This is a genomic window from Neobacillus muris, assembly GCF_943193175.1.
Taxonomy (GTDB): Bacteria; Bacillota; Bacilli; order Bacillales; family Cytobacillaceae; genus Neobacillus; species Neobacillus muris.
This window is the reverse complement of sequence record NZ_CALPDF010000039.1, coordinates 1-40,498: the sequence shown is the minus strand read 5'-3', so window position 1 is coordinate 40,498 and position 40,498 is coordinate 1. Positions and strand designations below refer to the sequence as shown.

General features: G+C 41.8%; 32 protein-coding genes and 1 other annotated feature. Of the genes, 8 read left to right on the top strand and 24 right to left on the bottom strand.

Annotated features, from left to right (window positions below; genetic code table 11):
* Positions 1 to 246 precede the first annotated feature (246 nt).
* The gene (locus tag NFS43_RS19565; RefSeq protein ID WP_251554473.1) at positions 247 to 828 is read left to right on the top strand and encodes a YdcF family protein; all 582 of its coding nucleotides are present in this window, start codon (positions 247 to 249) and stop codon (positions 826 to 828) included.
* A gap of 112 nt (positions 829 to 940) precedes the next feature.
* On the opposite strand, the gene NFS43_RS19560 is transcribed toward NFS43_RS19565, so the two are convergent.
* Together NFS43_RS19560 and proS are read right to left on the bottom strand one after the other, a co-directional pair.
* Positions 941 to 1,498 carry a GNAT family N-acetyltransferase gene (locus NFS43_RS19560; RefSeq protein WP_251554475.1) on the bottom strand — a complete coding sequence of 186 codons (558 nt, stop codon included), beginning with the start codon at positions 1,496 to 1,498 and terminating at the stop codon, positions 941 to 943.
* Positions 1,499 to 1,721: 223 nt separating this feature from the next.
* Positions 1,722 to 3,152, bottom strand: a complete 1,431-nt coding sequence (gene proS, locus NFS43_RS19555) for a proline--tRNA ligase (RefSeq protein WP_251554472.1) — start codon at positions 3,150 to 3,152, stop codon at positions 1,722 to 1,724.
* Between the two features lie 47 nt (positions 3,153 to 3,199).
* Positions 3,200 to 3,415, bottom strand: a binding site (T-box leader).
* 201 nt (positions 3,416 to 3,616) lie between these two features.
* Here proS and NFS43_RS19550 point away from each other — a divergent pair.
* On the top strand, positions 3,617 to 4,507 hold the full coding sequence (locus NFS43_RS19550; protein WP_251554471.1) for a cupredoxin domain-containing protein: 891 nt from the start codon (positions 3,617 to 3,619) through the stop codon (positions 4,505 to 4,507).
* A 124-nt stretch (positions 4,508 to 4,631) separates the two neighbouring features.
* Here the strand turns inward: NFS43_RS19550 and NFS43_RS19545 are convergent, their stop codons facing one another.
* Positions 4,632 to 5,894: a sensor histidine kinase gene (locus tag NFS43_RS19545; protein ID WP_251554470.1), complete on the bottom strand. Its 1,263-nt coding sequence runs from the start codon at positions 5,892 to 5,894 to the stop codon at positions 4,632 to 4,634.
* Between the two features lie 9 nt (positions 5,895 to 5,903).
* A complete protein-coding gene (locus tag NFS43_RS19540) occupies positions 5,904 to 6,575 on the bottom strand; it encodes a response regulator transcription factor (RefSeq protein ID WP_251554469.1) in 672 nt (223 codons plus the stop codon).
* Positions 6,576 to 6,797: 222 nt separating this feature from the next.
* Here NFS43_RS19540 and NFS43_RS19535 point away from each other — a divergent pair, with 222 nt between their 5' ends.
* From NFS43_RS19535 to NFS43_RS19525, 3 genes are all read left to right on the top strand, one after another.
* On the top strand, positions 6,798 to 7,259 hold the full coding sequence (locus NFS43_RS19535) for a MarR family winged helix-turn-helix transcriptional regulator (protein ID WP_251554468.1): 462 nt from the start codon (positions 6,798 to 6,800) through the stop codon (positions 7,257 to 7,259).
* Between the two features lie 4 nt (positions 7,260 to 7,263).
* A complete protein-coding gene (locus NFS43_RS19530) occupies positions 7,264 to 10,410 on the top strand; it encodes an MMPL family transporter (protein ID WP_251554467.1) in 3,147 nt (1,048 codons plus the stop codon).
* 165 nt (positions 10,411 to 10,575) lie between these two features.
* The gene (locus tag NFS43_RS19525; protein ID WP_251554466.1) at positions 10,576 to 12,033 is read left to right on the top strand and encodes an alanine/glycine:cation symporter family protein; all 1,458 of its coding nucleotides are present in this window, start codon (positions 10,576 to 10,578) and stop codon (positions 12,031 to 12,033) included.
* Positions 12,034 to 12,080: 47 nt separating this feature from the next.
* Here the strand turns inward: NFS43_RS19525 and NFS43_RS19520 are convergent, their stop codons facing one another.
* The 9 genes from NFS43_RS19520 to NFS43_RS19480 all read right to left on the bottom strand — a co-directional run bounded on the left by NFS43_RS19520 (position 12,081) and on the right by NFS43_RS19480 (position 21,421).
* Entirely contained in the window at positions 12,081 to 12,860 is a 780-nt protein-coding gene (locus NFS43_RS19520; protein ID WP_251554465.1) for a serine hydrolase, read from the bottom strand.
* Between the two features lie 2 nt (positions 12,861 to 12,862).
* Positions 12,863 to 13,873 (bottom strand): ABC transporter ATP-binding protein, encoded by a 1,011-nt coding sequence (locus NFS43_RS19515; protein ID WP_251554474.1) that lies wholly within the window; start codon positions 13,871 to 13,873, stop codon positions 12,863 to 12,865.
* Position 13,874: 1 nt separating this feature from the next.
* Positions 13,875 to 14,789: a C40 family peptidase gene (locus NFS43_RS19510; protein ID WP_251554464.1), complete on the bottom strand. Its 915-nt coding sequence runs from the start codon at positions 14,787 to 14,789 to the stop codon at positions 13,875 to 13,877.
* Positions 14,790 to 14,791: 2 nt separating this feature from the next.
* The gene (locus tag NFS43_RS19505; RefSeq protein WP_251554463.1) at positions 14,792 to 15,883 is read right to left on the bottom strand and encodes a mandelate racemase/muconate lactonizing enzyme family protein; all 1,092 of its coding nucleotides are present in this window, start codon (positions 15,881 to 15,883) and stop codon (positions 14,792 to 14,794) included.
* A gap of 13 nt (positions 15,884 to 15,896) precedes the next feature.
* A complete protein-coding gene (locus NFS43_RS19500) occupies positions 15,897 to 16,820 on the bottom strand; it encodes a S66 peptidase family protein (RefSeq protein ID WP_251554462.1) in 924 nt (307 codons plus the stop codon).
* 77 nt (positions 16,821 to 16,897) lie between these two features.
* Positions 16,898 to 18,526 (bottom strand): peptide ABC transporter substrate-binding protein, encoded by a 1,629-nt coding sequence (locus NFS43_RS19495; protein WP_251554461.1) that lies wholly within the window; start codon positions 18,524 to 18,526, stop codon positions 16,898 to 16,900.
* Positions 18,527 to 18,550: 24 nt separating this feature from the next.
* Positions 18,551 to 19,546 carry an ABC transporter ATP-binding protein gene (locus tag NFS43_RS19490; protein ID WP_251554459.1) on the bottom strand — a complete coding sequence of 332 codons (996 nt, stop codon included), beginning with the start codon at positions 19,544 to 19,546 and terminating at the stop codon, positions 18,551 to 18,553.
* Positions 19,547 to 19,550: 4 nt separating this feature from the next.
* Complete coding sequence (locus NFS43_RS19485; protein WP_251554457.1) at positions 19,551 to 20,504, bottom strand: ABC transporter permease; 954 nt, start codon at positions 20,502 to 20,504, stop codon at positions 19,551 to 19,553.
* Positions 20,504 to 21,421, bottom strand: a complete 918-nt coding sequence (locus tag NFS43_RS19480; protein ID WP_420910347.1) for an ABC transporter permease — start codon at positions 21,419 to 21,421, stop codon at positions 20,504 to 20,506. Before NFS43_RS19480 ends, NFS43_RS19485 begins: the two co-directional genes overlap by 1 nt.
* 478 nt (positions 21,422 to 21,899) lie before the next feature.
* Between NFS43_RS19480 and NFS43_RS19475 the strand changes: the two genes are divergently transcribed.
* Positions 21,900 to 23,324 carry a TerD family protein gene (locus NFS43_RS19475; protein WP_251554454.1) on the top strand — a complete coding sequence of 475 codons (1,425 nt, stop codon included), beginning with the start codon at positions 21,900 to 21,902 and terminating at the stop codon, positions 23,322 to 23,324.
* 34 nt (positions 23,325 to 23,358) lie between these two features.
* Here the strand turns inward: NFS43_RS19475 and selB are convergent, their stop codons facing one another.
* From selB to NFS43_RS19450, 5 genes are all read right to left on the bottom strand, one after another.
* Complete coding sequence (gene selB, locus NFS43_RS19470) at positions 23,359 to 25,245, bottom strand: selenocysteine-specific translation elongation factor (RefSeq protein ID WP_251554453.1); 1,887 nt, start codon at positions 25,243 to 25,245, stop codon at positions 23,359 to 23,361.
* Positions 25,246 to 25,316: 71 nt separating this feature from the next.
* A complete protein-coding gene (locus NFS43_RS19465) occupies positions 25,317 to 25,637 on the bottom strand; it encodes an acetate and sugar kinases/Hsc70/actin family protein (RefSeq protein ID WP_251554452.1) in 321 nt (106 codons plus the stop codon).
* 88 nt (positions 25,638 to 25,725) lie between these two features.
* Positions 25,726 to 26,220, bottom strand: a complete 495-nt coding sequence (locus NFS43_RS19460; protein ID WP_251554451.1) for a GNAT family N-acetyltransferase — start codon at positions 26,218 to 26,220, stop codon at positions 25,726 to 25,728.
* A 20-nt stretch (positions 26,221 to 26,240) separates the two neighbouring features.
* Complete coding sequence (locus NFS43_RS19455; protein WP_251554450.1) at positions 26,241 to 26,585, bottom strand: YkgJ family cysteine cluster protein; 345 nt, start codon at positions 26,583 to 26,585, stop codon at positions 26,241 to 26,243.
* 55 nt (positions 26,586 to 26,640) lie between these two features.
* Positions 26,641 to 27,879: an MFS transporter gene (locus tag NFS43_RS19450; protein ID WP_251554449.1), complete on the bottom strand. Its 1,239-nt coding sequence runs from the start codon at positions 27,877 to 27,879 to the stop codon at positions 26,641 to 26,643.
* Between the two features lie 223 nt (positions 27,880 to 28,102).
* Between NFS43_RS19450 and NFS43_RS19445 the strand changes: the two genes are divergently transcribed.
* Complete coding sequence (locus NFS43_RS19445; protein WP_251554448.1) at positions 28,103 to 29,758, top strand: FAD-binding dehydrogenase; 1,656 nt, start codon at positions 28,103 to 28,105, stop codon at positions 29,756 to 29,758.
* Positions 29,759 to 29,957: 199 nt separating this feature from the next.
* On the opposite strand, the gene NFS43_RS19440 is transcribed toward NFS43_RS19445, so the two are convergent.
* The 6 genes from NFS43_RS19440 to NFS43_RS19415 form a co-directional block, all read right to left on the bottom strand.
* Complete coding sequence (locus NFS43_RS19440) at positions 29,958 to 33,092, bottom strand: SbcC/MukB-like Walker B domain-containing protein (protein ID WP_251554447.1); 3,135 nt, start codon at positions 33,090 to 33,092, stop codon at positions 29,958 to 29,960.
* Entirely contained in the window at positions 33,089 to 34,234 is a 1,146-nt protein-coding gene (locus NFS43_RS19435) for an exonuclease SbcCD subunit D (protein ID WP_251554445.1), read from the bottom strand. The genes NFS43_RS19440 and NFS43_RS19435 overlap by 4 nt, the downstream gene beginning before the upstream one ends.
* A gap of 414 nt (positions 34,235 to 34,648) precedes the next feature.
* A complete protein-coding gene (locus tag NFS43_RS19430; protein WP_202654074.1) occupies positions 34,649 to 34,849 on the bottom strand; it encodes a cold-shock protein in 201 nt (66 codons plus the stop codon).
* A 339-nt stretch (positions 34,850 to 35,188) separates the two neighbouring features.
* Entirely contained in the window at positions 35,189 to 36,988 is a 1,800-nt protein-coding gene (locus NFS43_RS19425) for a TIGR04190 family B12-binding domain/radical SAM domain protein (protein WP_251554444.1), read from the bottom strand.
* Between the two features lie 145 nt (positions 36,989 to 37,133).
* Complete coding sequence (locus NFS43_RS19420) at positions 37,134 to 37,490, bottom strand: ArsR/SmtB family transcription factor (RefSeq protein WP_251554442.1); 357 nt, start codon at positions 37,488 to 37,490, stop codon at positions 37,134 to 37,136.
* Between the two features lie 23 nt (positions 37,491 to 37,513).
* Positions 37,514 to 39,271: a SulP family inorganic anion transporter gene (locus tag NFS43_RS19415; RefSeq protein ID WP_251554440.1), complete on the bottom strand. Its 1,758-nt coding sequence runs from the start codon at positions 39,269 to 39,271 to the stop codon at positions 37,514 to 37,516.
* A 326-nt stretch (positions 39,272 to 39,597) separates the two neighbouring features.
* Here NFS43_RS19415 and NFS43_RS19410 point away from each other — a divergent pair, with 326 nt between their 5' ends.
* Positions 39,598 to 40,389: a TIGR00266 family protein gene (locus NFS43_RS19410; RefSeq protein ID WP_251554438.1), complete on the top strand. Its 792-nt coding sequence runs from the start codon at positions 39,598 to 39,600 to the stop codon at positions 40,387 to 40,389.
* Positions 40,390 to 40,498 lie beyond the last annotated feature (109 nt).

The following is a 40,498-nucleotide window of genomic DNA, read 5'->3' as shown; positions in this document are numbered from 1 at the left end:
CCCGCGGAAAGCGAGTGCCCGGAACGGAAATCAACAGGCCCATTTGCATGGACAATCAATAAATTTGGTATTTAGATACTGTGATAATAAAAAATTGCCGAGAAAAATACCCTTTCTCGACAATCTGAGGACTGCTAAAGTCCTTTTTATTTTTTACGCATGCTGATTTTTCAAAGGCAATTTCTGCTATAATACGATAAACACTGTTTTTTCATTTTAAACTAAATTTACTGAGAAGGAAGAAAAATGCTACACAATAAGAGAGTAAGGAATACGATTGGAATATTGATCGTTGTTGGCTTATTTTATACAGGATTTTTACAATTTAAAATTAGTCAATATAGTGATTTGGAGCCGCCTAAAAACGCAGATTATTTGATTATTCTGGGCGCAAGGGTGAAAGGCACCACTCCCACTTCAGTGTTTGCCACCCGAATACAAGCTGCTGCTAACTATCTGAAGGAAAATCAAAAAACGATCGCAATAGCCTCCGGAGGGAAAGGTCAAGGTGAAGCTATTTCTGAAGCGGAAGCCATTAAGCGGGAGCTGGTAAAACAAGGAATTGATGAATCAAGGATTCTTCTGGAGGATCGTTCTACTAGTACATATGAAAATATTCTTTTTTCAAGGAAACTTCTCCCTAAAGAGAACGGCAAAGGAGTAGTAGTAACGAATGCCTTCCATATGTACAGGGCCCTGGCGATTGCCCGCCAACAGGACCTGGAACTGTCAGGCCTGCCTTCTAAAACACCAATCATTTCTGTTCCTAAAAACTACCTTCGTGAATATATGGCGATTACCAAATACCTTTTGGATGGAAAAATATAAGAAAAGCGCCAGCGCCGTATAGCCTAGAGCTAGACAATTCTCAAAGTCTAAACTTTTTTGCTTTCTAAAAATTAAGAGTGCCGATTTTGGCACTCTTTGATTTAGGAACCTACTACGTTTTGGCATAAACGCAAGTATCCCTAAGTTCTGCTCCATCTGCGGATCGGCTATCGTTTTTTAATATGCCTTCCAATGTAAATCCCAGCCGCTCTGGAATGGCCCGTGATTTGATATTATTGGGGTCACAGCGGATTTCTATCCGTCTAGCTTTTAGTTCTTGAAAGGCAAAATGATGGATTGCTTCAACTGCCTCTGTGATATACCCCTTTCCGCTATGCCTAGTATCAATCCAATAACCGATCTCAAACTTCGGCACATCCCAATTAATTCGATGCAGGCCGGAGGCACCAATAAACTCTCCTGTCACTTTATCGAACAGATGCAGCCGTAAGTCTTCCCTGGATAAAAACTTAATATACGCCTCCCGCATATTTGCTTCCACCTCTGCTTCTGTCTGGTTCCTGTGTGCCCACGGCATCCATGGTTTTAATTCCTTCATTGAGGCCTGCATGGCTGGATACACAGCTTTTCCATCGCCAGGCAAGGGCTTACGGATTAATAACCTTTTTGAATGTATTTCTTCTGAAAAATCGATTAGAATTGGTTTCATCATGTCCTCCCCCCTAGATTCAGTTTATAATTCGATAAAAATGGAGAAAATCCTCTTTTGACAAGGACTCATTAGGGATTCATCGGTAAAAAGGGGCTGCCCAAAAGGAAAAGAGGCCAGACACCACACCACAACATATAGATGATATTTTAAAAACCGTTCTATATATTGTTCTAAGCGCGGAGTCAGACCCCTTAATGGACAGCCCTTTTTACGAAAATATTTAGTAAGCTTTTGCCCAATAAACCATATGCTTGGCATCCTTGCCGCAGCATACACATTTATCTGCTACTTGCTCTTGCTCAAATGGAATACATCTGGAAGTGGCACCAGTGTCTTCTTTAATTTTTTCTTCACAGGCTAAATCACCGCACCACATTGCTTTAATAAAGCCAGGTTTAGCATCTAGCGTTTCCTTTAATTCATCAAGGGTTGCTGCAACTGAAGTTCGCTCTTCACGATGCTTCAACGCTTTATTATAAAGATTGGTTTGAATATCATCTAATAACTCAACAAGCTTAGTCTCTAGTTCATCCATAGAAACCACTACTTTTTCCAAAGTATCCCGTCTCACTAAAACAACCTGCTTGTTTTCAATATCTTTTGGACCAACCTCTAAGCGGACTGGAATCCCCTTCATTTCATATTCATTAAACTTCCAGCCTGGCTTTTTATCGCTGGCATCGATATCAACACGAGCAGCTTTAGAAAGCGAATTTTTCAAATCATAGGCAAAATCAAGTACGCCTTCTTTATGCTGGGCAATTGGCACAATCATGACTTGGGTTGGAGCTGCCTTTGGCGGAATGACCAACCCGCGGTCATCGCCATGAACCATGATCAGGGCACCGATAATTCGTGTGGTAAAGCCCCAAGATGTTTGATGTACATACTGCAGTTTGCCATCTTTATCCGTATATTGAATATTGAACGCTTCGGCAAAGCCTGTACCAAAGTGGTGAGATGTGCCGGATTGTAATGCCTTGCCATCATGCATTAAGCTCTCAATCGTAAAAGTGGCCTTTGCGCCGGCAAATTTTTCTTTTTCCGTCTTCTGCCCTTTGACAACCGGAATCGCCAATATTTCCTCGCAGATAGCGGCATAAACATTCAGCATTTTGATGGTTTCTTCCATTGCCTCTTCGTCAGTGGCATGGGCAGTATGGCCTTCCTGCCATAAAAACTCCAAGGTTCTTAAGAATGGACGGGTTGTCTTTTCCCAGCGGACTACATTGGCCCATTGATTATATAGCTTTGGCAGGTCGCGATAGGAATGGATAATGTTGCTGTAATGCTCACAGAATAACACTTCAGATGTTGGACGGACCACCAGTCTTTCGGCCAGCTCCTCTGAACCGCCATGAGTTACCCAGGCCACTTCTGGTGCGAAGCCTTCTACATGATCCTTCTCCTTTTGCAGGAGACTTTCAGGGATAAATAATGGCATATAGACATTCTCATGTCCTGTTTCTTTAATGCGTCGGTCGAGTTCATTTTTAATATTGTCCCACAATGCATAACCATATGGGCGAATAATCATCGAACCACGAACACTTGAATAATCGATTAAGTCCGCTTTGGTGACGACATCTGTATACCATTGAGCGAAATCATCATCCATTGCTGTAATATCTTTTACAAATTCCTTTGCCATGTTTGACACCTCATTAATTATATAAATATAAAAAGACCCTGATCCTAACAAGGGACCAAGGCCTGGCGGTACCACCCTAAATTCATAAAGCAAATACTTTATACTCTCTCCATGATAACGGATTTTATCCGCATGTATCTTCAAAATATCCGATACAGAACTCGTGAGGCAGGTTCAAATGACTGTCTTAAGATACCTCCCACCAATAGCATCCTCTCTTGGTAAGACTGATTCATTTTACTAGTCCCCGTCATTGTTTCAATCTTATTTGGTTGAAAAAATTATATATTTCCCAAACCCAAAAGTCAATTCTTTATCAAAAGAATATTTTTATTGGATCATTCAGATGCCAAAAAAGGTGAAAGAAAGAGTCATAGAACGTTCAAATGCTGCCGCTTATATGCCCATTTCTTGCCTTTATAATTTATGTATATTGTAAATTTTATCGCCCGAGAGGTATTCACATGAATATATTTTACATTGCTTCATCAATAATTGTTGCTGCCATATCCACTTTTTCAATCTATCTTTTATATCATCATAAAACCAAGCTTGCCAAACAACATGGACTTATAGCTGCAATTGGCGTATCAGCAGCAACCGGGCTTTTGTCTGGCTGCATCATTGGTTTAGTTTCTGGAGAAATCTTTCTTGTCACTGGGACTAGCATGATTATAGGATTTATGATTGGATTTTTAGCAGGACATTCTTCAGGTTTGCCCGCTATTGTCTTAAGCTCCCTGTCAGGCCTAATGGGAGGAATCATCGGTGCCATTCTTGGTGCATTGCTCCAGTTTATAAATCCGGCTGTTTTACTCGGAATCCTATTAGGCTTCTATATCGTCATAATGGGAATGGTTGTTTTGTTTTTACTAGCAGAAACTAATGACAAAATTTTGGTACAAACAGATGAGTTATCACCCTTTGCCATAATCGCTGCCGGTATCTTACTAATCAGCCTGTTTCTTTTTCTATATAGCAGCGACATTGTGGAAATCCCTTCAGCATCAGGTACAGCGCAGGCCCAAGCGCAGCAAGAACTTGCTATTCAGCCAGAGGAAAATTCAGAAATTGACGCTTCGGATGAAACCGAGCCAAAAATAAACATCCTGGTTACCGAGAAAGGTTACACCCCAAATATCATCCGTGTTAAAAAAGGCAGTCTGGTAGAACTCCAAATTGAAACCCAATTGGAAGATAGCTGTTATACAACCTTTAACCTTCCTGATTTCAATATCCAAAATACGAATTTAAAGGCTGGCACAACAAATATTAGCTTTATAGCTGATAAATCTGGAGAATTTACGTACAGCTGCGGTATGAATATGCTAAAAGGAACCATCATCGTGGAATGATGGTTCCTTTCAAAAGCGCCCTGGCCGGCACCGTATGGCGTGGAGCTAGACAGTTCTCAAAGGCTAAAACTTTTATACTCCCTCATAAAAATAATGCTGTTGGGAGTCCAACAGCTTTTTACACTCAACTCTTCTGGGCTTTAGGAAATGTAATTTCAATTGCAGTACCTTTACCGATCGTGCTTTGCACCTTCGTTTTCCCTTGGTGCTTTTCAACAATCCATTTGGCAATCGAAAGCCCAAGACCCGTCCCCTCAGCTGCGGACCTTGCTTGGTCACTTTGATAAAACCGGTCGAAAATTTTAGGAATGTCTTCCTCTGGTATGCCAATACCGGTATCCTTCACCTGAAGAATGATGGAAGAATGAGTCTGCCTGCATGAAAGCAGGATTTCTCCTCCTTCATTGGTGTATTTCATCGCATTGTCGAGCAAAATGACAATCAGCTGATGAATCCTTTCTTTATCCGCATAAAAAGTAATGGCTTCACTCACATCTAATTGAAGAGACTTTTCTTGGTACAAGGCAATATCTTCAAATTGCTGAATAATATTCTTCAATAGTTCATCAACCTGAAAGGGCTGCTTATTCATTTCAATTTGATTCGAATCAGACCTGGCAAGAGTCAGCAAATTGGTGACCAGTTTCGATAGCCGCCTCGATTCAGCCGATATCGTGGAAATATCAAGGATTTTATCCTGCACCGTTGCGGAAGGTGAACGAAATAATATTTCAGTTTTAGCTTGGATCACCGCTAGGGGTGTTCTCAATTCATGAGATGCATCAGATACGAATTGCTGCTGCTTATCCCAGGCATTTTTGATGGGAACAAGTGCCCTGCCAGCTAAAAAATACCCTATGCCAATGGCACAAAGGACACCGGCGCCACAGCCAATGAGAATAATCAGCAAAAGGCGGTTCAGCAATTCTTTTTCAGAATCCACATTACGGATAAATTGTACCGTCAACTTCCCTAATTGCGGGTATTGCACCGCAACTGCAGCATACCGAAATGAATAATTCTCAATATCGATATCTACAAGCGTTTCTAATTTTTTCGGTTGAATCACAGCCTCCCTATTTTCAAAAATAAGGGCAGTCCGATCTTGGTCTGATAATAGATTCCCATTTTCATCCCAAATCAACGTCATGATTCGGGGGTCCCGGCGCATAAAACCAGGCACTTGCTCAACATTATTCTCCCTATATTCTCCTTTTGCACCTCTGGGATTTGTAAGCTGGTCTATGGACTCCATCAAAGATTGATTTACATCCTTATATAGCTGATGCTCCGTGTAAAGATAAACAGCACTGCCTAACAGGCCAATTAAAATGATAAAAACCAATGAATTTAAAAGTGTCAGTTTAATATGTGTCTGTCGGAACATTCGCAACTCCTACTCTTCTTGGAGCATATAGCCTACACCGCGAATCGTTTTAATATCCGCTTGATAGCCAAATGGTTCCAGTTTTTTTCGCAAATGGTGCATAAATACCTCGACAATGGCGATCGTGGTATCGGAATCAAAGCCCCAAACCCTGTCATAAATCTGTTCTTTAGTTAAAATGGCGCCTTTGTTTTGGATTAAATATTCCAGCAGCTCGTACTGCTTGGTGGTCAGTTTAACAGGTTCGCCATCCACATGAATATCCCTTTCTTTTCCAAACAATTCAATCCCCCGATATTGGATCGTTTGGTTTGTTGTTAAACTGCCGCTTCTTCTTAACAATGCGCGGATTCTTGCTTTTAATTCAGCTGCCTGAAACGGCTTGACCAAATAATCATCACCGCCGAAATCCAGCCCCTTGACACGGTCCTCCAAAGAATCCCTTGCCGTTAAAAAAAGCACAGGTATCTTTAATCCTTCCTTTCGGATTGTCTTTAACACTTCAAATCCATCTATTTCTGGAATCATCACATCCAAGACAATAGCATCATGAATATTTTGCATCGCTAAAAACATCGCATCTTCCCCATTCGATGCTTGATCGACTTCAAATTCATCTGATAATAACTGAACAATTGACTCTAATAATGGAAGGTTATCCTCAACGACTAATAAACGCATCTTTTTCCTCTCCTTACAAAGGCAAAAATCATTAATAATATTATATCTGAAAAATATAATGTCTCAAAGAAATTTCCTTTTATTTATTTTATTATTACTAGTGATGCTTAACTTTTTCTTAACCGTGTTTTTTCATATTGACTCAAGGATTTATTCGGCATATAGTTAAATATGTGAATAGTTAAACTATTTAACTATCTAGTAATCTGGGGGTGAATAGGATTGAATCATCAAACGATTCAACAACTAATTGATCGATATATATCGGTCTCATTCTCCGTAAACAAAAAAGCGGAGACCTTAATTAAAGGTGAAATCGGCAGCGAATTAACGAATGACCAGCACTACATATTAAGATACATTCGCAATCATGTAAGGTGCACCTCTTCTGAATTGGCGGATGCCTTTGATGTTAATAAGAGCGCGATCACGGCGATCATTAATAGAATGGCCGAACGAGGACTAATTGATCGAACAAGAGACCCCAATGACCGAAGAGTGGTTTACCTAACCTTAACTGAGGAAGGCAGCATTCTATATGAAACCTGCCAAGAAAAAATCGAGTTATTAGTCGAATCGATTATTACCCGATTTGACCAGGAAGAAATAACTAATTTTATCACCACTTATGAAAAATTGGCGCAAATATTAATCAAAAAGCAAAAGGAAGAACTGGGGGAATAAACGGATGAGGACGATCATCAAAGCAAAATGGCTGATTATTGCCGCTTGGATTGGGGTCATTGCCGGATTGTATTTTGCCGCTCCAAATATGGGCGAACTTGTCCGGGAAAAAGGGCAAATAACGGTTCCAGATGGCTATTCATCCACACTAGCCAATAAAATCCTTGCAGATGTGAAATCCGCGGAGAACAAAGGGAACGACCTGCAGACAGCATTAGTATTCCACAGCGAAAAAAAGTTAACGCAGGATGATTTGGACCGTGCAGAAGCCGCCATCGATAAAATTGAAAAAAACAAGGAAAAGCTGGGAATTACCGAAATCCTTACTCATTTCAATCAGGAGGAATTAGAAGACCAGCTAGTTTCTAGAGACGGAAAAACAATTCTAGTTTCGCTTAAAGTCACTGCAAATGGCCGAGAAGGAAAAGAAATTACTGAAGACCTTAATAAGGCCATTGATGATGTCAAACTAGAACATTACTATACTGGCAGTTGGATGATCAATGAAGACCTTATCACAAACTCACAAGAAGGCTTAAAAAAAACAGAAGGAATTACCGTCGTCTTCATTTTAGTCGTTTTATTGCTTGTGTTCAGATCGGCCGTTGCACCGGTCATTCCGCTAATTACGGTAGGCTTCAGTTATCTGGCGGCACAATCCATTGTCGCTATTCTAGTTGATACCGTTAATTTTCCCTTATCGACCTTTACGCAGATTTTCTTAGTAGCGGTCCTTTTTGGTATTGGAACGGATTATTGTATCTTGCTGCTTAGCCGTTATAAAGAAGAATTATCCAAGACTGATAATGTCATAGAATCGATTGCTGCCACATACCGAACGGCTGGAAAAACGGTTTTCTTCAGCGGTGCGGCTGTCTTAATCGGTTTTGCCTCAATTGGGTTTTCTACGTTCCAATTATATAAATCGGCTGCTGCAGTGGCAGTTGGTGTGGCAATCCTGCTGCTGGCACTCATCACCATTGTGCCCTTTTTTATGGCCGTATTAGGTAAAAAACTCTTCTGGCCATCGAAAGGAAAGATTGAACACGGTGATAGCAGGATATGGGGAGTAATGGGACGGTTTGCCCTCCTGCGTCCTTTGATTGCCTTTGTCATTGTGCTCATTGTGGCAGTGCCTTTTTTATTCACTTATCGTGATCAATTATCCTTTAATTCATTAGAGGAAATAAGTGATGATTATGCTTCAATAAAAGGCTATCAGACCATCGCCGATTCCTTTGGACCTGGAGACTCAATGCCCACTCAAATTGTTATTAAAAACGATGACAAGATGAATACTTCGGAATATATCGCAATCACGGAAAATATAAGTGAAGAACTAAGCAAAGTGGAAGATGTGAAATCTGTTCGTTCAATCACCCGTCCTACCGGAGAAACAGTGGATGATTTTTACGTTTCAAAACAAGCGGAAAGCCTTGGAGAAGGACTAGGCAAAGGAAATGACGGGATCAAACAAATCAGCGAAGGTCTTGCAGAAGCCAGCAGCCAGATGGCCGGAAGCCAGCCCAAAATGCAAGAAGCATCTGACGGCATCAGCCAATTAATTAAAGGCACGACAGACTTAAAAACTGGTGTCGGTTCACTCCAAACCGGCTTATCCCAAATTGAGAAAGGTTTAAAAGATGGTTCGATGGGTGCAGCGGAAGCACGTATTGGTTTAGAATTGTTGAAAACAAAGTCTGAAGAGATGCTAGCCGGAAGCAGAGAACTCCTGTCTGGATATAAGCAAGCAAGCTCTGGACTTGCAGCGCTGACAGGCCAATACAAAACCGTTGCATCCAGCCTCGAAAATCTGAAGAATAATTTACTAGCAGTTACTCAAAGTCTTTCCAATTTGGAAACCAAGTACAACCTTAAAGATGATGACGATTATAAAACAATTAAAAAAGCCATTCAAGGTGAAGGCAATGAACCTGGCGCTCTGACTCAAACAATGATTGCAGCTGGCACACTAAGCCAATTAAATGCTGGTTTAGAAAAAACTCAAGCAGGACTTGATACTGCCAATACTAATTTTGCAATATTAATAGAAGGCCAACAGCAGCTTGTCAATGGAATGGAGCAACTCATTGAAGGCTTAGGTCAGCTGGAGGCAGGACTCAATCAAATGAGCAGCGGCCAAGGGCAAATTATCTCCCAGCTACCGAAATTCTCTGGCGGCCTGGGTGGGCTGGCAGATGGGCAGGAACAGCTTCTCACAGGATTTCAATCCATTGGCGGCCAGCTCACTCAATTAACTGATGGATTGGTTCAGAGTGCTGACGGTCTTACGGAGGTTTCAAAAGGGTTGGATTCTGCTCAAAATTATTTATCTGATGTTTCAGAACAAAAACAAAATGGATTTTATATACCTCAAGATACGTTAGAGGGAGAAGACTTCGCAAAGGTACTCGATACCTATATGTCAAAGGACCGCAAGGTCATGACGATGGATGTTGTCTTTAATAAAAATCCTTATTCAAATGAAGCGATCAAACAAATCCCTGCCATTGAGGAGGCAGTGGAGCGGGCTGTAAAGGATACGAAACTGGAAAATGCCCAGGTTGCTGTTGGCGGTGTATCCAGTATGCACCATGATTTGGATACAATCTCCAAGTCAGATTATTCCAGAACAGTGATTTTCATGCTGACTGGAATTGCGATCATCTTAGTGATTTTACTCCGTTCGTTTATTATGCCTTTGTATTTAATTGGTTCATTAATTCTTACCTATTATACCTCGATGTCCATTTCTGAATTGATCTTTATTAATTGGCTGGGGTATACGGGGATTAGCTGGGCTGTACCTTTCTTTGCCTTTGTAATCTTAATCGCACTTGGCATTGACTACAGCATCTTCTTGATGGACCGGTTTAATGAGTATCGTGAATGGCCTGTCCAGCAGGCTATTCACGAATCGATGAAGAAAATGGGAACAGTCATTATTTCAGCCGCTATCATCTTAGGCGGCACATTTGCAGCCATGATGCCATCAGGTGTACTCTCATTACTCGAGATCGCCACGATTCTGTCAATCGGTCTTGCACTCTATGCATTGGTCGTTTTGCCTTTATTCGTTCCAGTCATGGTTAAAACCTTTGGCAAAGCAAACTGGTGGCCATTTATGAAGCCAAACGAAACTAAAAAATAACGTCCGGGAACACGCTCGATGCAGCGTGTTCTTTATTTTTGAAGTATCTCCGCTTCCTATCACCATTGTTCAAACACAACAACAACAAATACGAATATTCAAAAAATTCTTTTTTCTCACAAACAATTGTTATATAATATAACCGTCAGATTAAGGGGGGATTTTATGGAGAATTTTGTGGATTGGTTAAATGATATCATTTGGAGTCAGGCACTTATTTATTTATGTTTAGGGGTTGGTGTATTTTACACAATTGCCACAAGGTTTGTTCAAGTACGGCACATGAAGGATATTGTAAAGCTAATGTTTAAGGGAGGAAAATCTGAAGCTGGCATTTCATCTTTCCAAGCATTGTCACTTGCCTTATCTGGGCGTGTTGGTACAGGGAATATCGCTGGGGTAGCAACAGCTATTGCATATGGAGGACCTGGTGCCGTATTTTGGATGTGGGCCATGGCATTCTTAGGGGCAGGATCTGCCTTTATTGAATCTGCCTTAGGCCAAATTTATAAGGTGAAAAAGGATGGCCTATTCCGAGGCGGCCCTGCGTTCTACATTGAAAAAGGACTAAATATTAAGTGGTATGCCGCCTTATTCGCGATAGTAACTGTGCTGGCAACTGGAGTCTTATTGCCTGGAGTTCAGGCAAATAGTATTGCTCAAAGTGCAAAGACTGCTTTTAACATTAGTCCAGCAGTTACAGGAATTATTATAGTAGCTTTACTTGCCATTATTATTTTTGGCGGTGTGAAAAGGATTGCCCGTGTGGCCGAAATGGTGGTTCCATTTATGGCAATTGGGTATATCATCGTTGCCCTAGTTATAACATTTATGAATGCAGCTGAAATACCGGGTGTTTTTAAGTTAATTTTTACAAGTGCATTTGGTGCCGATGCAGCATTCGGCGGAATTTTAGGGGCTGCTATTTCTTGGGGAGTAAAACGGGGAATCTATTCAAATGAAGCCGGACAAGGTACTGGACCGCATGCTGCTGCTGCTGCCGAGGTATCACACCCAGCGAAGCAAGGCATTGTCCAAGCATTTTCCGTTTATGTTGACACCCTTTTGGTTTGTTCAGCAACTGCTTTTATGATTATCATTACAGGCATGTATAATGTAACTCCTGAAAATCAAGCGCCAATTGTCAATAATCTTGGCGACATGGAACCGGGTCCCGGTTATACCCAAGCAGCAGTAGAAGCGGTATTTCCTGGTTTTGGAGCACCTTTTGTAGCTATTTCATTATTCTTCTTCGCCTTTACAACGATTATGGCTTACTACTATATGGCAGAGACAAACCTTGCCTTTATTAATCGAAAGAATAATCGGCCTTGGTCTGTATTTCTATTAAAAGTAGTTATTTGCAGCATGGTTTTCTATGGCAGTGTTAAAACAGCATCACTAGCATGGGGCTTGGGAGACGTTGGTGTTGGAAGCATGGCATGGTTGAATATTATCGCGATTCTACTGCTGACTAAGCCTGCCTTAAGGGTTCTCAAAGACTATGAATCTCAGCTTAAAGCTGGCAAGGACCCTATTTTTGACCCAGCCAAACTTGGGTTTGATCATGCTGATTTCTGGGAAAAGGAATATACTCCGATCACAGAAGAAAAGACAGGTTGACTTAACTTTTGTATATAAACAAAGGACTGACCCATTGTGTCAGTCCTTTAATTTGTGGAAGCAAGCAAATAGTCATAAACAAATTTTCCAATCCTGCTGATTGCCTGTCTTGCCATAAATGCATCCTCAAGTTCATTTGTTAAGATGGCTGCATAGGCTTTTTTATTCTTATACCTTAAGATTGCGCAGTCATTTTCAACCATCGGCAGACCGCCTGTCTTATTCGCCACATAAATTTTGTCTAGATCCATCAAGGCAGGGATCTTATCCTGAAACTGCTGAGCATGCATAATATTTAAGGCAAGGTTCCTGCTTTTCTCTGAAAGCATGCTTTTTTCATTGATTGCTTTTAGGCACTGAATCATGTCGCCAGCTGTAGTTACATTATCAATACCCAGTTCTTTCGCGCCAAAATCCATCATTTTTCGTTGTAAAGCCGTTTTAGTAAGTCCCAATTTTTTTATGGTGGAATTGATTGAAACGATTCCCAATCGATCGATTAGCATATTGGTGGCTGTATTATCTGAGACTGTAATCATTAATGCCATTAAATCCAATATTGATAATCTGGCGTCAGAAGAAAGGATCTGAAGCACTCCAGAACCGCCTGTCCTATTTTCAATGCTGACCAAATTATTTAAATTCAGCGTTCCAGCATCACTTTGACGAAGGGTTTCTATTAAAATGGGAATTTTAATGACACTGGCAGAAGAAAAGACCTCCTCGGAATGATGATCGATTCTCTCATTTCCTATTTCAATTGCCAGGCCGATCCTTCCCTTAAAGCTTTTTAGTTCTTCCGCTATTTTCACCTTTAATGGATCCATCGCTACCTCGTTGCGGCGACCTGAGAGTAATCTTGTCCGCCTGATTTATCTTTGTCATATAAGTGACAGGCAACAAAATGATTTTTCTCAAGTTCCTGCCAAGCTGGGCGCTCCTTCGCGCACACTTCCATCGCCATTGGGCAGCGTGTTCTAAATACACAGCCGCTCGGCGGATTAATTGGACTTGGCAATTCCCCTTGTAAAATAATTCTTTCTCGTTTATCCTCAATATCCGGATCAGGAATCGGAATGGCTGAAAGCAGAGCCTGCGTATAAGGGTGCATCGGGTTATGATATAATTCGCTGCTGGTTGTTAACTCCACTAAATGTCCTAAATACATAACACCAATTCTATCACTAATCTGTTTTACCATCGACAGGTCATGGGCAATGAATAGGTAGGTTAACCCTTTCTCTTGCTGCAGCCGTCTTAATAAATTTACAACCTGCGCTTGCACTGATACATCCAGCGCCGAAATCGGTTCATCAGCAATGATAAATTCAGGATCAAGTGCCAATGCTCTTGCAATTCCAATACGCTGGCGCTGCCCTCCGCTGAATTCATGCGGATAACGGCTGGCGTGTTCCTTGGTTAACCCAACATCCTCCAAGAGCTGGTAGACTCTTTGCAGCCGTTCTTGCTTACTTGCATACATTCCATGGACTTCCATAGGTTCGGAAATAATTTCGGCAACGGTTGATCTAGGGTTTAAGGAAGCATACGGGTCTTGGAAAATCATTTGCATTTGCCGATGAAATTCAAATCGTTCTTTCTTGTTAAACGAATGGATATTCTTCCCATTAAAAACAACTTCCCCATCGGTCACATCATATAATCCGATAATTGTTCTTCCAGCAGTGGATTTTCCGCAGCCAGACTCCCCGACAATCCCTAATGTCTCCCCTTTATTAATATGGAACGAAATTCCATCGACTGCTTTGAGAATTTCATTTTTTCCAAGACTAAAATGTTTTTTTAAATTTTTCACTTGTAATAAAGCCTGCTTTTCCATGCTATTCCTCCGTATCCAGCCAGTAGCGTCTTGCTGTGCATAGCTCTTGTTCATAAATGGTTCCTGCCAGCTTGATAATCTCCACGTTTTTTCCGGTCTTCGGAGAGTGAAGCAATTTTCCTTCCCCATAATATATGCCCACATGGTGAATCTTGCCTTTCCCCTGCTCATAGGCAAAAAACAGGAGATCTCCTGGCTTCATTTCAGATAATGGCACATTTTTTCCGCCTTTTGCCTGCTCATGTGCATCCCTGGGAATGGTATAGCCGTTTGCCTTACACATGGAATAACTCAACCCTGAACAATCATAACCGTAGCAGCTCATGCCTCCCCAAAGGTACGGCAGCCCTAAAAATTGCTCTCCTGCGGCTACAATATCCTTACCAGTTCCTTTATATCGCTCTCTTAAACTTTCAAATATTACAACATGTTCCCAATCAAAAGCGCCCATTCCATCTGGAGTCCTTACCCATACCTTGTCATTCTCTTCTTTTAAAAGAGGCAATATGGTTTGATAGGAAAGTTCCAGAGGCTGTTCCTTTATTAATGCAGCTTTAGGTTTTACGACAACAGCCACTGGTCCATTATGCAAATTCCAGTCACTTTCACACTTGATGATCTGTGAAATAGGTACCCAGCCTGGATAGCCTAATTCATGTTTCGTTGTAGGCTGTTCTGGAATTAAAACTTGGGCCCATCCGTCTTTTTCTTCAACCAGCAATACTTCCTGCCCATATAGAAGCTGAGTTTGGACTAGATTATCATTACATAAGCTCAACCTGGCATCATAGGTTAAACCGTTTAACCAATCATCGAGATGAACAGGATTCGTTAATGAGTCCCAGTCCATTTCTCTTGCAGAATCAAAGGATGTCCATACGGTTGCGACCGACACATTGACAAGCCATTTTTCCAATTTTAAATACCTCCATCTAATTTGACTTGTTTTATGCCCAGACCAGGTTCTCCAGGCAATGTAATATGCCTGCTATTATATTGTATGCCTCCGTCAACATTGTCTTTTGCCAGCATTAACGGCGCATCAAAATCATAACGGGTAATATTCTGTTTGCTTGCCGCAAAATGGGCTGCAGCGGTCAGTCCAATCTTCGTTTCAATCATGCTGCCAACCATACATTCCACACCACATGTTTCAGCCAGTGCATTGATGACTTGCGCTTGGTAGATTCCCCCTGCTTTCATTAATTTTATATTGATCAAATCCGCACTTCTTGTTGTTAATACTTGAAACGCTTGTTTTGGAGTAAAGACGCTTTCATCCGCCATAATAAGCGTTTCAACGTGATCTGTGACCTGTTTAAGTCCTTCGATATCAGCCGCTTTCACAGGCTGTTCAACTAGTTCAATACCTAGCCCGCTATCCTCAAGCTTTCGAATCGCCCGGATTGCATCCTTAGGCGTCCATCCTTGATTCGCGTCCAAACGCAGTTTTATATCAGCACCGATTCGATTCCTGATTTCCTTAATTCTGTCGAGATCTTTCTCAATATCATCTTTTCCTACTTTTACCTTTAAGACATTAAAACCGTTTTGAACATAGCGGACCGCATCCTCACCCATTTCTTCCGGTCCGTTGACACTTACGGTGAAATCCGTTTCCACCTTTTTTTTATGGCCGCCCAAAAATTGATACAAGGGCAGCTTGCAAAATTGTGCCAGGCAGTCGTACAGCGCCATATCCACCGCGGCTTTGGCACTGGAGTTTCCAACTAAAATAGTTCTCAACCCTTGAAAAATCAATTCATAGTTTAATAGGCTCTTTGTGAGGATAAATGGTTTTATCACTTCATGGATAGCCGATTCTATGCTTAAAATACTATCACCTGTAATGACCACAGTTGGCGGAGCCTCACCCCAGCCAACAATTCCATTATCACAGGTAATCTTTACATAAACAGATTCTGCGGTTGTAACGGTCCTTAAAGCCGTTTTGAAAGGTTTAATCAGCGGCACTGCCACTCGATAGGTTTCCACACGCTCAATCTTCATTATTATCAGTCCTTTACAAGATGCCGCTTTCGACAAAGAGTCTCTTTTCATATGTGTCCAATGCTGCCTCCACACCAAGAGGGATGGTTATGTTTGGATTGCAATGGCCCATTTGAAATCCTTTAACAGCAGGTTTCCCTGCACGTTGCACATAATATCGAATTACTTCTTCCAAAGATAACGTATTCTCCCTTTTTGACCCGGCATCACTAAAATCACCCACTAAAATACCGCATGCCTCCGTAAGCTTCCCGGCCATTAGCAATTGATTCAACATTCTGTCCACTGAACGCGGTTCTTCATGCACATCCTCTAAGAACAACAACTTCCCTTTTGTATCCAATTCAAACCTTGTGCCCAGAGTGCTTACAATGAGTGCCAAATTCCCGCCGACAAGCTCTCCGCTTGCTTGGCCTTTGACTATAACTTCTAATGGTGATAGTTCCTCTGTATAGTCCAATCCCTTTGGTTCGAATAATTGCAAATACCCGTCCATGGAAAGCTGATTGACATCATCCTGACCGATATCTGATGCCAGCATTGGACCATGAAAGGTGACAAGTCCGGTCTCCTGGCGGATACTCGTATGTAAAAACGTAATATCACTATACCCCCAGAAGATCTTAGGGTTATTTTTTATGATTTGATAATCAATCTCTGAGGCAATTCTTCCAGTCCCATATCCGCCGCGTGCACAAAAGACTGCCTTTACCTCCTGATCCAAAAACATTTCATGCAAATCGTCCAGTCTTTCTTTGTCTGTACCTGCTAAATAGCCATATACTTGTTTGACGCTTTTGCCGATTTTGACATTTAGCCCTAGATTCTTCAAAAATTGAATTCCTTTTTCTAGGCCCTTTAAGTCTGGCGGACTGGCCGGTGCAATTATGCCAACTGTATCTCCTAGATGGAGCCGCTCTGGCTTTATTCTGCTCATTTGCCATTCCCCCTCTCTAAAATTCTATTCTTTTAGGACAAAAGGGATGTTCAATCGAACACCCCCTTTGATCCCCCTTACTTCTTATCAGCCCATTTTAATTCTAAATAGCCAACCGGATGACGAACCACACCAGTCACATCTTCGTTTTGCAAGTAAACTTGGTTATAGAAGTGAATTGGTATAATTGGCATTTCATCAAACAGGATCTTTTCAGCTTGATACATCATTTCGAACCGTTTCTTTTCATCTTTTTCAAGTTTGGCTTCTTGGATCAAATTATCAAACTCTGCGTTGCTCCAGCCGGTACGGTTCATGGAAGAGCCGGTAACGAAGTTTTCTAAGGAGTTAATTGGATCAGCATAATCATTAAGGAAAGAGCTTCTTGAAAATTGTAAGTTTAATGCTTTTTGCTCATCTGTAAACACATTGCTTTCCATACCAGCCAATTTAATGTCAACCCCAAGGTTTTCCTTGATCATTTGCTGTACCGCTTCAGCCATTTTCTGATGAATATCACTTGTGCTGTATGTCAAGGTAACTTCCGGAAGTGTCGTATAGCCTTCTTCCTCCATTCCTTTTTTCAATAATTCTTTTGCTTTTGCTGCATCTGTTTTGACCAAGTCACCGCTAGTTTTACGGAAGTCTTTGCCATCTGCATCATTAAAGCCTGGTGAAACAAAACCATACGCAGGTTTTTCTTGATTTCTTGTAACGCGTTCGACGATTTGTTTTTGGTCAATCGCCATGGCGAACGCCTTTCGGATATTGGCATTTTGGAACGGTTCTTTTGTTACATTTAACCGATAGAAATAAAGGCCTGCTTGGTCTTCCACCTTTACATCCCCGTCTTTGAACAGCTTTTCAGCAAGTTCTGGCGGTACGTCAGAAGAGTCGAGTTCACCTGTTGTAAACATTTGATATTCAGTATTGTCATCATCAACCATTGCCCAGTTAATTTTGTCAATTTTAACATTTTTAGCATCCCAATATTTGTCGTTCTTCACCATTACAAAGTTGCTGTCATGGTTCCATTCAGATAATTTATAGGGGCCATTCGCCACAAATGTGTCTGCCTCAGCAAACCATTCTGGATTTTCCTTTGCCACTTTTTCATTAATCGGGAAGAAACATGGATTAGTGATGACACTTAAGAAGTAAGCCTGCGGACTAACTAAAGTGACTTCAAACGTTTTCTCATCCACGGCTTTAACCTTAACATCATCTGCTGACCCAGTGCCATTATTGTAAGCCTCTCCGCCTTCAATGAAATAGGCCAGGAAGGCTGCAGAAGAAGCGGTATTAGGATCTAATAATCGTTTCCAAGCAAATACAAAGTCGTTGGCTGTTACATCATCGCCATTTGACCATTTGGCATTTTCACGAATGTGGAAGGTGTAAGTTTTACCATCGCTGGATACATCCCATTTTTCAGCCATGGCTGGCTTTGGCTCGTGCGACTCATCTAAACGAGTCAAGCCCTCCATTAAGTTATTCAGTGCATTCCAAGAAACCGCATCAAAACCAATTGGCGGGTCAAAAGAGGTTGGTTCTTGACCATTGTTCCAATTTAATACTTTTTCTGCTTTTTCTCCTGATTTTCCTTTATCGTTTTTTGGTTCGCTGCCGGCATCTTTATTAGCTGTACAAGCAGCTAATGCAAACGCCAACATTACAGCAGTCAAAATGGCTAAAAGCTTTTTCATGGTTTACCCCCTAGTTTTTTTATATTAAATTTTTGAAACCAATTGTTTTGCCCGCTCATCCTGAAGCCAGCAATCAACAGCATGTTGATTCGTCAATTGTGTTTGAAACGGGTAGACTCTTTCACAAACCTCCATGGCATACGGACAGCGGGCAGCAAATGCACAGCCAACTGGCGGCAAAAACAAATCTGGAGGAGTTCCCGGTATTGGAATTAATTCCGCTTTTTCCATATCCAACCGAGGTACGGACTGCAGCAGCCCCTGTGTATATGGATGCTGCGGGTTATAAAAGATCTCACGCCTTGAGCCAATCTCAACAATTCTCCCGGCGTACATCACCGCTATTCGGTCGGCAACCTGGGCGACAACCCCTAAATCATGGGTAATTAAAATAATCGATACACCCGTTTTTTTCTGAATATCACGAAACAGGTCGAGGATCTGTGCCTGAATCGTTACGTCAAGAGCAGTGGTCGGTTCATCAGCAATTAACACATCTGGCCGGCAAACGAGAGCCATAGCGATGACAATCCGCTGTCTCATCCCGCCGCTAAATTGATGCGGGTATTGCTTAAGCCGAATTTCCGGATTTGGAATTCCTACGAGATTTAACATTTCAAGTGCCACGCGTTTGGCTTGATCATTAGAGAGATGCTCATGCTGCTTAATCCCTTCCATAATCTGGTCACCGATTGTCAGCGTTGGATTTAAGGCTGTCATTGGATCCTGGAAAATCATAGAAATATTCGCCCCGCGAATTTTCCTCATTGCTGGTTCCTTTAGTTTAATTAAATCTTGATTCTTAAAAAGAATTTCACCACCGGTAATCTTGCCTGGCGGATTGGGAATTAATTTCATAATGCTTTGCGAAGTGACACTTTTCCCGCAGCCTGATTCCCCAACAATTGCTAAGGTTTCCCCTTTATGTAAATCAAAACTGACTCCGCGGACAGCTTTCACTTCACCGCCATATGTTGAAAAGGATACGTGAAGATCTTTAACCTGAAGTATTTTTTCCATGCTGCTACCTCCTCAACTTCGGATCCAAGGCATCCTGCAGCCCGTCACCTAAAACATTAAACGCAAACATTGTTAACGAAATAAATAAAGTCGGGAAGAAAAGCCTCCACCAATAGCCTGATAGAATGGTAGATAATCCATCATTGGCCATGACTCCCCAGCTGGCATGCGGCGCTTGAATGCCCAGGCCGATAAAGCTTAGAAAGGCTTCAGCAAAAATCGCTGATGGTATCGTTAGTGTCATTTGCACGATGATGGGGCCCATCGTATTAGGCAGCAAATTTTTTCGGATAATTCGAGATGTTTTCGTTCCAAATGTTTTAGATGCCAGGACAAATTCATAGTTTTTAATTTGGAGAACTTGTCCTCTGACGATCCTCGCCATCCCTACCCATCCTGTTATCGATAACGCCAGAATAATCGTCGTTAATCCAGGGCCTATTACGACCATAACAAGAATCACAACCAGCAAATAAGGAAGTCCATACAAAATTTCTACAAACCGCATCATCAGATTATCAACACGGCCCCCCTTGTAGCCAGCGATGCCGCCATATGTTACCCCGATGATAAAATCGATTAGGGCAGCCATTAGCCCGACAAACAAGGAAATGCGGGCGCCATAGGCAGTACGGGTAAATACATCTCTTCCCAAATCATCAGTCCCAAACCAGTATTTACTGGATGGCGGGATATTTTGATCCAGTAAGGTTTGCTTCTCTACCGTATGTGGAGAAACAATCGGGCCAAATATAGCAAATAATGCAAGTAATATAAGGAAAAACAATCCTGCCATCGCTAATTTGTTTTTTAACAGCCGGTGCCATGAATCCTTCCAGTAGGATAAACTGGGCCTGACGACTGCTTCTGCGTCGTTTATGTTTTGATTTTTGCGCACAAACCACTCATCTGGTATTTCGGGCGAAATATTTACGTTTTCCTGTTTACGCAGTTCCATTATTTCGCCTCCCTTTTATTAAGTTTTATTCTAGGATCCAAGATTCCATATGCAAAATCTACTAGAAGCAGCATAAAGATCAAAATCGCACTGTAAAATATCGTAGTTCCCATTATAACTGGATAATCACGATTATTGATACTGTCGACAAAATATTTGCCCATGCCCGGAATGGCAAATATTTTTTCGATGACAAACGTTCCCGTTAATATGCTTGCTGCTAATGAACCTAATACAGTGACAACAGGCAATAAGGCGTTTCTTAAGGCATGTTTAAACACAATTTTGACCGGTGACAGCCCTTTAGCCTTAGCTGTTTTAATGTAGTCCTGGGTTAAGACCTCAAGCATGCTTGAACGGGTCAGCCTGGCGATAATTGCCATCGGCCCCGTAGCCAGCGCTAAGATTGGCAATACCATATGCTTAGGACTCTGCCACGTTGCAACCGGGAAAATCGGGAAATTTACCGCAAGCTGCTGGATTAATAGAGTCGCCATAACAAAGTTTGGAATCGAAATCCCGATAACGGCGATACTCATTGCCAGATAATCAATGAATCCATTATGCCGAAGGGACGCAATAACACCTAAGGCAATTCCGGAAATGATCGCAACCAGGAGTGTATAAAAGCCTAGTTCAAACGAAACAGGAAATCCCCTGCCAAGCATGTCGTTTACGGTTTGGGATGATTTTTTGATTGATGGGCCCAAATCTCCTTGGACAAGTTGTTTTAAATAATTGCCATATTGAACTAATAGCGGCTTGTCCAGATTGTAATAGGCCTCAAGATTTTTTTGTACCGCTTCATTGGTTCTTCTTTCCTCATTAAAAGGAGACCCAGGAACGGAATGCATTAAGAAAAATGTCCCAGTAATTATCAGCCACAAAGTTATGATCATGGAGACCAGCCGTTTCATATAATATGTATTCACGTATGACCACTTCCTAACAGTATGTTGTTCTCATTACTAACTCGGCCATGACAAGCCATACTTGGCAGACTTCTTGAATCTATTATTAACCATCACTTCCTCCGCTTCTAACAAATCCGAAGTGATTTCAAAATTATTGCTGGTGTAATAATTCGATTGCTTGCACACAATGCTTGGCTCCCATTTTGGTCCATCTCCTGTACGTGGAAATTCCCTCTAAATCAAGGCGAAAGTTTCTCTAGTCTCCCCCTTCGTTTAAATTTCTCTATTTTCTAAATATTATAGAATAATATTCAATTTAATTCAAACTGTTCTTAAAATAAATAGCGAAAAATGGAATTAAGCATGTAAGAAATTCTCACATACTCATTCAAAAAAATAATTCGGTCTCTTTAAATTTCCACTATTAGTTAAATACATTTATAATAAAAGTAACAATGAATATGGATTGGAAGTGAGAATTTTGGGTGTTTCATTAAGTAAAGGCCAGAAAGTAGATCTAACCAAAACCCATCCCGGATTGCAAAATGTAGTCGTTGGGCTTGGCTGGAATATCGGCAGCGGTTCTAATTTTGATCTAGATGCATCCGCATTTTTATTAGGGCAAAATGGAAAAGTACAAAGTGATCAGGATTTCGTGTTTTATAATAATCCTTCCGGAGGGAATGGTTCGATTATATACAGCGGCGATAACCGTGTCGGATCAGGGATTCGGGACGATGAGCAAATCCGTATCGACCTAAAGCTCGTTCCGCCCCATATCCACCGGATCGCCTTTACCATTACTATTCATGATGCACAAATAAAAGGTCAAAATTTTGGACAAATATCCGATTCCTACGTCAGGATTTTTAACGAAGTAACGCAAGAGGAATTATTGCGCTTTAATTTAGGAAGGGATTTCACTGTTGAGACAGCCATTGTGGCGGCGGAATTATACCGTCATAATGGAGAATGGAAGTTTAATGCGATTGCCAGCGGCTTTCAAGGCGGTTTAGCTGCATTGTGCCATAATTTTGGCATCGAGGTGGATGACCCGCCAGCAGCTACTACACCACAGTCCTATCAGCAGCAGCCATCCTGGCAGACAGGCCAAAACAATTATGACCCTTACAGGCAAAGCCAGGCGAATCAGAATGCCTACCAACAGCAGCAGCCGGTTCATTTGCAGCCGGACTCTTCTTATCAACAACCCGGCTATGGTTACTCGGCACCTGCTTTTCCTTCTGCTGCACGCTTTTCCCAATCATATGGCGGAGACGAAATTGTCTGCCCTCGCTGCCATTCAACCAACGTACGCACAGGAAAAAAGGGATTTGGGTTAGGAAAGGCTGCGATTGGTGGATTAATTCTAGGTCCTGTCGGATTGCTTGGAGGGTTTATTGGACAAAACCAACTGAAATTTACCTGCATCCAATGCGGAAACACCTGGTCTCCATCGCAAACTGATTATGCAGAGTGGGCGAACAGCCAAAAGCGAAAAGCACAGGAATTATTTAATCGCTATAAAAGCCAGGATGTCATGGATGCTGTGGTCGCTGCCTGCGCTTTAGTATCGATGGCAGATGGGTATCTGGATGCTTCAGAGCGCCAGAAGATGCTGGACTTTATCCATCAGAGTGAAGAATTGCGGGTGTTTGATACCAACAAGGTGATTCAAAAATTCAACCTTTATATTTCCAAACTGCAAAATGACCGTATGCTTGGAAGGGCTGATGCTTTTAAATCACTTGGAGCCATTCGGTCGAAGCCTGAAATAGCCAGGCTGGTGGCCCGGTATTGTATTGCCATTGGTTATGCGGATGGGAATTTTGATCACAATGAAAAGCAAATGGTGTCAGATATATGCCGCGAACTCGGTTTAAATCCGGCAGAATTCTTATCTTAGATGAAAAAGAGGCTGATAATCAGCCTCTTTTTCATCATTTATCTTTCCAAATCCGTTTATTGTCCGCTCGAGTTGTCAATCCTAGAGCATCTAATTTTTCCAAGAATGGAATGATATACTTCCTGGATAAATCAAGTATATCCTTTGCATCCCCCACCTCAAAGTCCAGACCGGTTTGATCTTTGAGCTTTGAAACGGCTTCTTTAAATACATCTCCATGATAGGTAAATTGGTCATCAAGCACGACAATTTGCTCTGTATCTTCAAAAAACCGTTTTAGATCACCACTAAGCTGGTCTGGAATACCCGCTGAAGCGAAATAATCATTCAGGTAGCGAACCTTCAATCCATCACGCTTTAATTCATCCAACAAGGTTTCAGCTCGTTTCGCCCAACTATTCGGTACACGGGGAATGAAATCCTCTAATGCAACGAATTGCCCGCTCCGTTTAAATGCGTGGTGCGCAATTCCATTTTCAATCACAAAATCCAACAGCGGCTTGGGAAATTTTTTTTGCAGCGTTTGAATGATTTCAGCTTTATTGAGCCCTGGCTTCATCGGAAACTGATGATGGAAATCCTGCAATCGATCATATATGTCTTCTTCAATAGAATGAATTAAAATCCTAAGCGTATATTCTTTGCCGTTATAAAAGACAAAATCTGCCGCGTCTAACTGGGCAGTAATCGCAGCTTCATCTAGTGCTGTCCGTTTTATTAACTCATGAACAGGCAGGCTTTTTGCCTCCAGCAATGCGGCAGTAATCCTTTCCTTCGGGGAACCCACTTTTTTCTTTTCGAGTTCTTCAATGGTTTGGCTGCCAAACCGATATTTATTTCCCCTCGGGTCAATCACCCAGCCGCCGCCAATCGTTTCTTGGGGACTTGGCCTCCGCAAAATGAAGCGGTCGCCGCGCTTTGTCAATATTTCTTCTTCAAGCCGAAGCTGGCAGAGAATTTCGCCATTTTCCTCTTTTACTTCATTCCTGTCAAAGAAAACGATCCGTCCCATCACCTCAGAAGTGCCAATATGAAGCTTTATCGGCATCCTTTGTTTTATGATATGATCCAGTTCATCGACAAGCTGAATGGCTACATCAATGATTTTCGTGACAATAAAGTGTTCCGATGAAACAAGCACATCGCCCCGTTCCACCTCTTCTTTTGCCACACTTGACAAATTGATAGCTGCCCGCTGGCCTGCATAAGCTTTTACAGCTTGTTTGTGGTGGACCTGTATTTGTCTAGCCCGTACCTCCTGCCCCTTTGGCATGATGGTTAATGCCTGTCCTTCCTCCACTGTCCCTTCATAGACAGTCCCGCGTACCACGGTTCCTTGGCCTTTTACTGTAAACACTTGGTCAATCGGCAGACGAAACGCTCCTTTAGCATCACGCATCTCTTGGTCTTTGAGCCTTGTAATGATCAGCTCCCGAATTTGATCAATTCCTTTTTTGGAGAGGCTGTCTACCAAAACAAATGGGGAATTTTCAAATACCGTTCCTTTTAATTCCTCAAGGATATCATCTTTGACCAGTTCAATGAACTCCTTATCTACCCGATCGATTTTTGTAATAGCAATAATTCCATTCTTAACGCCTAAAAATTTCAAAATCTCAAGATGCTCCCGAGTCTGCGGCATAACTCCCTCATCAGCCGCAACAACAAGTACGACTAAATCAATTCCTGCTACGCCAGCAATCATTTGGCGGATGAACCGTTCATGTCCAGGAACATCAATGACGGAAATTTGAAGTTCTTCATCCTCATATAACGGAGCAAAACCAAGCTCTATTGAAATTTGCCGTTCCTTCTCTTCTTTCAGACGATCGGTATCAACATTTGTTAACGCCTTTGTCAGCGATGTTTTTCCATGGTCAATATGCCCTGCCATACCAATTGTAAAAAATCTTTTTTCCAAGCTTGCCACCTTCTTTACCGGTCTTCCTCTTAACTGTAGCCTGATTGGCGGGATTGTTCAAGTGTCGAATTTTAAACAGATAGAAGCGCTCCATAGGCACCAGAGAATTCCCCATTGTTCAAAAATAGGGGAAATAGTCCAAACACTGCCAGATAGTTTGCAAGTGTTGTTTTTAAAAATGGATTATCAATTAAAGTACTGCCAATCAAGACAATATTCTTTACTGTTAATGCAGCATCTATATCCGATGAAGCTGTTGTTGCCTTAAACCAGCTTAGCACTTCATCTGCCTTCTCTATTGGATATTTTTTATAGTGAATACGATTGTTTTCTTTATAAGCAATTTTTAATAGGGACCCTCCTGCATCAATACCTGCTTTTATTTCTGGCATGCCCATCACTCCTAGAATTCATTTACCTACTTTTTTGACACCTAGTGTTGATTTCCTGCCAAACCCATTAAAAAACCCCATTCTTCTTTCAAATAAGATGGGGTTGTTCCTTATCATATAAGTCTGCTGCCATTCTTTTTTTTTCAAACTTACTAATGTAGAAGCCAGGAGCTACTTCGATATCGCCTGTCAGCCGAAACCTGTGTTTTAAATATAATTTTTTGGCCGGGATGTTCTCCTTACCTGTTGATACATAGATCACATCAAAATCAGGGTATTCTTCCTCGACAGCAGCCAATAGTTTTTGGGCAATCCCTCTTCGAAAAAATTGGGGATGGACTGCCAATCGGCAAATGGTGAGCTTTTGTCCGTTGGCAGTATAGGAAACTGCCCCGATAATCTCATCCTCTTCAAAAAAACCGATAAAAGTTTCGCCGCATTCCATAAAATCAGCCAGCGTTTCCTTTAAAGGGGGAATCTCGTAAAAGTTAATTAACTTTGCTTCCACCAAATAGGCTTCCCGCTGCAGGACATATAATCTCTTTATTAAACTGCTATCCTGAAAATCTATTTTCTCAATCATTCAACCTTCCCTTTCCCTTATTAAAAATCCTTCCAGGTGAAATCAATTGATAAAACCCCTATTTTTTCATCCTCTTGTACATAGGGGTCTGAAATAGCCAAATTTGGGTTTCGGAAACAGGCTAAATTTTTATGGTAGCCGAACCTTTTGCATACCTCTGGACGTGCCGAATAGATTCCACATTTGTCATTTTCAACATCATAAAAAATACAGGTGCCGTGATACCTTGTTTGCTTCTCTAGATTGGTGCGGAGCCTCGCCGGCATTGACTTTATTTTCTTTTTAATCTTTGCAAGTTCCTTTGCTGTAATGGAGACAGGACCACAGCATAATCCCTTGCATCCTTTACAAGGCAATTGTTCCATAATTTCACCTGCTTGCTATCAATCTACGGTTTTTTAAGCCGAAATTTTGATCGTATTATAGCGAAACTTCTTCCATGCTTTCACGATAATAGATGCTCCTTGAACGCTGGTATACAAGAAATAACAACAGAATGCTTGAACAAAAAATCAGCATGGAAGCAGTTATCATACTGTAACGCAGCGGAAGCAGATCCCCTGAGAAGCCAATCAGCAAGACAAATCCGATTTGCAAAATGCTTTGAATGGTGCCAAAAATACTCGAAATCCTCCCCATGATTTCAACCGGTACATTATTTTGATAAAACGTGACTAAACCAGTATTTGAAAATGAATTAAAGAAGCCTAAAATAATAAAGCCAATCGCTGCCGCTAAAAAGGAGGAAGAAAAGGCGTAAATGAGATATCCGGCAGCCACCATTAAATAACCCAATCCAAGCAATAGTCTTATGGACAATTTTTTAGCCAAAAAAGAGAGCGCCGACGAGCCGGCGAGATAACCGATTCCTGTGATACTAACCAGCAATCCGTAATCCGTTTCAGACAACCCGATCACATTTTGAATAAAAACGACTTCTTGAGCATCCATTCCAAGTGCGATAATCCAGAAAAATTGTCCAAGAAAGAACACTCCTGCTATATAGGAATGCGCCTTTGAATACGACCAGACTTGCTTCCAGTCATCAATCAGCATCTTAATGGTTAAAGCCTGCGACTCCTTCCCGGCCTTCTCCACATTTGGCAGCAGGTACAGGAGATAAGCCGATATGAGAAACGATATGGCATTAATCCAAATTGCAGCATTGACGGAAGTTACCAGAAGCAGGACACCCGCAATAGCCGGTCCTACGACTAATGCCCCAGAGGATACAAATCCCCGGAATGAGTTAAATTGTTTGCGATTTTCAACGCTGATTAAACTTGTAATATATGTAACAGAAGCCGGTTCAAAGAAAGCTTTTGCAGCCGATAAAAGAAACAAAGAAACATAAATCAACCAAATTGAAGGCAGAAACGGGATAATGGCAACTAACAGGGCCCTGATTAAATCAGTCAGGATCATCAATTGCCGCTTATTGGCCCTGTCGATGATACTGCCAGACCAAAACTTAGTCAGAATGGCTGCAATGGGTCCAATAATCCATAATCCAGCAACAGCCGCAGCAGAGCCTGTTAAATCTAAAACAAAAATATTGATAGCTATAATATAAACGAAATCACCTAATGAGGAAATCCCTATCCCCCATAATAGTAATAACGAATTGCTTTTATTGTCCATTTCGGCAGATACTTGCAATTTAAACCCTCTTTCGTCGTTCTAATAATTCGAATCGCGCGAATCTTTATTCTTTGAAAATATTATTACATAGATAAGGGTATTTTCCAATTTCATAAAGTTGGGAAATATTTATCTCACCCATCCCTACTGAGTGAAATGTAAATTATATTGACTTTTCTGTTTATTTTGAATACCATCTGATTCAACAAGATAAAATTTATGTTTCATAGGGGGAAGGAATTTGAAATATGACGTGGCTGTGGTTGGAGCAGGACTAGCAGGGCTGGCAGCTGTTTCCGAGCTGGCGGATGCTGGTAAAAAAGTTCTTTTATTAGACCAGGAACCTGAAGCATCACTTGGCGGCCAGGCGTGGTGGTCGTTTGGAGGCTTATTTTTGGTTGATTCGCCTGAGCAGCGCCGAATGGGAATTAAGGATTCCAAGGAACTGGCATGGCAGGATTGGTTAGGTGCGGCAGGATTTGACCGGGAAGAGGATGAAGACTATTGGGCAAAAAAATGGGCAGAGGCCTACGTGGACTTCGCTGCAGGCGAAAAACGCCAATGGTTATATGAGATGGGCGTCCGATTTTTCCCTGTTGTGGGCTGGGCCGAACGCGGCGGTTATTTGGCAGATGGCCACGGCAACTCCGTGCCGCGTTTTCACATTGTATGGGGGACTGGCCCTGGAATTGTTAAGCCATTTGAGGAAAGAGTCCGCAAAGCAATTGCAAATGGTCTTGTCGATTATCGCCCACGGCACAGGGTAAACGAATTGATGACTGAGAATGGTGCCGTCATTGGCACAAGGGGCGATATCCTAGTCCCTAGTCATGCTGCCCGCGGGGAATCCAGTTCGCGTGAAAGAATAGGAGATTTTGAGTTTCAAGCCCAAGCCGTCATCGTGACCAGCGGCGGCATTGGCGGTAATCATGAGTTAATCCGTAAAAACTGGCCATCACGGCTGGGGTCTGCCCCGAGAAATATGATTTCAGGAGTCCCTGCCCATGTCGATGGACGAATGTTGGCAATCACTGAACAGGCTGGCGGAAGAATCGTTAACCGAGACCGGATGTGGCATTACACAGAGGGCATTAAAAACTGGAATCCCGTTTGGCCGATGCATGGAATTCGGATTTTACCCGGTCCTTCGTCGCTTTGGCTTGATGCGAAAGGAAAGCGTTTCTCCGCTCCTAATTTTCCTGGATTCGATACACTCGGTACCTTAGACGCGATTATGAAATCCGGTTACGATTATTCTTGGTTTATTTTAACGGAAAAAATGATTGAAAAAGAATTTGCCCTGTCAGGCTCAGAACAAAATCCTGATCTTACAGGCAAGAGCATTAAAAAGGTCTTATCACGAATCCTTCCCGGTCCGACCGTTCCAGTCAAGGCATTCATGGAGAAGGGAGAAGATTTTGTCATCTCCCAATCGCTGCCTGAGCTCGTTGCAGGAATGAACAAGCTTGCCGGAAACCAGCTGCTGAATCTTGCGGAGATTGAACGGCAAATACATGCCCGGGATCGGGAAATCGAGAACAAATTTACTAAAGACCTGCAGATTACGGCCATGCGCGGCGCAAGAAATTATCTTGGCGATAAATTGATCAGGGTTGCACCGCCGCATAAAATTCTTGATCCAAAGGCCGGCCCGTTAATTGCCGTCAGGCTGAATATTGTTACCCGCAAGACACTTGGCGGCCTGCAAACTGATTTATCAGGCAGAGTCTTGGATTCCATTGGCAGCCCGGTCCCGGGACTGTATGCCGCTGGTGAGGTGTCAGGATTTGGCGGCGGCGGCGTCCATGGGTACCGCTCATTGGAAGGAACTTTCCTTGGCGGCTGTCTGTTCACTGGCCGACAGACTGGACGTGCTATTGTGAAGGAATTATCTTAGCTTTTTCACATTCATTGGAAGCTGGATTTGCGATTCGCAAATAAACAGCGATAATTCGCAAATAAAAATCAAGAATTCGCGAATAAACCTTAGAATTTCGCAAATAGGAATGATAATTGGCATCGTTAGGCCGTGAAAGCGGCAATTTTAATTAAAAAAACAGGGCTTCCTAAAGAAAATCTTTAAGAAACCCTGTCTTTTAATTAATAAACACAAACTCTGTCCTGCTCCCGGTTTGGCCAGCAATCACTTCAAGTCTGGCATCAATCCGTTCCTTTAATTCAGGTACGTGGGAAATGATTCCGACTAAGCGCCCGCTGCTTTGAATATCCATTAATGCTTCAATGGCTTGATCAAGGGACTCTGGGTCCAGTGTGCCAAATCCTTCATCAATAAACATGGTTTCTAATGATACACCGCCTGCATAATTTTGCACTACATCCGCCAGGCCAAGCGCCAACGATAAAGAAGCTTTAAAGCTTTCCCCTCCAGACAGCGTTTTAACATGGCGTTCCTGTCCTGTGTATTGGTCAAATACCAGCAATTCCAAGCCGCTTTGGGCATTTCCCTTCGCACGATCTGTTTTTCTCAACAGCCGGAAACGTCCTGACGTCATTTTCCTGAGCCTGATATTCGCTTCTTGTAAAATATCATCTAAAAAGGAGGCAAGCACATACCTTTCAAAGGTAATTTTAAAGTTATTGTCACCTTTGGCAATTTTATAAAGATGCCCAATCAGCTTGTATCTTTCCTCCAGCTGTTTAACCTTTTCATTTAACGCCTGGACACGCTGATATATTTCCTCATTGTTTTGTCTTATAACCAGCAGGTCGGTTCGTTCTTGGTTCAGTGATTCGAGTTCATGATTCACTTTATCGAGTTCAGCTCTCAAGCCATTTATATCAGGCAGGTCCACATTCAATAAACGTTCCGTTAATTCTGCGAGCCTGTCCGAAACTGATCGTAAATCCTCATGGTAAAGGCGGATATCTGCGGCAAGCTGCTGAATTTCAGCTTCAGAAAGCTTTGAAGCATGGTATTGTGCATAATTTTCAAAGCCTTGTTCAACAAGCCGATTCTTAAACAGCTCCCGCTCTATTTTTAGTTCCTGCTGCTTGGTGATAAAAAGAGTCTCAGCATCTTTCAATCTAGCAGCTTCAGCGGAGAGCCTTTCCTTGGCTGCATTGAAATTCTGCTGAGCTTGCTCCAGCTGTTTCAACATTTTTTGATGGTTCAGCTGTGCTTGGGACAAAACACGCTCATATTCAGCTTCAGAACGAAGATTCTCTGGAATCGAGTTCATGAGCCTTTCCAATTTTGTTCTCTTTTCTGTCACCTGAACCGTCAAATCATTGACTTCCTTCGCCATGTCGGAAATGGCCTTTTGTAAGAAAGCACTAGTTTGCTCCCCTTTTTCAATCCGTTCCACGATCTGCTGCAGCTGGTTAATTTTCAAGGAAAGCCATTCTTGAGTTTGGACTAAAGTGTTTTTCGAAGAAGTGATCTCCGCTTTTGCATAAGGAAGATCGTTAACTGAAAAATCTTCACGTGAATGGCGAATTTCCTGCAATAACTCTTGCAAAGCTTCTGTCTGGCGTCTTTCCTCTGCTTGACATTGATAAAGTATGGTTTCATCTGCCGATTTTGTCGTTTCCCACTTTGCGGCCTGCTCTTTTGCTGCTTTTAAGTCCTCCTGGTTCGGAATTTGTCCATCCATTTTCAGGGCTGGAGCAGGGTGATGGTTTGATCCACAGACCGGACAAGGTTCCCCCTCCATTAGTGTCGCAGCCAATACCGCAGCTTGTCCATGCAGCCACTTTCTCTCAAGTTCCTCTACAAGCGCTTTAGCATCAATTAATCGCGCCAGGCTATTTTCATACCGTTCTGTTGCCGCTTTTAACAACTGTTCCGCTTTTTGATGCTGAATGGACTTGTCTTCGAACTTTGCCAGTCGTTCCAGCTCTGCCTCGAATTTTTCTATCTTCGCTTTATTTTCTAAATAAGCAATTTTACCTTGTTCAATTTCATCTTTTTGTTGTCTTAATGACCTTAACTGCAGCTCATTTTGTTCATATCGATGTTGATAATCTTGATGTTTTCTGTTTGCTGCATTTAGGTCTGCTTCCATTTGGCCTGTCTCTTTCTTTAACCTTTCAAATGAATAAACATCCTCTTTCATATTCAATAGCAGGTTAATTTGCTCTAAAGACTCCTGCCGTTCACTCTCGCGGTCTGTTTCTGTCTGCAGGCGCTGTTCAAACTGTTTTGCTTGAGCTTCCAGACTGCTTAGATTGGCCATTAAATTCTTCACATTATCCTCTGCCCGATCCATATCGCGCTTTAAACGGTGGCAAGCCTCTTCCTTGCTCTCCAGCAGCGCTGCCTTTTGGGCCAGCTGAACTAGATTCTCTTTTTCTTCGAACAATTGTTTTTGAGATTCGAGTTCCGCTTTTTGAAGCTCTAACTCCTGCTTTTTTTGCAGATGTTTCAGTATCTCCTGAGCTTCTAAAAGCTTGGAGGCCAGGCTCTCTTTTTCCAAGCCCTTTTGTTTCATTTGCTCTTCCTTTTGCTTGATCCTTCTGCCCATGCTCTCAATTTCATTTAATAACAATGGCATGATTATCACATCGTTCAGACTGTCAGCATCCAGATAGGCTTGAAGCTCTTCGTTTGTCATGGCTTGGATACGCCGGATGGCTTCATTTCTTAATTGAACTTTATCATCAACCGACTTCTTCAGTTCGGTTGCTTCTTCTTTCAGCTTTTCTTCAATGATTTTATACAGCTGCGTATGAAATAGCCGCTGCAAAATGACTTCTTTGTCCTTGCTGTCTGAAGTGAGGAGCTTTCTAAATTCTCCTTGGGGAATCATGAGAATCTGCCGGAACTGATTGGCATCAATCAGCATGATCTCTTTAATCTTTTCTTCGACATCGCTGATTTTGGAAGCCAGAAGCAGCTTTTCACCATTTTCAATCGCATATAGCTCAGCTTTAGCCCCAATTTGCGTATAGCCGTCCCCCTTATCCTTCTTTTTGAGCTGCTGCGGGGATCGGGTAATCGAGTAGATTTTGTTCCGCAGTGAAAAATCAAGGGACACTTCCGTTAACAGCACATCTTTGGCGAATTGGCTCCTAAGCTCTGGGCCGTTCCGGTCCTCTCCGCTCGCCTTCCCATAGATGGCATAACTGATGGCGTCAAAGATTGTTGTTTTACCGGAACCGGTTTTTCCGGAAATGACAAACATTGTCCTGTTCCCCAGTGCAGTAAAATCAATTATTTCCGTTTCTGCATACGGACCAAATGCCTTCATAGTCAATTTTAAGGGTCTCATCTTGCCACTTCCCCTCGCAGCGCATTTTCAATAATATCGATCATGACTGATTTTTTTTCCTCGGAAAATTCGGATGTTGTCATGTCAGAATAAAATTGTTCAAATAACTCTATTTCAGTTTTCTTCTCGCTTTTTATTGAGTTAAAAGACTGTATTTTCTTTTGATCCGTCAGCTCAATTTTTCGTTCAAGATGAAGGACGTTCGGATAGACTTGACGCAATTTGTTGATGGGGTCGAGAATTTCCCCTTCATCCAATAAGGTAATTTTTAAATAATCCTGAACGCGCTGTTTTTCATAAAATTGCGGATCCAATAGTTCATTCATATACCCCTCGACTTCACGCATGTCATGGGTGGGTTTCAACGACCGCGAGCGATGATGAAAGTTTCCCCTTTCATCCATATCAATAATGGAGATGGACTTATTTTGCTTTGCTTCAGAAAACGAGTATTTCAACAGGGAACCCGAATATTTGACGGTTTGATGCCGGATGGCCTCAGGGCTGTGTAAGTGGCCTAGAGCCGTATAGGAAAACGGCTCGAAAAGGTCGGCTGTAACACATCCTGAGCCGCCTACGGATAACATCCGTTCAGAATCCGAGGTTTGGCCGCCCAATACAAAGGCATGACCGACTAATATGTTTGGTTCATTTGGATTCATCTTTTCTTCTATTTTGCCAATTAATGCCTTCATGGCATCCTGATGAGAATGGATCGAATCATCATGTAAAAGCTGACGGACAACGCCTGGTTCTGCGTAGGGAACCAGATAAAAATTGGCTCCATTCATTCGAACCGGTTCAAAGTCATTCGTTAATTTGCCAGTCAAGTAGAACTGACTGTTCCTGTACCAAGAGCTTCCAAAAGAAAGCCGCTCTGCGCTGTCATGGTTGCCCGCTATCGCAACTATCGGAGTTTTCAGCTCGACATTTATTTTGAAAAGGATTTCGTCCAGCAGTTCTACTGCATCGGTCGGCGGAACGGAACGGTCATACAGGTCGCCCGCAATGACAACTGCGTCTGGTTGTTCCTCCGCTACAATTTCAACAAATTGTTCCAATGCCTCCCGTTGATTTTCAGTCATATAGACTCCATGGACTAATTTGCCTAAGTGCCAATCGGCTGTATGGATAAATTTCATCTGCCTCACCCCGTCTAAAGAACTTTGTACAATACTGCTATTATAGCAAAATATGAATCATGTTTGACTTGGAATTGATTTCTTATGGATTGAGAAGCTTGGAGAATGAGAGGAATTGATGCTGGATTTTACAGGGTTCTTCTATAGTTTTAGCGGTTAAGGGCACTTTCTTGTTTTTTTGGTGAAATTGTCTTTAAGCTGCTTCCTTTACAGACATTTCTTCGAGGCTTTTCACTTGTTTCGTCCTTAAGAGGCTTCCTTAAAGACATTTCTTCATGATTTTCCCTAGGTTTTGTCCTTAAGAGGCCCCATTAAAGACATTTTCTCCTGGATTTTTTAAAAGCTTTGTCATTTAAGATCCATTAAAAAACAGTCCAGAGAAATCTGGACTGTTGTAATTAGCGTAATTGGGAATTACTTCTTAGTTACGTTAGCAGCTTGTGGTCCACGAGCTCCTTCAACAACTTCGAAAGAAACTTCTTGACCTTCTTCTAAAGTTTTGAAACCTTCTGATTGGATAGCAGAGTAATGAACGAAAACGTCGTTACCGTCTTCTCCTTCGATGAATCCGAAACCTTTTTCTGAGTTAAACCATTTTACCTTACCGTTTTTCATGTAAAAAAATCCTCCTATTGGCTTGCCAACAAGCCATGTGTAAAATTCACCAAATTACAACGTGATAGCTTTACTTTCATACTCTTATCCAAACAACGGTTTGAACCCTTTGAACAAGCATAACATAAATCTATTCTCGTGCAACGGCTGTTTACAATTTATCATTTATCATTTTGTTTGTCAAGAATCCGGGATGTGACATAAGTTGACACAAACAGCTATTAATTGACTAACGGCCTTCATTTTCCCCGCCCATTCATCCACCCGTTCGCTGCTATCGAATCAGAAATTGTCGGTTTTTGCAGAAAATTTTTTAGGCGATAGTTTAGCAGATTCTGTTTATTTTTGGATATTATGGCTTTGCAGGACAATATTTCGGTCAATCTTGCCCAATCTGCATTTAATCCCTTTCATAATCTCCTGAATTAACAGCTCCAGCCCAATATACGCTAGCGATGGGAAATCAGCAAACAGTCTTTTGACCTCCCATTTTAATTCGTTCTTCCCGCAAATGCTATGACGGTTAATTTGTTCTACCTCTTCCTTTATTTTACTCATTTCAAGATTCCGGTCTTCCCCGCTTAACTGATCAACCTCATCCAATCGTTTAAGAAACTCAACGGATTTTAAAATTTTATATGCAACCTCATCGTGGACATCTTTTTCGATCAGATTATGATTGTATTTAAACTCATTTAAACGCAAGGCTGAATCGTATGTTGCCTGAACAATTTCTTCCCGGGTCATTTTATTTGTTTCATAGCTGAGCATGTTTTTCCAGGAAGGCTGCTTCATTGCCTCACGGAAGTCCTCCAGCGTATGACAGAATTTTTTATAGCCATACGTTTCCGGATGCTCAAAAGCCGGACTCCCAGGATCAAGAAATGGAGAGAGCGGTGCTATAAAATAAGAAATCTTTGGACTTTCGGAACACTCTTTGTGAATAATTTCACAAAAATCCACATTCCTTATAGCACTATCATAATCCTGATTAGGGATTCCCGTCATAAAAAATAAATCAATTTTGGAACATCCATGTTTTAAGGCAAATTGGAGCATTTCTATGACTTTCACATTTGTACAAGGCAGCTTGCCGTTATATTTGCGAATATCCTCATCAGCGGATTCAAGTGTCAACTCGATACTGTATTTTGGCATGGCTTTATTTAACCGTTTAAAAAACTCTTCATCCGCATAATTAAATAATTCAAAGACTAGTTCATTTTTTAAATCCATTTGCTCCAAGCCGCTAAGAAATTCATTGACATATTCCGGACCGCCTTGACGGATATCATTTAACAAAAAGATCGGTGCCCGTGTGAATCTCTGAATTAAAGCGATATCTTCAAGCATTTTTTTCGGTGACCGCATGACCAGCTTCTTCCGATTGCAGTTCAATTCATAAGCATCTTTGGAACCGCCGCAAATTAAACAATTATAGGAACACCCTTTTGAAGTTAAAATCGCTGTATTTGGATACTGCAGCCAACCCTTGTACGGCAATGGATCCAGCAGATTGAAATATTTAAAGACAGATCGGATCACGTAGCCATAACCAGGAAAATCAAATTCATCGAGATTATCAGGAACATAAGACAATTCATTATAAAAGCTCCTGCCATCCTGTTTCCAAGTTAAATTCGGAATGTCAGAGAAATCGTTATTTCTTCCTGCTTCCAGTTTATTAAGAAGCATTAAGATGAGTTTTTCTGTTGTATCGCCGCGGACCACAAAATCAATCCACGGATACTTGATTAACTCTTTATGAAAATATGTACTAGATAGCCCTCCAAACAAAACAGGTGTATCCGGGTGATATTTTTTTACAATTTTCGCCAGCTCGACACTGCCGTGAGCGTGCGGAAGCCAGTGAAGATCAATGCCGAAAGCCTTGGTTTTGATTTTCTTGATTTTTTTTTCGACATTAAAGTCAGGATTTAGCAGCATACGATTAGCAATATTGATAATCTTCACCTTTAACCCGAATCGCTCTAAATAATCTCCGATACTTGTTAAACCGATTGGATACATTTCAAAGACGGGTGAAGATGGAACTACATCGCTGATTGGTCCGGTAAATAGCATTTCATTGCGGAAATCATATACTGTCGGCGGGTGAAGCAGCACTAAATCATACATTGTTCAGTCACCTTCCATTCTGTAATTAGTTCATTCCACCTTAATAGTAATCCAAATGCCCCTCTAAAGAAGTGAAGAATTATTACAATAATATGAAAAAGATCTTCTTTCACACAGCCGTTTGCAAAAAAAAACGCCGGAGATTTTAATTCTTCGGCGCTGTTCCAGACAGTTCTTCATCCTCTTTAAACTTATCCAATATCGTAATTATTTCAACTAAATGGTTATTGAATATCTGCCGGGCTACTGCCAACAGTTCAATAATCATTGGATCTTTAAGTGTATAAATGACCTTATTGCCATCCTTTGTTCCAGCCACAATATTTTTAGCCCGCAAGATTTGGAGCTGCTGGGAGACTGCTGATCCCTCACTCCCAGCAAGGCTCTGGATTTCATTAACGCTTTTATCCCCTTCCGCCAAAATTTCTAAGATTCGAATCCGTAATGGATGGGCAAGTGCCTTAAAAAATTCAGCTTTAAATCGCTGTATTTCTAAATTCAAATTATCATCACCTTTCTGTATTTCTAGAAGGTTGCAGTTAACTTCTTCTGGCTGCGGGCTTCTGCAGCCTCAGCCTCATTACCAGAAAGCCGCTTGCATTCTCTAAATGCGAAATGTCTGCAGCCAAGACACTTATTTTGATTAATTTGGCTTAGCCCATATTGAATCGCATCTCCAGTATGTTCAAAGAAATGCTCCTCGCCAATGATGGAATCTAAACCAGTTTTTTTGATAACACTTTCTGGTTGTGGGTTCATCCCGGATATTAATACTATACCATTTTTGGAAAAATGGCGGACAATGCTCGATAAATTGGCTTCCCCTGTTGTATCCATAAAAGGAACCCGGCCCATTCTCAGCAATAAAATTTTCGGACGGTAATGAATGGTGTCCATGATAGTTTTTTCAAAGGTATCAGCTGCTCCGAAGAAAAGCGGTCCTTCGACGTTAAAAATGCTGATTTGTGGGCAATCATACGTATCTGTCACCACACCGGAGGCCATTTTTTCATGTTTATGTCCGCGGTTTGGCAGCGCCTTTGAAGTCACCATCAAATCGCTCATTCGTTTTGTAAATAAAAGTGCAGCCATAACTAAGCCCACTTCTACAGCGGTTGTTAAATTGACAAAAACCGTTAATAAAAAGGTCACCACTAGAACAAGTGAATCTGTTGATTTTGTTTTTAACACATGGGCAAACACTTTGCGTTCGCTCATGTTCCACGCTACCACCATTAAAATGGGGGCCATACTGGCCAATGGAATATATGAAGCATAGGGAGCAAAAAATAAAAGAACAAGTAACACAACCAATCCATGGATTATGCCTGATAAAGGGCTCACTGCTCCACTTTTTATATTAGTAGCCGTTCGGGCAAGTGCCCCTGTTGCAGGAATTCCACCAAATAGGGGAGTAACCATATTTGCAATCCCCTGTCCTATCAGCTCTTTATTGCTATTATGGCGGCTGTTGGTGATACCGTCCGCAACCACGGCGGAAAGAAGCGACTCAATCCCCCCGAGCATGGCAATGACAAACGCTGGTTTAATTAATTTCACGATGATCTCGAGATTCATATGAGGGACATGAAGCTGCGGTAAAGAGCTTGGAATCTGCCCATAAGCAGTTCCAATGGTCGCTACTTCACCAGGATAAAAGATAAATGCAGCTATGGTAGAAACTAAAAGTCCAATAAGTGGACCTGGGACCTTAGGCACTAATTTCGGTGTAAACAGGATGGTAATTAAACAAATTGCCGCTGTTAACATACTGTAGCCGTTAAATGACCCTAAATGGACAATTATTTCCTTTAGATTTAGGATAAACTCTTCGTGTCTTTCGATTCCCTCTAGCCCCAGGAAACTGGCTATCTGTCCAGTAAAGATCGTTACAGCGATTCCTGCTGTAAAACCAATCGTTACGGGTCTTGGGATATATTTAATCAACGATCCCAATTTAAATATCCCCATTAAAAGGAGTAAGATTCCGGCCATAAAACCCGCAATGAGCAGGTTTTCGTAGCCGTAAGTCATAACAATTCCGAACAAAATCGGAATAAATGCACCGGTCGGGCCCCCGATTTGGTACTTGGAGCCGCCAAATAAGGAAATCAGGATCCCAGCAACAACGGTCGTATAGATTCCATACTCTGGCTTCACCCCGGAAGCTATTGCAAATGCCATACCCAATGGAATGGCAATGACTCCTACAATCAGCCCTGACAAAAAATCTTTTGGCAGGCTGCTGATCGAATATTGATGGAACCTATTTTCACTAAACATATTCACCCTTCTTATCTTCTTATTTTTGTATATCTGATTATTTGAATATAGAATAATAGAATTAAAGATGCAAGTATTTTTTCACGAAATTTCCATTTGTTTTATAAAACGGAACGTGCTATAATGATGGAGCGATGAGCTGAGTTGCATAAGTCGAGAAACATTTCCTTTAGGAGCACACAATGTGGAGTGTGGTTTACTCGCCGCAATACGCAAAGGCGCCTGTTTATAAACAGGCGCCTTTTTTATTTCTTCAGATAAAATTAGCACTTTTTTCCTAAATATTTTACAATAAAAAAGGATAAGAAAATGTGGAGGGATGAGCCATGAATAACCACGAAATTGATTACAAGATTTACGGCGATGATATGCAATTTGTTGAGGTCGAACTTGATCCGCGGGAAACCGTTATCGCGGAAGCAGGCAGCTTTATGATGATGGAAGATGACATACATATGGAGACCATTTTTGGAGACGGTTCTGGCGGAGGCGGCGGCGGGCTTATGGGCAAGCTGTTCACAGCCGGGAAACGTGTTCTTACTGGTGAAAGCTTATTCATGACTACCTTCACGAATATCGGCTCTGCCAAGCGCCATGTTTCATTTGCCTCTCCCTATCCAGGGAAAATTATCCCAATGGACTTAACCCAATATGGCGGAAAGATTATCTGCCAAAAGGATGCTTTCCTTGCAGCAGCCAAAGGGGTTCAGGTGGGAATTGAATTTCAGCGAAAAATCGGTGTCGGATTCTTCGGCGGCGAAGGCTTTATCATGCAAAAACTCGAGGGCGACGGAATGGCATTTGTCCATGCCGGAGGAACCATTATTAAGAAAGATTTGCTTCCTGGCCAATCATTAAGGGTAGATACCGGTTGTTTAGTTGCCCTTACAAGTAATGTTCAATACAATATCGAATTTGTTAAAGGTGTGAAAACAGCCTTATTTGGCGGCGAAGGCTTATTCTTTGCCACATTAAGAGGACCTGGTTCAGTCTGGATACAATCCCTGCCATTCAGCCGCCTTGCAAGCCGCGTCTTTGCCGCTGCGCCGCAACGCGGGGGTTCCAAAGACGAAGGCAGCATTGCCAGAGGCATTTTCGATATGTTTAATGGAGATTAATTTCTATTTAAAAACGGGATCATCCACCGATCCCCAGATTGTCGAGAAAGGGTATTTTTCTCGGCAATTTTTTATTATCACAGAATCTAAATACCAAATTTATTGATTG

Bases quoted from the DNA above. Each gene is read 5' to 3' on its own strand.
- NFS43_RS19565 (WP_251554473.1), top strand. From the start codon at position 247: ATGCTACACAATAAGAGAGTAAGGAATACGATTGGAATATTGATCGTT.
- NFS43_RS19560 (WP_251554475.1), bottom strand. From the start codon at position 1,498: ATGAAACCAATTCTAATCGATTTTTCAGAAGAAATACATTCAAAAAGG.
- proS (WP_251554472.1), bottom strand. From the start codon at position 3,152: ATGGCAAAGGAATTTGTAAAAGATATTACAGCAATGGATGATGATTTC.
- NFS43_RS19550 (WP_251554471.1), top strand. From the start codon at position 3,617: ATGAATATATTTTACATTGCTTCATCAATAATTGTTGCTGCCATATCC.
- NFS43_RS19545 (WP_251554470.1), bottom strand. From the start codon at position 5,894: ATGTTCCGACAGACACATATTAAACTGACACTTTTAAATTCATTGGTT.
- NFS43_RS19540 (WP_251554469.1), bottom strand. From the start codon at position 6,575: ATGCGTTTATTAGTCGTTGAGGATAACCTTCCATTATTAGAGTCAATT.
- NFS43_RS19530 (WP_251554467.1), top strand. From the start codon at position 7,264: ATGAGGACGATCATCAAAGCAAAATGGCTGATTATTGCCGCTTGGATT.
- NFS43_RS19525 (WP_251554466.1), top strand. From the start codon at position 10,576: ATGGAGAATTTTGTGGATTGGTTAAATGATATCATTTGGAGTCAGGCA.
- NFS43_RS19520 (WP_251554465.1), bottom strand. From the start codon at position 12,860: ATGGATCCATTAAAGGTGAAAATAGCGGAAGAACTAAAAAGCTTTAAG.
- NFS43_RS19515 (WP_251554474.1), bottom strand. From the start codon at position 13,873: ATGGAAAAGCAGGCTTTATTACAAGTGAAAAATTTAAAAAAACATTTT.
- NFS43_RS19505 (WP_251554463.1), bottom strand. From the start codon at position 15,883: ATGAAGATTGAGCGTGTGGAAACCTATCGAGTGGCAGTGCCGCTGATT.
- NFS43_RS19500 (WP_251554462.1), bottom strand. From the start codon at position 16,820: ATGAGCAGAATAAAGCCAGAGCGGCTCCATCTAGGAGATACAGTTGGC.
- NFS43_RS19495 (WP_251554461.1), bottom strand. From the start codon at position 18,526: ATGAAAAAGCTTTTAGCCATTTTGACTGCTGTAATGTTGGCGTTTGCA.
- NFS43_RS19490 (WP_251554459.1), bottom strand. From the start codon at position 19,546: ATGGAAAAAATACTTCAGGTTAAAGATCTTCACGTATCCTTTTCAACA.
- NFS43_RS19485 (WP_251554457.1), bottom strand. From the start codon at position 20,504: ATGGAACTGCGTAAACAGGAAAACGTAAATATTTCGCCCGAAATACCA.
- NFS43_RS19480 (WP_420910347.1), bottom strand. From the start codon at position 21,421: ATGAAACGGCTGGTCTCCATGATCATAACTTTGTGGCTGATAATTACT.
- NFS43_RS19465 (WP_251554452.1), bottom strand. From the start codon at position 25,637: ATGCCAGAAATAAAAGCAGGTATTGATGCAGGAGGGTCCCTATTAAAA.
- NFS43_RS19460 (WP_251554451.1), bottom strand. From the start codon at position 26,220: ATGATTGAGAAAATAGATTTTCAGGATAGCAGTTTAATAAAGAGATTA.
- NFS43_RS19455 (WP_251554450.1), bottom strand. From the start codon at position 26,585: ATGGAACAATTGCCTTGTAAAGGATGCAAGGGATTATGCTGTGGTCCT.
- NFS43_RS19440 (WP_251554447.1), bottom strand. From the start codon at position 33,092: ATGAGACCCTTAAAATTGACTATGAAGGCATTTGGTCCGTATGCAGAA.
- NFS43_RS19435 (WP_251554445.1), bottom strand. From the start codon at position 34,234: ATGAAATTTATCCATACAGCCGATTGGCACTTAGGCAAATTAGTCCAT.
- NFS43_RS19430 (WP_202654074.1), bottom strand. From the start codon at position 34,849: ATGAAAAACGGTAAGGTAAAATGGTTTAACTCAGAAAAAGGTTTCGGA.
- NFS43_RS19425 (WP_251554444.1), bottom strand. From the start codon at position 36,988: ATGTATGATTTAGTGCTGCTTCACCCGCCGACAGTATATGATTTCCGC.
- NFS43_RS19415 (WP_251554440.1), bottom strand. From the start codon at position 39,271: ATGTTTAGTGAAAATAGGTTCCATCAATATTCGATCAGCAGCCTGCCA.
- NFS43_RS19410 (WP_251554438.1), top strand. From the start codon at position 39,598: ATGAATAACCACGAAATTGATTACAAGATTTACGGCGATGATATGCAA.